Raw genomic sequence first — 54770 nt, 5'->3', positions numbered from 1 at the left:
CTCATACAGCGGCGCCGACGGCGTGGACCGGCCTCATCGGGGCCTCCGCTACGCGCCGCGTGCGAAACAATAGGCTGATCATGGCGACGAAGGCAACGGAACGGGACGAGACGGACGCTGCCCCCGAGCAGCAGACCGACGGGCCGCTCCTCGACCTGACGGATGCTTCGGTCAAGCGGATGGTCAAGCTCGCCAAGAAGCGCGGCTACGTGACCTACGAAGAGGTCAACGAGGTCCTGCCCGAGGGGCAGTCCGATCCGGACCAGCTCGAGGACGTGCTCTCACAGCTCTCCGAGATGGGCATCAACGTCGTCGAGGCCGAGGAGACCGACGAGGCCGCGGGCGAGAAGGCCGCGGACGGCGAGGAGGAGGAGGCCGAAGGCGGCGAGGTCGCCGAGGTCGCGCCGGCGCGCGCCGTCGCGGTCGCCACGACCACCAAGGAGCCGACCGACCGCACCGACGATCCGGTGCGCATGTACCTGCGCGAGATGGGCTCGGTGGAGCTCCTGTCCCGTGAGGGCGAGATCGCCATCGCCAAGCGCATCGAGGCCGGCCGCGAGGCGATGATCGCGGGCCTCTGCGAGAGCCCGCTGACCTTCCAGGCGATCATCATCTGGCGGGACGAGCTCGTGGAGGGCAAGGTCCTCCTGCGCGACATCATCGACCTCGAGGCGACCTACGCGGGCCCGGACGGCAAGAACGCGCCGCAGATCGCCGAGGGCGAGGATGGCGGGGACGACGCGGAGCCGCCCGCGCCGCCGGAGGGTGGCGACGACGAGGACGACCTCGAGAACAACGTCTCGCTCGCCGCCATGGAGGCGGAGATCAAGCCGCGGGTCCTCGAGACCTTCGACGCGATCGCCGCGAACTACCGCAAGCTGCGCAAGTTCCAGATCGAGGGCACCGAGCGCAAGGCCGCCGGCGAGCAGAACACCCCGGCCCAGAACCAGAAGCAGATCGAGCTGAAGGACATCGTCGTCGCCGACGTGAAGTCCCTGTCTCTGAACAACAACCGCATCGAGGCGCTGGTCGGCCAGCTCTACTCGATCAACAAGCAGCTGATCGGCCACGAGGGCCGGCTGATGCGCTTCGCCGAGAGCCACGGCGTGGCCCGCGACGAGTTCCTGCGCCACTACCAGGGCTACGAGCTCGATCCGAACTGGATGGAGCGCGTCGGTACGCTCGGCGGCAAGGGCTGGAAGAACCTGGTCGAGCGCGGCTCGAGGCAGGTGGCGGAGCTGCGCGCGCAGATCCTCGACCTCGCCTCGGAGACGGGCCTGGAGATCGGCGAGTACCGCCGCATCGTCAACATGGTCCAGAAGGGCGAGCGCGAGGCCCGGCAGGCCAAGAAGGAGATGATCGAGGCGAACCTGCGCCTCGTGATCTCGATCGCCAAGAAGTACACGAACCGCGGCCTGCAGTTCCTGGATCTGATCCAGGAGGGCAACATCGGCCTGATGAAGGCGGTCGACAAGTTCGAGTACCGCCGCGGCTACAAGTTCTCGACCTACGCGACGTGGTGGATCCGTCAGGCGATCACCCGCTCGATCGCCGACCAGGCCCGGACCATCCGCATCCCGGTGCACATGATCGAGACGATCAACAAGATCGTCCGCACGTCGCGCCAGATGCTGCACGAGATCGGCCGCGAGCCGACCCCGGAGGAGTTGGCCGAGAAGCTGGCCATGCCGCTGGAGAAGGTCCGCAAGGTCCTGAAGATCGCCAAGGAGCCGATCTCCCTCGAGACGCCTATCGGCGACGAGGAGGACAGCCACCTCGGCGACTTCATCGAGGACAAGAACGTCGTCCTGCCGATCGACGCGGCGATCCAGTCGAACCTGCGCGAGACCACGACGCGCGTGCTCGCCTCGCTCACGCCCCGCGAGGAGCGCGTGCTGCGCATGCGCTTCGGCATCGGCATGAACACCGACCACACCCTGGAGGAAGTCGGCCAGCAGTTCTCGGTGACCCGCGAGCGCATCCGCCAGATCGAGGCGAAGGCGCTGCGGAAGCTGAAGCATCCCTCGCGCAGCCGGAAGCTCAGGAGCTTCCTGGACAACTGAGCCCGCGCCGCGAACCGCGCGGCGCTTCCCCGTCGCCCGCGTTGCCACGGTGCCGCGCGGCATCCAGTCTGGCGCCATGCTCGAACGCCGCCCGCCAACGCCCGGATCCCCGACGGCCTTCGCGGACGGCTCGGAGGCCGACGACGTGCCCTTCGGCGCGCTCCAGCCCTCCGTGGGCATCCGCGACTGGCTTCTCGGCGAGGGCGCGCGGATGCCCAACGCCGAGGAGATGCTGGCCGGGCTCGCCGAGCGCCTGATCGCGATCGGCGTGCCGGTGGACCGGGCCTCCACGGCGATCGACACCCTGCACTCGGAATATGCCGGCGTCGGTCGAATCTGGACGCGGGACGGCGGCACCACCGTGCGGCTGTTCCCCCACGGGGCCCGCTCGACGGACGCGTACCTCAACAGCCCGTTCCACACGGTCCACGAGACCGGGGAGTGGCTCATCCTCGACCTGTCGAAGACTCCGGACGACGCCTACGCGATCGTTCCCGACCTGAAGGCCGGCGGCTACACCCACTACGTCGTGGCGCCCCTGTTCTTCACGAACGGCACGCAGAACGGCATCACCTTCGCCACGCGGGCCCCCGAGGGGTTCCGGGACGACGACATCGCGATCCTCCGCTTCGTCATGCCGGCGCTGGCGGCCGTGATGGAGATGCGCGTCCTCAACAAGCAGCTCGACCACGTGCTCCGGCTCTATGTCGGCGACGAGCCGCACCGGGCGATCCTGGCCGGCGACATCCGCCGCGGGCAGGTGACCCGGATCCGCTCGGCGATCCTGTTCGCCGACATGCGCGACTACACCCGCACCACCGCCGACATGACGCCGGAGGAGGCGGTGGGCCTGCTCAACGTGTTCTTCGACTGCCTCGTGCCGCCGATCGAGCGTGAGGGCGGCGAGGTCCTGAAGTATCTCGGCGACGGCCTGCTGGCGATCTTCCGGGAAACCGGCGACGATCTGGGCGGCGCGGCCAAGGGCGCGCTCACGGCGGCCCAGCACGCCCTGGCGGCCCTCGACGAGGCGAACGCCCTGCACCAGTTCCCGGTGCCGGTGGCCGCCGGCATCGCGCTCCACCACGGCGAGGCCGCCTACGGCAATGTCGGGTCCGGCTCACGCCTCGACTTCACGGTGATCGGCCGCGACGTGAACCTCGCGAGCCGCATCGCGCAGCTGAACCGCGCCCTCGGCGAGCCGCTGCTGATGTCGAAGCCCTTCGTGGACTTCCTCTGGGGAGACCCGATCCCAATGGGAGAGCACCGGCTCAACGGCTTCGACGAGCCCATGGCGGTGTTCCGGCCGAAATTCCTGCGGCCGCGCAAGTCCAGCTGAGCGGCCCTCCGATCGGACCCGACGTCACGCGGCGCTCGCGGAGATCCGCCGCGATCTGAGGCTCGCGGGCGATCCGCGCGCGGTGCGTGTCACCACGTCGGCACGAACGGCAGAGCGTAGGGTGTGTGCCGGCAACCCCAGACCGGATCGATCATCTGCGCCATCACGTCCCGGGCCAGGGCGCCGGCGCGTATGGCGACCTCCCGCGGGACATGCGCCCGCTCGAGGATCTTCAGGCAGGCATGTCCGCAGGCGCTGAACTGGCCGCTGTGGTACGCGTTGAGGGCGAACTCGTCGAGCAAGCCGTACTCGTAGACCCACGGGTTCAGGGAGATGCCCTCGCTCGGAAGCTCGAGAGCCAAGCCCGCCTCGGCGTAACGATAGCCTTCCGCGAACCGCTTCCTCAGCCTGCAGAATCGGCTGGCCCCGTGGCGCGCCTCCGCCCGCCCCGGACGGATTGCGGTGGCGCGCTCGTAGAGCTGCAGCACCCTGTCCTCCGGCTCGTCGAGGCGCTCCGCGTTCACCGCGGCCATCAGCAGGTTGAAATAGACCTCCTCGTCCCATCCGCCGAGATCGGCCCGCTTCAGGAAACAGGCGAACGCTTTCCGGTACTCGCCGGCGGCGTCGTAGGTGGTGCCGAGGTACATCGTGTACCGGGCGATCATGAAGGGGTCCGTCTCGACCGCCAGCGCCTTCTCGAGGACGGCGATATCCCGCGCGTCCGCCGTCGCGTCGCGGTGGCGGGCACCGTCGTCGCCCCGACGCATCGCGAGGGGGAGGATCGGTGTCTCTGTCACGCCGGGGCAGCTGAGGAATTCGTGCAGGACGCCCCGGTAACGCCAGTTCTCCCGGGTGCTGACCAGCTGGTTGCGCCAGTACCGCGTGTGCGCGTCGATGATCTCGAACCGATAGCCGGGCGCACGCAGCTTCGGCATCGTGAAGTCCGCCGGGATGATCAGCTCATCGTCGGCGTCGATGATCAATGCGTACTGCGCGTGACGCCGCGCGAGTTTCAAGGCCTCGTTCCGGTTGAAGGCGAAATCAACCCAGGGGCGCTCGACCAGGGCACCCGGTATGTCCGCGAGCGCGGCACGGACGACATCCTGGGTTCCATCCGTCGAGCCGGTATCGACGACGATCCAATGATCGATGATCGGACGAACAGAATCGAGGCAACGCCGGATAACGTGGGCCTCGTCCTTCACGATCATGGACAAACAGATCGTCGATCCGCGATTCTTCATGCCGAAGCCGTCCCGTCGTGCGCTCACGTGTCGGATGCGCAGTCATGAACGCTCCTAGCATTGCCGGAATGCGCTGACAAAACAAACATATCCTTCGACAAAATTTGGATTAAATATCTGAAACAACATATAATCGGCCAGTTATATATAAATACTCCGGCCCACGGTCTTATGACTGCAAATACCCGCGACCGATAGACTGATCGAGCGAATAAGGAGACACCCGCCATCGGGCTGGCACGAGGCCCGAACGCCGTAGGTCATCGGCGCGGGCGTTGGGCCCGCAGCCGATCCCGTGGTGCAAGCCCGGGGGCCCGCCACAGGCGCGCCTCGGCCAGACAGATCAGCGTCGATCTCCGGCCGCTTCAGCCCCTGAGCGTCATCGTGCTGCCGGAGATGCCGAAATCGCGCAGACGCCTGAGGAACGACATGCCCAGCAAGCTCGTCGACAGGAGCCCGCGCGGGATCACGACCGCATCGACGTCCCGGACCGTGATCGATCCGATCTGCACGATGGCGATCCGGATCGGCGCCACGCGGACCGTGCCGTTCGCGGTGTTCCAGACGCGGGTGAAATCGGCCGGAGTGACCCGGATCCCGATCCGCGCGGCATCCTCCTCGGAGAACGCGCAGGCGCTCGCTCCCGTATCGACCATCATCGGCAGCGAGCGGCCGTCCAGCAGCGCGTTGACGAAGAAGTGGCCGTTGCGCCCGGCCTGGAGAGCCACGCCGGCGGCGTCGACTGCGGGAACGGGCTCCGGCGGCGGCGTGACGGCGAGGGCCACCGGCGCCGGCCTCATGCCGTCGCGCAGCTTCAAGGCGGCCGTGACACCGAGGAAGCCGAGCAGGCAGATCAATAGGATTGCGCGCACGCGAGTCCGCCCGTGACGTGGAGTGCCGGCGACCGGAGACGTTCCGGAATCCCGGTGATGAGATGCCAGACCGGTGAAGGGATGGTGCGCGATCGCGGTCGCCGCCGCGGCGCGCGCGCCGATTCCGCTCCGCTTGGTGTCCAGATCGTCACCGGGATCCGCGGATTGTCGCGGGAACGACTGGATGCTCGCGGCGCGGGGTTGACCGGCAGCGGCCGGGGAGCCACATCTGCGTCTGTTCCAGGGAGATCCCCGGCAAGGGGCTGAGAAACCGCTGGCACGTCCGTCAGGACCTGCGGCGCGGAAATCCTTCGAACCTGATCCGGCTCATACCGGCGTAGGGATTGGACCGCGGCCGCCTGAAAGGCAGGCCACAGCTTCTCACCGAAGCGCACGGCCCGATCTCCGCGACGGCAATCCGCGGAGATGATTGTGCCCCTCGACCGACCCGCCTCACCGATCGGCCGCCGCCGCAACCCGGACGGCAGCGTCGCGCCGGCGACCCTTCCGGCGCGAACGGACGTCGCCGTGGTCGGCGGCGGGCTGATCGGGCTGTCGATCGCGTGGCGCCTCGCCCGGGCCGGCCGCGCCGTGACGGTGCTGGAGCGGGACACGATCGGGGCGGGCGCGAGCCTCGCGGCCACCGGCATGCTGGCCCCCGCCGCCGAGCACGAGCCGGGCTCCGATCCGCTGCTGCCGCTCGCCCTGGACTCGCTGCGGCTCTGGCCCGCGTTCCGCGACGCCCTGGAGGCCGCGTCCGGCCGGGCGATCGACTACCGCGCCGACGGCACCCTGGTGCTGGCGGTCGGCCGCGACGAGGTCGAGCGCCTGCGCTTCCGCTTCGACCTTCAGCGCCGCTCGGGGCTCGAGGCCACGTGGCTGCCGGGCAGCGAGGTCCGGCGCCTGGAGCCGGGCCTGCGCCCCTCCGTCACCGCCGGGATCCACTGCCCGCTCGACCATCAGGTCGATCCCCGTCTGGTCATGGACGCCCTTACCGAGGCCTGCCGCCGCGCCGGCGCGATCCTGGTTGAGCGGACCCCCGTCACCGCCCTGGACTGGTCGGGCGGCCGCGTGACCGGGATCCGCGCCGGCGACCGCGTCGTCGCGGCCGAGACCGTCGTCCTCGCCTCCGGCGCCTGGAGCGGGGAGGGCGGCCTGCTGCCCGACGCGCTCGCCCTTCCGGTCCGCCCGCTGAAGGGCCAGTCCCTGGCCCTGCGCACCACCGCCCGGACCGGTACCCTGGCGCGGATGGTCTGGACCGAGCAGGTCCACATGGCCCCGAAGAGCGACGGCCAGCTCGTCGTGGGCGCGACCGTGGAGGATTGCGGCTTCCGTCCCGGCGTCACCGCGGGCGGGCTCTACGCCCTGCTGGAGGGCGCCCGCCGGGTGCTGCCCGGCATCGAGGAGATGGAGGTGGAGGCTGTGTGGAGCGGCTACCGACCGACCTCGGACGACGACGCACCGATCCTCGACGCGATCGCGCCGGGCCTCGTCGCCGCCACCGGGCATCACCGCAACGGCTACCTGCTCGCCCCGGTCACCGCCGACGCGATCGCCGCGCTGGTGCTGCGCGGCGCGCTGCCGGAGGTGGCGCGTCCCTTCACCCGCGCGCGCTTCGGCCAGCCGGAAGCGCTGAGGGCCTCGGCATGAAACTCCTCGTCAACGGTGAGCCGCGCGAGTGCGCGGTCGAGACGGTGGACGCCCTGTTCCGCCTGGAGGCGGAGGAGAGCGGCATCGAGAGCCCGCAGGGCGTCGCCATCGCGCTGAACGGCCGCGTTCTGCGCCGCCGGGACTGGGGCGAGACACCGGTCGCGGAGGGCGACCGGGTCGAGATCGTCCGCGCCATGCAGGGAGGTTGAGCATGGACCAGAGTCACTTGCCGCCGCGCCCCGAGGGCGGGGATGACAGCCTGACCATCGCCGGGGTGAGGCTGTCGTCCCGGCTGTTCATCGGCACCGCCGGCTACCCGACGCAGGCGATCATGCGCGACGCCGTCGCGGCGAGCGGCGCCGACGTGGTCACCGCCTCGATCCGCCGGGTCTCGCTCCAGGGCCACGGCTCGGACACGGTCAAGATCCTGAAGGGCAAGCGCTTCCTGCCGAATACCGCCGGCTGCGAGACGGCCCGGGACGCGATCATGACCGCCGAGCTCGCCCGCGAGGCGCTCGACACCAACTGGATCAAGGTCGAGGTGATCGGCGACCGGGAGACGCTCTACCCGGACGTGATGGAGCTGATCGAGGCCTGCCGCCATCTCGTGGATGACGGCTTCGTCGTGCTGCCCTACTGCAACGACGACCCGATCGTGTGCCAGCGCCTGGAAGATCTCGGCTGCGCCGCCGTGATGCCCATGGGCTCGCTGATCGGCTCCGGCATGGGGGTGGCCAACCCGGCCAACCTGGAGCTGATCTGCCGCCGGGCGACGGTGCCGGTGGTGGTCGATGCCGGCATCGGCACCGCATCGGACGCGGTGATCGCCATGGAGCTCGGCGCCTCCGCCTGCCTGATCAACACCGCCGTGGCCAAGGCCGACGATCCGGTGCGGATGGCTCGCGCCATGGGCCGGGCCGTGGAGGCCGGGCGCGACGCGCACCGCGCCGGGCGGATCCCTCGCCGCGGCCGGGCCGAGCCGTCGAGCCCGCAGCTCGGCCTCGTCGGCTCGTGAGGGCGCTGCCGTCGCCGCTGCTCGCGGTGACGGACCGGCACGGGCATCCGCGGCCCCTCGCCGAGACCGTCCAGGCGGTCCTCGACGGCGGCGGGCGCTGGATCTGGTTCCGCGACAGGGACCTGGAGGCGGATGCCCGCCTGCGCCTCGGCGCGCGCGTGGCCGAGCGCGTGCGGGCCGCGAACGGCGTCCTGACGATCGGAGGCGATGTCGCGCTCGCGCGCGCGCTCGGTGCCGACGGCCTGCATCTCGGCGGCGGCTGGAGACCGGAGGCGATCGCGGCGGCACGGGCCACCCTGGGCGCGGCTGCGCTCATCGGCGTTTCCGCGCACGCGCCGCGTGAGGCCGCGGCCGCCGCGCGGGCCGGCGCCGACTACGTAACCCTCAGCCCCATCTTCACGACCACGAGCAAGCCCGGTTACGGACCGGCTCTCGGATCGGAGGGCCTCGCCGCCGCACGCGCGGCTGGCCTGCCGATCGTGGCTCTGGGCGGTGTCGGTCCGGAGGTAATCGGGGCCTGTCGCGCGGCGGGGGCGGCGGGCTTCGCCGTCATGGGCGGCCCGATGCGGGCGATGGATCCGGCCGAGGCGACCCGGGCGCTCCTGAAGGCCTGGGGCGCAGCGGAGTCTTCAGCGGCTCGGACAGCCACGTAGAAATCTGCCCCCGTCCCGGCGAGCGCAGCGGAGCAAGACGGCCGATGCTGTGGTTGCTCTAGGCGTTGGACGGTCCGTAGGGCGGGCGCGGGATCGCCCGGTGCGCCGCGCGCAGCGCCGCCGACCAGCGCTCGCGCAGATCGTGGAAGTAGCCCTCGCCGGCCTCGATCCGGTGGTTCACCTCGAGCGTCAGCGCGTTCCGGCGGGCGACCGCGATGTCGATCGGCAGGCCGACGCCCAGATTGGAGCGCATGGTCGAATCCATTGAGACCAGGCTCACCTTGAGGGCGTCATAGAGGTCGGTCGTGTACTTCACCGCCCGGTCGAGGATCGGCTTCCCGTACTTGTGTTCACCGATCTGGAGGAACGGCGCGTCGGTGCTGCACTCGATGAAATTGCCGGCGGAGTAGATCAGGTACAGCCGCATCTCCCCGGTGCCGATCTGGCCGCCGAACAGCAGCGAGATCGAGAACCGGATATTGGCCGCCTCGAACCCGTCCTTCTCGATGGCGCGCACCCGCCGGATGGCCCGGCCGATCAGCTGCGCCGCCTGGAACATGGTCGGCGCCTCGACGAGCTTCTGCGGCGGCTCACCCTCCTCCTCGCCGGGCACGCCCTCTTGGAGCAGGCTGAGGACCGACTGGGTGATCGAGAGGTTGCCCGCGGAGGCGAGCATCATCACCCGTTCGCCCGGCACGTTGAAATGGTGGAGCTTGCGGTAGGTCGAGATGTCGTCGAGCCCCGCATTGGTGCGGGTATCGGCGACCATGACCAGCCCTTCCTCCACCAGGACACCGACGCAGTAGGTCATCGTTTTCGGGCTCTCGTGCGGTCGGCGGACCGGGGTCGGGACGGTCAGGATTGAGCGGCGGCCCTGCCTTGCTCGACCCGGAGCTTCACGTCCAGTGTCTCGGTGCCACCGCCGGTCCGGCTGCCGCGGATCGGCGCCGCCCCGAGATAGTCCAGGCCGGTGGCGACGCGGATGTAGTTGTCCGTCGGGCTGACATCGTAGCACGGGTCGAACGCCACCCAGCCGAGATCCGGCACCAGGGCCTCGACCCAGCCGTGGGGCGCCTCGACATCCGCCTGCCCGTCCTCCCGGGCCCGGTAGCCGGCGACGTAGCGCGCCGGGATGCCGATGTGGCGGGCGGCGGCGATGAGCACGTGGGCGAGATCCTGGCAGATCCCGCGGCCCGCCGCGAACGCCTTGCCGGCCGGCACCGCGCCGCTCGCGGGACCGGGCTCGTGGGCCACAGCACCGTGGACCGCCCCCATCAGCCGGTGGAGTCGGGCCAAGGTCGCACCGTCGTCCTCGGCGGCGACGCGCTCCGCGAAAGCGTGCAGCTCCGGGCTCGCGGCGCACAGGTCCGTGTCGCGCAGGTAGAACTCGTCCGGCAGGCGCTCCACCGTGCCGCGCACGACGCCGTGTGTGTCGTCGGTGTCGACCTCGCCGGTGACCCGGATGGTCAGGGCGTCGGCCGGCTCGTCCGGGGTGAACCAGTGGACGACGTTGCCGAACCCGTCCTCGCGGGCGGTCAGCCGCCCGTCGACGGTGGTGTCGATCCGCCACCCGCGGACGTACTGCCCATCATGGTCGCGCGGCGTCAGCCGCAGGACCTGCACGAGCCCGCGGGCGGGCTGCTCGTACGTGTAGATGGTCTCGTGAACCACGCGGATGCGCATGCGCCGTCCTGTCCGTCCTGTTCAGCCGACCAGATACTGCTTCGCGATCGCCTCGCCCACCTTGTTGTTCTCGGCGATGAACGCCTCGACGAACTCGTGCAGCCCGGTGGCGAAGACCCGGTCGATATCCTCGCCCTCCAGCTTCGCCAACATGTTTCCGGCGAGGCGCTGGCTCGGGCCCCGGCGGCCGTAGGCGTCGGCGATCAGGTCGAGATACTCGACGATCACGCCGTAGCAGTTCGCGAAGGAGCGCGGCATCTGCTTGTTGAGCATCAGGAGGTCGGCCACCAGCAGCGGCTTGATGCTCTCCCGGTAGACCCAGTGGTAGGCGTTGAACGCCGACACTTCGCGCAGGATCGTGGTCCACTGGAAGTAGTCGAGGCTGCCGCCCACCGTCTCGTCGTGCGGCAGCAGGATCTGGTACTTCACGTCGAGGATGCGGGCGGTGTTGTCCGCCCGCTCGATCGCCGTGCCGAGCCGGGTGAACCAGAAGGCGTCGTTGCGCAGCATCGTCCGGAACGCCGAGCCGTCGAAGGTCAGCGAGACGGTCTTCACCCAGTCGAGGAAGCGGCCGAACTCGTCGCGGTTCAGGTCCTTGCCGGCGTAGTTGCGCAGCTCCAGCCACGCGCCGTTGATCGCGTCCCACATCTCGGTGGTGAGCGCCGTGCGGACCGAGCGGGCATTCTCGCGGGCCGCCTCGATGCAGGAACGGATCGAGGAGGGGTTGTGCGGGCTGAAGGCCAGGAAGTCGCAGACCGTGTCGGCGTTGATCGCGCTGTAATGAGTCTTGAACGCGTCGGGGTCGCCGGCGGAGGCGAGGGCCGATTCCCACTCGTTGCTCCCGCCGCCGCCGTAGCTCGTCGGCAGCGACGCGAATCGGTGCGCCGCGTCGAGGATGCGGGCGACGAAGTCGGCGCGCTCGACGTAGCGGGAGAGCCAGAAGAGGTTGTCGGCAGTCCTGGAGAGCATCGGTCTTCAGCCAAGTCGTGCGGACCACGGTGTCCGCGCCTCGGAACGTCCGGATATCGCGGAGCTCAGGCGTCGAGCACCCAGGTATCCTTGGTGCCACCGCCCTGGCTGGAATTGACCACCAGGGAGCCTTCCTTCAGCGCCACCCGGGTCAGGCCGCCCGGAACGATGCGGATCTTGTCGGCCCCGCACAGCACGAAGGGCCGCAGGTCGACGTGGCGGGGCGCGACGCCCGAGGCCACGAAGGTCGGGCAGGTGGAGAGCGACAGGGTCGGCTGGGCGATGAACCCGTCCGGGGCGTGCTTGAGCTTCTTGGCGAAGTCGTCGAGCTCGCGCTTGCTGGCATGCGGCCCGACCAGCATCCCGTAGCCGCCCGAGCCGTTGACCTCCTTCACCACCAGGTCGGACAGGTTGTCCATCACGTACGCGAACGCGTCCTTCTCGCGGCACCGATAGGTCGGCACGTTGTGCAGGATCGGCTCCTCGCCGGTGAAGAACTTCACGATCTCCGGCATGTAGCTGTAGACCGCCTTGTCGTCCGAGATGCCGGTCCCGACCGCGTTGGCGAGGGTGACCGAGCCGCGCTCGTAGGCGTTCATCAGGCCGGGCACGCCGAGCACCGAGTCCGGGCGGAAGACCAGCGGGTCGAGGAAGTCGTCGTCGAGGCGGCGGTAGATGACGTCGACCTTCCGCGGCCCCTCGGTGGTGCGCATGTAGACGACGTCGTCCTTGGTGAAGAGGTCGGACGCCTCCACCAGTTCGACGCCGAGCTTGTCGGCCAGGAACGAGTGCTCGTAGAACGCGGAATTGTAGCGTCCGGGGGTCAGCAGCACGACGGTCGGGTCCCGGGTCGCCGAGCCCGGCGCGAGGCTGCGCAGGGTGGCGAGCAGGGCGTCCGGGTAGTTCTCCACCGGCGCGACCCGGTGCTTCGAGAACAGGTCCGGAAACAGGCGCAGCATGACCTCCCGGTTCTCCAGCATGTAGGAGACGCCCGACGGGATGCGGGCGTTGTCCTCCAGCACGAAGAAGTCGTTCTCGCCGGTCCGGACGATGTCGATGCCGGCGATGTGCACGTAGAGGTCGTGCGGCACGCGGAAGGACCGCATCTCCATGCGGTAATGGGCGTTGCGGTAGACGAGGTCGGCCGGGATGATGCCGGCCTTGATGCATTCCTGGGCGCCGTAGATGTCCTTGAGGAACAGGTTGATGGCGGTGACCCGCTGCGTCAGCCCGCGCTCCAGGAAGGCCCATTCCGGCTTGGTGATCACCCGGGGGATGATGTCGAACGGGATCAGCCGCTCGGTCGACTCGTTGTCGCCGTAGACCGCGAAGGTGATGCCGATCCGGCGGAACAGCAGCTCGGCCTGGCTGCGGCGGGTGTTGAAATGCTCGGGCGGCGTGGAGTCGAGCCAGGCCTTGAGCTGGCCGTAGGCGTCGCGGACGGCCGCCGGATCGGCCGCGCCGATCCCGTTCATCTCGTCGAAGGCCGTCACCGCCATCTCGCTCCTCCCGTACGCTCCCGCTCTTGAGGCAAGAGGCGCGCCACCCGATCATGGCTATATCCGCGGGCGATAACGCTCAAGGAGGCCGGAGGATCAGATCAACTTCAGGCCTTTCAGGCTGGCGTGACCGTTTCGGCCGAGGATCACGTGGTCGTGGACCACGATCTTGAGCGGCGCCAGGACGGCCACGATCTCGCGGGTCATCGCCACGTCGGCCGCCGACGGGGCCGGGTCGCCGGACGGGTGGTTGTGGGCCAGGATGATGGCCGTCGCCGACAGTTCGAGCGCCCGGCGGGCGACCTCGCGCGGGTAGACCGGCGTGTGGTCGACGGTGCCGCGCCCTTGCACCTCGTCGGCGATGAGGTGGTTGCGCTTGTCGAGAAAGAGGACGCGGAACTCCTCGCGCGGGGCGAACGCCATGGTGGCGCGCAGGTACTCGTGCAGGGCGCTCCACGAGCCCAGGAGCGCGCGCTCGCGGATCGCGCCCCGGGCCAGCCGCCGCGCCGCGGCCTCGATCACCTTGAGGTCGGACGCGACCCCGGCGCTCACGCCCTCCACTTCCATGAGCCGCGCCGGCTCGGCGCTGACCACCTCGGCGAAGCTGCCGAACCGGGCGACCAGCGCCTTGGCGAGGGGCTTCACGTCGCGCCGGGGAATCGCCCGGAACAGGACGAGCTCCAGCAGCTCGTAATCGGGCAGCGCGTCGGGCCCCGCGGCGGAGAACTTCTCCCGCAGGCGGTCGCGGTGGCCGTGGTAGTGCGGCGTCTCCTTCTCGACCGGCGACGGGGCGGCGCTGTCGGCGAACAGCCCCGCCTCACCGTCGTCCTGCCGCTCGGGCACGGCCGGTCAGGCGGCCGGGTTGACGGGCTGGTGCAGCCCCTTCGGCGAGATCGTGAAGATCTCGACGCCGGTCTCGGTGACACCGACCGTGTGCTCGAACTGGGCGGAGAGCGAGCGGTCGCGGGTCACGGCGGTCCAGCCGTCGCCCAGGACCTTCACGGCGGGCCGGCCCAGATTGATCATCGGCTCGATCGTGAAGAACTGGCCGGGTTTGAACGGCACGTCGTAGCTGGCCTCGACGTAGTGCAGGATCGTGGGCGCGTCGTGGTAGGTGCGCCCGAGGCCGTGGCCGCAGAAATCGCGCACCACCGAGCAGCGCTCGCCCTCGGCGTAGGACTGGATCGCCCGGCCGATGTCGTTGGTCGATCCGCCGGGCTTCACGGCGGCGACGCCCCGCATCAGCGCCTCGTAGGTGATCTCGCACAGGCGCTGGGCCTTGCGCGGCACCTCGCCGACATAGGCCATCCGGCTCGAATCACCGTGCCAGCCGTCGAGGATCAGGCAGATGTCGAGGTTGACGATGTCGCCCTCGCGCAGCGGCTTGTCGTTGGGGATGCCGTGGCAGACCACGTGGTTGATCGAGGTGCAGATCGACTTCGGATAGCCGCGGTAGAGCAGCGAGGCCGGATAGGCGCCGTGGTCCATGGCGAAGGTGTAGGCGAGCTTGTCGAGTTCCTCGGTGGTGACGCCGGGCTGCGTCGCCTCCATCAGCAGGTCGAGGGCCTCGGCGGTGAGCCGACCCGCCCGGCGCATGCCCTCGAAACCCTCGGGACCGTGGATCGGCGGTTCCGGGGCGCGGCGCGCACCCTGCGCACTGGCCTGTTCCTGCTGCATGATCGGGACTTTTTTCGCGGCGGCGTCAATCGGGCTTCGCCCTATGTACGGCGCGGGGCCCGGGAGTCCAAGCCGCATCGGTCGTAGGTCGGGCGAGGCTTGCGCCGGTCGCGGGGCTGGCGGCATAAGCGGCCGCGAGACGCCCGGGAGCGCGCTGGCAGATTCGCCGCGCGGTCAGTCGCGGGGCAGGCGAGGGCCGGATGGCAGGCAAGGCGGTACCGCACTTCCACAACGAGCCGGGCGTGCCGGTGATCACCGTGGGCGTGAAGGAGTTCATGTGCATCGGCGCGCTGCCGCCGTTCGACCACCCGCACGTGTTCCTCGACATGGGCGCCGACAGCGAAATCATCTGCCAGTACTGCTCGACGCTCTACCGCTACCGGGCCGGCCTGAAGGCCGACGAGGCGGAGCCGCAGGCCTGCGTGTGGCGGGACGACGCCAAGGTCGCGGCGGAGTAGGCGCCGCCCACCGTGCCTTCTGGCAGTCCATCTCTGCGGATCGGGATCGTCGGGGCCGGGATCGGCGGCCTGACGGCGGCGCTGGCGCTGTCGGATGCCGGCCACGCCGTCACGGTGATCGAGCGCCGGACCGGCTTCAGCGAGGTCGGGGCCGGGATCCAGATCTCGCCCAACGCGAGCCGGGTTCTGGCAGGCCTCGGGCTCTCGGCGGCCCTGCGCCGGGCGGCGAGCGAGCCGCCGGCGGTCGAGGTGCGGGCCCTTGACAGCGGCCGCCGCATCGGCGGCGTGGCGCTCGGCGCGCAGGCGCAGAGCCGCTTCGGCGCGCCCTACTACGTGATCCACCGCGCCGACCTGCAGACGCTGCTGCTCGACGCGCTCCGGAGCCGCTCGACCATCCGCCTGATGATGGGGCGCACCGTCACGGCCGTGTCCCAGACGACGTCCGAGGCCGTCCTCTTCGTCGAGGGCGCGAGCGGGGCCCAACCGGTCGCCTTCGACCTCGCGATCGGCGCGGACGGGCTGAGGTCCCGGCTGCGCGCGCATCTCGATTCGGCGCCGCTCCGCCCGGGTCAGGCCGCGGCGTGGCGCGCGCTCATCCCGATGGAGGCGGTCCCGCAGGACCTGCGCGGCGGCGCCACCGGCCTGTGGCTCGGCCGCGGCCGGCACGTGGTGCACTACCCGGTGCGGGACGGCCAGTTCCTCAACGTGGTGGCGGTGGTGCCCGAGGCGGTGGGCGACGAGGGCTGGGGCCGGCTCGGGGAGCCGGCCGTGCTGCGCGGGCACCTGCGCGGCAGCGCCGCGCCGCTGCGCGATCTCCTGAGCCTGCCGGATTCCTGGCTGGTCTGGTCGCTCGCCGACCGGGCCGTGGCGCGCCCGCTCGCCCGCGACCGGCTCGCGCTGATCGGCGATGCCGGCCACCCGGTGCTGCCCTATCTCGCGCAGGGGGCCGCCCTGGCGATCGAGGACGCCGCGATCCTCACGCGCGCCCTCGCAGACAACGCCGACGTTCCGGCCGCGCTCGCGGCGTATTCGGGCGCGCGGACCGCACGGGTGCGACGGGTTCAGAAAGCGGCGCGGAGCAACGGCCGGACCTACCACGCCGGCGGCGTGGTGGCGTTCCTGCGCAACGCCGTGATGGCCCGTCTCGGCCCGGACGGCATGCGCGACCGCTACGCCTGGCTGTACGGTTGGACGCCCCCCGCTTGATCGGACCCGCCGCCCCCGCTACCGAGGGTGCATGCGGACGTGGCGGAACCGGTAGACGCACGAGACTTAAAATCTTGCGGCCGCGAGGCCGTGCGGGTTCGAGTCCCGCCGTCCGCACCAGCACGCAGCGCGACGCCGGACCGGGATGCCGGAGGGGAATGGCGTGGTCTACGTGCTCATCATCATGCTCGCCGGCTCGGGCTCCGCGATCGGATCGGTCGAGTTCAACACGAAGCAGGCCTGCGAGGCCGCCGCGAAGCAGATCGCCGAGGCGGAGCGGCCCTACGGCGGCGCCTCTCCGGTGACCGTGTGCGCGCCGAAGGGGTGAGGCGGACGCGGCGGCCGTCGCGCCGGATGGATTGCATTTGAGCGATCGCCGAAACCGGCCCTTGTCGTGTCCCTGCCAGAGTGGCGGCGGGGAGATTCCGGTATGATCGACGCCCTTCAGACCGCCGCCACCGGCATGACCCGGGCCACCGACCGGCTCGGGAGAGCGGCCGAGACCATCGCGGCGAGCGGCGCGCCCACCGGCGACGCGACACTGCCGCCGGCCGCGCAGGTGGACCTGTCGGGCGCCGCGCTGGACCTGATCGGGTCGCGGTCGGCCTTCGCGCTGAACGCCGCGGTGGCGCGCTCCGCCGACCGCATGATGGGTCAGTTCCTCGACGTCACCGCCTGAGCGCCGGGAGGGCGAGGCCGGCCAGGATCGCGGCCGCCGCGAAGAGCAGGGCCACGCCGACGAGGCGGTAGGCCACGACCCCCACCACACCGCCCGCCAGGAAGGCGCCGACGGTCAGCAGGTACAGCCGCAGCCGCTCCGGATCGTGGGGCTTGAGTGGATCCGCGCCGGATGGGCCGCGGTCCAGCCAGCGCGCGAGTTCGATGCCGATGTCGGTGATCATGCCGGTCACGTGCGTGGTCCGCACCCGCGATTCGGAGATCTTGGTCACGGCCGCGTTCTGAAGGCCCAGGACGAAGCTCAGGCCGAGTACCAGGGCGTGGCTCCGCGCCGGCTCGTGGAGCGGCAGCACGACCAGGCCGACGGCGACGAGGAGGATCGCCTCCGCGCAGACCCCGTAGGCGTAGGCGCCCGGTCGGTGCCCGCGACGGCGGCGACGGATGAGCAGCGTCGCGGTGGCGGCGCCGAGCACGAACAGGACGACGAGCAGACCGGCTTGCAGGGCGAGGAGCAGGTCGCCCGTGCCGGTCCTGTCCGAGATGGCCGAGACGTTCCCGGTCATGTTCGAGGCGTAGAGGCCCACCGCGTAGAAGCCGGCGGTGTTCAGCGCGCCGGCCACCCCGGCGAGGGAGAGGGCGAGCGCCCTGTCGGCCTCGGGGGTACGCGTCTCGCCTTCGTGGACCAGCATGGACCCGTCGATGACCCGTCGGTGGGGTGCCGGAAACCCGATTCGGTCGGCGCCGCCACCGTCTTAAGCCACGCGCCCGGGCGCCGTCACGGCGCCCGGGCGCAACCCCCGGCTCACCAGCCGCGATAGCCGTAGCCGCCCTCGTAATCCCCGCCCCAGTGGCGGGCGGGGCCGTAGCCGACCGGGACCCGCTCGTAGGTCACGGTCCGGCGGGTGGCGTAGACCGGCGCGTCCTCCTCGTAGACGCGGTAGACCGGGGGCCGCCGCACGACCACGGGAGCCGGGGCGTAGCCGTAATCCGCGTATCCGTAGCCGTAGCCGGGCGCCGCGTGGGCCTGGGTCGCGGCGCCGATCAGGGCGCCGGCCGCGAGGCCGCCGATGATGCCGGCCGCGATGGCGCCGCCGCCGCGGGCCTCGGCGGCGGTGGAGGCCAGGGTGCCCGCGCCGATCAGCGCGGCGGCCGAGAGCAGAGCGATGCGTGTCATGACCTGTCTCCGGTGGGTGCGGGGAGCGCCTGCGGCGCCCCGGATCACACGAGGGACAATGCCGCGCCCGCGCTGCACCGATGCTGAAGCCGGCCTGCAGCCACGGTTCAGCTTGCCGGTCCGGCCTCCGTGTCGGGGGCGGTGCGGATGTAGCCTCGGGAGATCAGGCGACTGCGCTCGCGCGTGCGCCGCTCGGCCTCCATCAGGTCGGACAGGGCGTCGGCGATCGCGCAGCGCAGGGCGATCCCGGCATCGCCGCCCGCGAAGCCGAGATACGCGGTGCTGATCGCCTCGACGGGGCATACGTGATCGTCGCGCTGGGCCAGGACCTGGGTCAGCATCGGGTTCTCCTTCGTCGCGTCCGGGAACGAAAAGAGAACAGGCCATAAGGGTTAACGTTCCGTCAACGGAGGCCGGGCCGGCCGCGCGTGACCGGCCAAACCCTGTGGACAACGCAGTTTCCGCTGCCGGACGACTGTGGATAAGCCGGCTCACTCGGGCATGCGCGGCAGCGGCTTGCCGTCGGCGGGAATCGGGTAGCGGGCCGCGTTCAGCTCCATCGCCAGGAACGTGTAGTAGCCGGAGATCGCCGCCAGATCGACGACGCCGGGCTTGCCGAACCGGGCCTCGGCGCGGGCGAAGGTCGCGTCGGAGACGCGCTTCGTGTCCTGGAGCTCGGCGGTGAAATCGTACACGAGGGTCTCGTCGTCGCTCATCTTCGCCGGCCGGCGGCCGTCGCGGATCGCCGCGATGATGTCGGCGGAGATGCCGGCCTTCTCGGCGATCGGCGCGTGGACGTACCACTCGTAGTCCTGCGTCCAGCGGCGGGCGGTCATCAGGATCACCAGCTCCGAGAGCGTGGTGCCGATCTTCGGCTTGAAGCGGAGGTAGTCGCCCATCGACCGGGCGAGCGTCATCACCTCCGGCGAGTACATGAGCGGCTCGAACGGCCCGAAGGGCGGCTTGCCGCGCGCCTGCGCGAAGGCCTCGGCCGCCTGCTTCTGCTCGGGCGTGTAGTCCTGGGGCGGGATGGTCGGCAGCCGGTCCTGCGCCCGCGCCGCCACGGTCGCCAGCGGGGTCGCCAGCGGCAGGGCCAGGGCGAGGGCGGCCAGAGTCAGCGCGCGGCGGCGGAGGGTCATCGTTTCGCTCCCGTTGGATCTGTGCAGTCGCGCCGCACGATCGCGGCGGCGCCGCGCGGCCACCAGGGCCCGGGGCGGCAAGCCCGTGTCGAATCGCGCGCGGCGTCACGGGAATGCCGGACGCGTCGCGGTCCCGGGCCCGGCCCGGTTGCGCTCGGCGCCGCACCGCGCCATCAGCGGCCGCGATGGCCGGTCCCGCACCCGTGCTGCCGATCGAGGCGGCGCTCCCCGATCTGCGCCGCGCGCTCGCCGCGCGGAACGCCGCCGTCCTGGTGGCGCCCCCCGGCGCCGGCAAGACGACGCGCGTGCCCCTCGACCTGCTCGCGGTGCCCTGGCTTGACGGGCGCAAGATCGTCCTGCTGGAGCCGCGCCGCCTCGCGGCCCGGGCCGCCGCCGCGCGGATGGCCCAGACTTTGGGCGAACCGGTCGGCGGCACGGTCGGCCTGCGGGTCCGCCTCGGCTCGAAGATCTCGGGCCGCACGCGGATCGAGGTCGTCACCGAGGGTGTCTTCACCCGGATGATCCTGGACGATCCGGAACTGTCCGGGGTCGGAGCCGTCCTGTTCGACGAGTTCCACGAGCGCTCCCTCGACGCCGATCTCGGCCTCGCGCTGGCGCTCGACGCGCAGGGCGGCCTGCGGGAAGACCTGCGGATCCTCGTCATGTCGGCGACCCTCGACGGCGCCCGGGTCGCGCGGCTGATGGGCGACGCCCCGGTCGTGGCCTCCGAGGGGCGCGCCTTCCCGGTGGAGACCCGCTACGCGGAGCGCGATCCGAACCGGCGGATCGAGGACTCGGTCGCCGAGGTCACTTTGCGCGCCCTGCGGGCGGATCCGGGCTCGATCCTGGTGTTCCTGCCCGGGCAGGCCGAGATCCGCCGGACCGCCGACCTGCTGGCCGAGAAGGTCGGACCCGACGTGCAGCTCGCGCCGCTCTACGGCGCGCTGACGCCCGCCGAGCAGGACCGCGCCGTCGCGCCGGCCTCCGCCGGCACCCGGAAGGTCGTCCTCGCGACCAGCATCGCCGAGACCTCCCTGACCATCGAGGGCGTCCGGATCGTGGTCGATTCGGGGTTGGCGCGGGTCCCGGTCTACGAGCCGGGCCTCGGCCTGACCCGGCTGGTCACGGCCCGCGCCTCCCGCGCCTCGGTGGACCAGCGCCGGGGCCGCGCCGGCCGCACCGAGCCCGGCCTGTGCTGGCGGCTCTGGTCCGAGGCCGGCACCAACGCCCTGGAGCCGTTCACGCGGCCCGAGATCCTGTCGGCCGACCTCGCCGGGCTGCTCCTCGACTGCGCCGCCTGGGGCGTGACCGACCCGGGCGCGCTCGCCTTCCTCGACCCGCCGCCGGCGCCGGCCCTGGCGGAGGCCCGCGCCCTGCTGAGTGAGCTGGGCGCCCTCGACGCCGACGGCCGCCTGACGCCGGTCGGCGCGCGCCTGCGGGCGCTGCCGCTGCCGCCGCGGCTCGCCCGGATGGTGACGGTCGCGGCCGGTACCGGCCAGGCGCGGGCCGCGGCCGACCTCGCCGCCGTGCTGGTGGAGCGGGGCCTTGGGGGCGACGGGGTCGACCTCGACGACCGGGTCGAGCGCTTCCTCCGCGACCGGGGCGGGCGCGCCGCCGACATGCGCCGGCTCGCCGAGAACTGGGCCCGGAACGCCGGGGCCACCGGCCCCGCGAGCCCGGATGCCGGTCCGGCCGCCGCCGGGCCGCTCCTGGCACTCGCCTATCCCGACCGGGTCGCCCGGGCGCGCGGCCGCGAGGGCGAGTTCGTGATGGCGAGCGGTCGGGCCGGGCGCCTCGACCCGGCGAGCCCGCTCGCCCGCGAGACCCATCTGGTGGTCGCCGACCTCGCCGGATCGGCCGGGAACGCCCGGATCCTGGCCGCGGCGGCGATCGGCACTGAGGCGATCGAGCGCCTCTTCGCCGACCGGATCGAGTCGCGCACCGAGATCGCCTTCGATCCGCAGGCGGCCGCCCTGCGGGCGCGGGCGGTCCGGCGGCTCGGCGCGGTCAGTCTCGGGTCACGGCCGCTGCCGGTGCCGCCCTATACGGACAGCGCCGCGATCCTGGCGCGCGGCATCGCCGATCTCGGGATCGACCGCCTGCCGTGGACGCAGGCCCTGGCGCAGTGGCGGGCCCGGGTGACCTTCTTGCACGCCGCCGACGGCGTGGCTTGGCCCGACCTGTCGGACGACGCCCTGGCTCGCACCGCGGAGACGTGGCTGGCGCCTGCCCTAGTGGGGCGCGCCGCCCTGGCGTCGGTCACGGCGAGCGACCTCGCGGACGCCCTCCAGGCCCTGCTGCCCTGGGACCTGCGCGCGCGGCTCGACGCGGAGGCGCCGACCCATGTCGAGGTGCCGACCGGCTCCCGCATCCCGGTGGATTACACGGCCGAGGAACCGGCGCTGGCGGTCCGAGTCCAGGAGCTGTTCGGCCTCGACCGGCATCCCAGGGCCGGCGGCCGGCCGCTGGTCCTGCACCTGCTGTCGCCGGCCCAGCGGCCGATCCAGATCACGCGGGACCTGCCGGGCTTCTGGCGCGGTTCCTGGGCGGCGGTGCGGTCCGAGATGCGCGGGCGCTACCCGCGCCATCCCTGGCCGGAGGACCCGCTCAGCGAGGCCCCGACCCGCCGGGCCAAGCCCCGGGAAACCTGACAGCCGCCCTCCGAGACCCCGACACGAACGAGCCCGACGCGATGACGAACGACACGGATGCCCACGACCCCGCCGCCCACGACCCCTCCGCCGAAGGCTGGACGCCGGTGGAGGACAAGGGCTTCATCGCCCATGTCGGGCCGCTGCACGTCCGCGGCGCGGACGGCGCCTACGCCTTCCGGGCCGATCAGAAGCACGCCAACCTGATCGGCGTGGTCCACGGCGGCATGCTGATGAGCTTCGCCGACCGCGCCCTCGGCGAGACCGCGATGCGCGCCGCCGGGGGCGCCAACTGCGTGACCATCCAGCTGGAGATGAAGTTCATCGATGTCGGCCGACTCGGCGACTGGATCGAGATCCGGCCGCAGGTCGTCAAGCGCACGGGCTCCCTGGTGTTCATGCGCGGCGACGTCCGCGACGGCACACGTCTCCTCGCCTCGGCGGACGGCGTCTGGAAGATCCTGAGGCGCCGTCCCGATTGACCCGCGCAGGACGACGGTCCTAACCTGCCCGGGCGCATCGCGGCGCAGAGGCCCGATGTGCGGGGGAGGATCACATGCGACCGTCGCGGACCGACGCATCCGGGATCGCGGGTGAACGCGAGTCGATTCCGCGATCCCGGCGCACGATCCTCGCGGGCCTGGGGGCCCTGGCCGTCACTGCCGGCGACGCGGCGGCCCGACCGGAACCGCCCAGCACGGTGACGAGCCCGCCGCGCGACTTCCGGCCTGGCGCCGCCCCGACCACCTACTTCACCGATCCGGACATCGTCACGGTCGACCCGGCGTTCGAGCCCTACATCGTGCCCAACAGCGCCATCCGCCGGCTCTGGACCGGCGCCCTCTGGGCGGAGGGACCGGCCTGGAACTCGGTCGGCCGTTACCTCGTCTGGAGCGACATCCCGAACAACCGGCAGATGCGCTGGCTGGAGGAGGACGGGCACGTCTCCACCTTCCGGATGCCGAGCAACAACTCCAACGGCAACAGCTTCGATCGCCAGGGGCGACAGCTTACCTGCGAGCACGCCACCGGGCGGGTCGTCCGCTACGAGCTCGACGGCTCGGCGACGGTCCTGGCCGATTCGTTCGAGGGCAAGCCGCTCAACTCGCCCAACGACGTCATCCAGCACCCGGACGGCGCCTACTGGTTCTCCGATCCGCCCTACGGGGCGCTTCTCTACGAGGGCCTGCCCGACGTCGCCGGCGGCCCGAGCAACCGGCAGGGCCATCTCGATCCGCGGCTCGGCCAGCCCGCCGGGACCGTCCCGCGGCGACGCGAGCTCCCGAACGCGGTCTACCGCATCGACCCGTCCGGCCGGGTCGACCGGGTTCTGACCGACGACGAGGTGCCCGACCCCAACGGCCTGTGCTTCTCGCCCGATCACCGGACGCTCTACGTCTGCTCCACCGGCAAGGGTCCCGGGGATACCGGACCCGGCGGCAAGGGCGAGATCTATGCCTTCGACGTCGGGGCCGGGGCGGCGCTCTCGAACAAGCGCCTCTTCTCGGACTGCGTCGTCGACGGGGTGAAATGCGGGCCCGACGGCCTGCGGACCGACGTCGACGGCAATCTCTGGGTGTCGAGCAATGCCGGCCGGGCCGTGGGCTACAACGGCGTCACCGTCTGGACGCCCCAGGGCAAGCTCATCGGTCGGATCCGCCTGCCGGAAGTGTGCGGGAATCTGACCTTCGGCGGCCCCAAGCGCAACCGCCTGTTCATGGCGGCGAGCCAGTCGCTCTACGCCCTGACGGTGAATACCCAGGGCGCCGGGCCGGCCTAGGATCGCGAATCTGCGATCCGGGACGGAACCGGCGCCGATCCTCCTCTCGGCCATGGCTGACCGGGCATCGCGACGCTATCTGTCACGGGCATGAGCGAGGATCCCGCCCCCGACCCGACCTTGAGCCGCCTCAGCGCGGCCCTCGGGGATCTGCCGAAGCGCGGGCTGCCGCCGGTGGAGCGGTGGGACCCACCCTATTGCGGCGCCATCGACATCCGCATCGCCGCGGACGGGACGTGGTTCCACAACGGCTCGCCGATCCGACGGGACAAGCTGGTCAAGCTCTTCGCCACCATCCTGCGGCGCGAGCCGGACGGCCGGACCGTCCTGGTCACGCCGGTGGAGAGCGTGGGCATCACCGTGGACGACGCGGCCTTCGTGGCCGTCGAGATGGCGGTGGACGGGAGCGGGGCGGACCGGCGGGTCTCGTTCCGGACCAACGTCGACGACCTAGTGAGCGTCGACGCCGACCACGCCCTCCGCTTCGAGGAGGCGCCGGACGGGGCGCTGAAGCCCTACCTCCATGTCCGCCGCGGGCTGTGGGCGCTCGTGACCCGGGCGCTCACCTACGACCTCGTGGACCTCGCCGAGGAGCGTCTGGTCGACGGGAAGCCCTGGCTCGGCCTGTGGGCCGGCGGCGCCTTCCACTCGATCGCGCCGGTCGCCGCCGCGTGAGCGACCCGCTCGCCGACTTCCTCGCCCGCGCCGCCGCCGGCCTGTCGCCGGACCCGCCCGGACCGGACGATCCGACCTCCAATCCCCGGGGCGACCACAGCCTCGATCCGGACGGGACGGCCGTGATCCCGCCGCCGCCGCACCGCCGGGCCGCCGTCCTCGTGGCGGTCGTGCCGCGCGCGGACGGTCCGACCCTGATCCTGACGATGCGGGCCGCCAACCTGCGCGACCATTCCGGGCAGGTGGCGCTGCCGGGGGGCAAGATCGATCCCTCCGATCCCGGGCCTGCGGACGCGGCCCTGCGGGAGGCCTACGAGGAGATCGGGCTGCCGCCCGAGGCGGTGCGGTTCCTCGGCTATCTCGACCCATACCTCTCGGGCACCGGCTTCCTCGTGACGCCGGTCATCGGCCTGGTCGATCCCGGCGCGGTCCTGACGCCGAACCCGGACGAGGTGGCCGACGTCTTCGAGGTACCGCTCCCGTTCCTCATGGACCCGGAGCGCTACCGCCTGCGCTCCCGCGCGTGGCAGGGCCGCGAGCGCTGGTTCTACGCCTTGACCTTCGGCGAGCGGCTGATCTGGGGCGTCACCGCCGGGATCCTGAACAATCTGCGGGAACGGCTCTACCCGGAGGCGGAGCCGGGCGACGCCGACCGCGCGGCGCGTTAGGCTGACCGCATGCTCCGCCGCATCCTCGAAGAGTTCGGCCTCTTCCTCATCCCCTTCGCGCTGTTCCTCGTCTACCTGCTGCTGTCCGGCCGCAATCCCCTGCGCCGGGTACACTGGGACGCGCACCTGTTCCGCTTGGTCCTGGCCGGGCTGGCGGTGGTGATCGGCACCCTCGTCTACGAGGGCCTGTTCTCGGAGCGCCGTCCCGGGGGCTACGTGCCGACCCACATGGAGAACGGCCGCCTCGTACCCGGTGGCTTCCGGTGAGCCGCGCCCTCGATCCGGCGGGGCTGGCGGCCCTGCTCGAACGCCCGGGCGTCCGCCGCGTCCTCGCGGCCCTGGACGCGCCGGGCGCGGAGACCCGCCTGATCGGCGGCTGCGTCCGCGACGCGCTCCTCGGCGCGCCGACCGCCGACATCGACATGGCGACGACGCACCGGCCCGAGGCGGTGATGCGGGCGGCGCAGCGGGCGCCCGGCCTCAAGGCGGTGCCGACCGGCATCGAGCACGGCACCATCACGCTGGTGACCGAGGACGGGCCGATCGAGGTCACGACCCTGCGCGAGGACGTCGAGACCGACGGGCGTCACGCCGTCGTCCGCTTCGGCAGCGACTTCCTCCGCGACGCCGAGCGCCGCGACTTCACCGTCAACACGCTCTCCCTCGGCGCCGACGGAACCCTGCACGACCCGGTGGGCGGCCGGCCCGACCTGACGGCCGGGCGGGTGCGCTTCATCGGCGACCCGGCGACCCGGATCCGCGAGGACGCGCTGCGGATCCTGCGCTTCTTCCGCTTCCATGCGCGGTTCGGAGCCGGCGCGCCAGACGCCGCGGCCCTGGCGGCCTGCGTGGCCGCGCGGGACAGCCTGGACCGGCTCTCTCGCGAGCGCGTGCGCGCGGAATTCCTGAAGTTGCTCGCGGCCCCCGGGGGCGCGGCCATGGTGACGACGCTGAGCACGACCGGGCTGCTGCCGCGGATCACCGGCGGCGTCGGGGAGCTCGGGCGGCTGGAACGGGCCGCAGCCGCGGGCCTGCCTCCGGTGACGCGCCTCGCGGCCCTCGCCGTCGGCGCTCGGCACGACGCCGACCGGCTGCGCGACCGGCTACGCCTGTCGAAGAACGAGCACGGGCAGCTGCTCGGCTACGCCGCGGCGCTGGCCGATCTCCACGGATGCGCGGTGCTGGACGCGGTCGCGGCGCGGGCCCTGGCGGCGGAGCACGGCCTGTCGTGCCTGGCCGACGCGCTGGCGATCCTGGCCGGAGAGCCGCGGCCCGCCGTGACGGAGGCGGCGCGGGCGGCCCTGCGGGCCCTGGAGGGGGAAGGGGAGTCGCCGGCCTTTCCCCTGGCGGGGGCGGATCTCGTCGCGGCCGGGGTGGCGCCGGGGCCCGGGATCGGGCGCGGGTTGGCCGCGGCGCGGAGGATCTGGCTGGAGCGGGGCTGCCCGACGGACGCGGCAGCGCGGGCCGACCTGCTGGCGCGGGCGCTGGAGAGCGCCCGCTGAACGAGGCTCAGAGCTTCAGGAGCGCCTTGGTCTCCTGGAGCTGGACGATCTGGCCGTTCAGCTCCTCGCGCTTCTGCAGGTCCTCGGTGGCGTCGCGCTGCATCTCGATCGCCTCGATGTCGCGGTCGAGGGATTCGTGCGTCAGCTCCTCGATCGGGGCGGCGCGCTCGGCCAGCACGGTCACGGCCGTCGGGCCGATATCGGCGAAGCCGCCGCGGACGTAGATCCGCTTGCCGCTGCCCTGGCTCTCGGTGATCACGATGACGCCGACCCGAAGGGAGGTCAGCACGGGCGCGTGGCCCGGCATCACGGTCATCTCGCCCTCGGTGCCGGGCAGCTGAACGGCGGTCACCTCGCCGGAATACAGCGTCCGCTCGGGGCCGACGAAATCGAAGTGGAAGGTGGCCATGGCCTGACGTGTTCCCGGATCGGCGGCGCGCGCCCCGCCAAGCGGGCGGAGCGTCTCGGAAAAAGGCTGCGCGGACGGCACCGGTCAGGGTCGCCCGCGCGGCCTCTGTCCCCTTCCCGCGCGGGGAAGGGGGTGTCGTCTTACGCGGCCTTGAGCTTCTTGGCCTTCTCCTGGGCCTCCTCGATGGTGCCGACCATGTAGAAGGCGGCCTCCGGGAGGTCGTCGTAGTCGCCGTTCACCAGGCCCTTGAAGCCCTTGATGGTGTCCTCGAGGGCGACCTGCTTGCCCGGCGAGCCAGTGAACACCTCGGCCACCGAGAAGGGCTGCGAGAAGAAGCGCTCGATCTTGCGGGCGCGGGCCACGGTCAGCTTGTCCTCCTCGGACAGCTCGTCCATGCCCAGGATCGCGATGATATCCTGGAGAGCCTTGTAGCGCTGCAGGGTCTGCTGGACGCGGCGGGCGACATCGTAGTGCTCCTCGCCGAGGATCGCCGGCGACAGCATGCGCGAGGTCGAGTCCAGCGGGTCCACCGCCGGGTAGATGCCCTTCTCGGCGATCGAGCGCGACAGCACGGTCGTGGCGTCGAGGTGGGCGAACGAGGCGGCGGGCGCCGGGTCGGTCAGGTCGTCGGCCGGCACGTAGATCGCCTGCACCGAGGTGATCGAGCCCTTGGTCGTGGTGGTGATGCGCTCCTGGAGGGCGCCCATGTCGGTGGCGAGCGTCGGCTGGTAGCCCACCGCCGACGGGATGCGGCCGAGGAGCGCCGACACCTCGGAGCCCGCCTGCGTGAAGCGGAAGATGTTGTCGACGAAGAACAGCACGTCCTGGCCGTCGTCGCGGAACTGCTCGGCGATCGTGAGGCCGGTCAGGGCGACGCGCGAGCGGGCGCCCGGCGACTCGTTCATCTGGCCGTAGACCAGGGCGCACTTCGAACCCTCGGCGGAGCCGTGCTCCTTCGGGTCGACGTTCACCTTGGACTCGATCATCTCGTGGTAGAGATCGTTGCCCTCGCGGGTGCGCTCACCCACGCCGGCGAACACCGAGTAGCCCGAGTGCACCTTGGCGATGTTGTTGATCAGCTCCATGATCAGCACGGTCTTGCCGACGCCGGCGCCGCCGAACAGGCCGATCTTGCCGCCCTTCGCGTAGGGGGCGAGCAGGTCCACCACCTTGATGCCGGTCACGAGGATCTGGGCCTCGGTCGACTGCTCGGCGTAGGAGGGGGCCGGCTGGTGGATGGCGCGGAACGTGTCGGCCTGGACTGGGCCAGCCTCGTCGATCGGCTCGCCGATGACGTTCATGATGCGGCCGAGCGTGTTCATGCCGACCGGAACCTTGATCGGCTCGCCGGTGTCGGTGCACTCCTGGCCGCGGGTCAGGCCCTCGGACGTGTCCATGGCGATGCAGCGGACGGTGTTCTCGCCGAGCTGCTGGGCCACCTCGAGGACGAGGCGGGCGCCGTTGTTCTTGGTCTCCAGCGCGTTCAGGATCTCGGGCAGGTGGCCCTCGAACTGCACGTCGACCACGGGGCCGATGACCTGGGTGATCTTGCCGACCTTGTTGGAGCCGGTGCCGGGGAGTGCGGTGTTCGCCATCGTTAACCTACCCTTCAAGCTGTGCGGTCGGGTCGCGGTGCCTCAGAGGGCTTCCGCGCCCGAGATGATCTCGATGAGTTCCTTGGTGATCATGGCCTGACGCGTCCGGTTGTAGATCAGCGTCTGCTTCTTGATCATCTCGCCCGCGTTGCGGGTCGCCGAGTCCATGGCGCTCATGCGCGCGCCCTGCTCGGAGGCGGCGTTCTCCAGGAGCGCCCGGTAGATCTGCACCGTCAGGTTCTTCGGCAGCAGCGTCTCGAGGATCGCCTCCTCGGACGGCTCGAATTCCAGGGCGGCGTTGCCGGCGGCCGCCTTCGCGGTCGTGTCGACCGCCGGCAGCTCCGCGGGGATCAGGCGCTGCGCGGTCGGGATCTGCGAGATGACCGAGCGGAACTCGGAGTAGAACAGGGTCGCGACGTCGAACTCGCCGTTCTCGAAGCGGGTCAGGATCTTGTCGGCGATCGAGGCGGCGAACTCGTAATCCACCGGGCGGTTGCCGCGGATGTCCATGCTCTCGACGATCTGGTCGCGGTACTGCCGGCGCAGCGCGTCGAGGCCCTTCTTGCCGACCGTCATGATCTTGACCGTCTTGCCCTCGGCGGCGAGCCTCTGGGCGTACTCGCGCACCGCGAGGCGGACGATCGACGAGTTGAACGCGCCGGCGAGGCCGCGGTCGCCCGTGCACACCACGAGCAGGTGCGTCTGCTCGGAGCCGGTCCCGGACAGGAGCCGCGGGGCGCCGACGCCGCCGACGAGGTTGCCCGCGAGGTTGCCGAGCACCGCCGACATCTTCTCGGCGTAGGGACGGCCCGCCTCGGCGGCCATCTGCGCCCGGCGCAGCTTGGCGGCGGCGACCATCTGCATGGCCTTGGTGATCTTCTGCGTCGCCTTCACCGAGGTGATGCGGTTGCGCAGGTCCTTCAAACTCGCCATCGGGTGAGGTCCAGGTCCGTTCTATGGGCCTCTCCTTCCCTCGGCGGGAAGGAGCCGGAAGTTCGGGCGGTGCGGCGGGGACCGGGATCCCCCCGCACCACCCAAGATCCCTCCCCGAGGGGAGGGGCCTCACATCAGCCGATCGACTTGGCGACGCTCTCGACGACGCTCTTCAGCTTGCCGGCGTTCTCGTCCGACAGGTCCTTGGAGGCGGCGATCGAGTCGAGCAGGTCCTTGTGCTTGGAGCGCAGGGTCGAGAGCAGCGCGTCCTCGAAGGGACGGACCTTGGTCACCGGCATCTTGTCGAGGTAGCCGTTCACGCCGGCGTAGATCACCGCGACCTGCTCTTCCATCTTCAGTGGCGAGAACTGCGGCTGCTTCAGGAGCTCGGTGAGCCGCGAGCCGCGGTTCAGGAGCGCCTGGGTGGAGGCGTCGAGATCCGAGCCGAACTGCGCGAAGGCGGCCATCTCGCGGTACTGCGCGAGCTCGCCCTTGATCTTGCCGGCGACCTTCTTCATCGCCTTGGTCTGCGCCGAGGAGCCCACCCGCGACACCGAGAGGCCGACGTTCACCGCCGGGCGGATGCCCTGGTAGAACAGGTCGGTCTCGAGGAAGATCTGGCCGTCGGTGATCGAGATCACGTTGGTCGGGATGTAGGCCGAGACGTCGTTGGCCTGGGTCTCGATGACCGGCAGCGCGGTCAGCGAGCCGTTGCCGGCGGCGTCGCCCATCTTGGCGGCGCGCTCGAGCAGGCGGCTGTGGAGGTAGAACACGTCGCCCGGATACGCCTCGCGGCCCGGCGGGCGGCGCAGCAGCAGCGACATCTGGCGGTAGGCCACGGCCTGCTTGGACAGATCGTCGTACACGATCACGGCGTGCATGCCGTTGTCGCGGAAGTACTCGCCCATGGCGCAGCCGGCGAACGGCGCGATGAACTGCATCGGGGCCGCGTCGGACGCCGTGGCGGCGATGACGATGGAGTACTCCAGCGCGCCCTGGTCCTCCAGGACCTTCACGAACTGGGCCACCGTCGAGCGCTTCTGGCCGATAGCGACGTAGATGCAGTAGAGCTTGGCCTTCTCGTCACCGCCGGCGGTGTGGCCCGGCTTCTGGTTCAGGATCGTGTCGAGGGCGATGGCGGTCTTGCCGGTCTGGCGATCGCCGATGATCAGCTCGCGCTGGCCGCGGCCGACCGGGATCAGGGCGTCGATCGCCTTCAGGCCCGTGGCCATCGGCTCGTGCACAGACTTGCGCGGGATGATGCCCGGAGCCTTGACGTCGACGCGGCGACGCTCGGTCGACTGGATCGGGCCCTTGCCGTCGATCGGGTTGCCGAGGGCGTCGACGACGCGGCCGAGCAGGCCCTTGCCGACCGGCACGTCCACGATGGCGCCGGTCCGCTTGACGGTCTGGCCTTCCTTGATCTCGCGGTCGGAGCCGAAGATCACGATGCCGACGTTGTCCTGCTCGAGGTTCAGGGCCATGCCGCGCACGCCCGACTCGAACTCGACCATCTCGCCGGCCTGGACGTTGTCGAGGCCGTAGGCGCGGGCGATGCCGTCGCCGACGGACAGGACCTGCCCGACCTCGGAGACCTCGGCCTCCTCGCCGAAGTTCTTGATCTGCTCTTTCAGGATCGCGGAGATCTCGGCGGCGCGGATGTCCATACTCGGGCCTCTGTCGCTGATGCGTCTATGCGTGTTCGGGTCGGATGGGGGCGCTTACCGCGCGGCCCGCATCGCGAGGCGGATACCGTTGAGCTTGGTCTTGAGGGAGGCGTCGACCATGCGCGAGCCCATCTTCACGACGAGGCCGCCGATCAGGCTGGGATCGACCACGAGGTCGACGGCGACATCGGCCTTGGCGATGTCGCGCAGCGACGCCTTGATCTCCTCGATCACCGCGTCGGAGGGCTTCTCGGCCACCCGGACCTGGGCGCGCACGATGCCCTTCGAGTCCTGGACCAGGGTCCGGAACGCGTCGATCATGTCGGGCAGGGCGAAGAGCCGGCGGTTCGAGGCCGCGAGGCGGATGAAATTGCCGGCGAGGCCGCCGATGCCCGCCTTGTCGAGCACGGCGCCGATGGCGGCCGCCTGCTCCTCGGCGCTGAAGACCGGGCTGCGGACGAGGCGGCGGAGATCCGCGCTCTCCTTCAGCAGCGTGTCGAATTGATCGAGAGACTCGGCGACCGCGTCGACCTGGCGCTCGTCGCGCGCGAGCTCGAACAGGGCGGAAGCGTACCGGCCCGCCACGCCTGCGACCAGGGGACCAGCCTCGGAACCGTTCTGCGCCACCCGTCGCTCTCTTCTCTGGTTGCCCGTCCGCTCCGCGCGCTCCGGCTGGAGCGCGGTGCGAGACCGTTCGGGACGTGGGATCGCGCCGGCAACGGACAGGTCGAGAACTGTCCTCGCGGCGCGGCGACCGCCTAGCATGCCAGCATGGCCGCGCGCAACACGGCAGGCGCGCGTCGCTGCGCGTCAGGACGGCGGAAGTGTGACGCGGGTCCCGCCTCAGCAGGCGAGCCGGTCGCAGCGCCGCACGCTCGCGATCATCTTGGCCATGGCGCCGGCGCCGGGATGCCCGAGGATCCCGCTGTTGCCGATCACGTAGGACGGCGTCGCGTAGAGGCCGAGATCCGCGGCCATCCGCATCTGGCTCTTCAGCGCCGCGCGCACCTCCTCGCTGTCGGCGATCTCCTCGACCTCCGCCTGCGGGATCCCCATCGTGGCGGCGACGGCGAGCGCGCCGGGCCCGTCGATGCGGCCGGGCTTGCCCAGCAGCGTCTGGTAGAAGCGCCACGCCGCCTCGGAGCCGAGCTTGCGCTGCACCGCGAGCATCACCTTGGCGGCCTGGGCGGATTGCGGCGACAGGATCGGGTTGTGGACAAGCCCGATCCGCAGCTCCGGATCGCTGTCGTGCAGGGCAACCACGTCGGCGGCCGCCTTCCGGCAGTACGGGCAGTTGAAGTCGAAGAACTCGTAGAGCGTGGTGCCGGCATCCCGCGGCCCGACATAGGTCACGCCGCGCAGGGCCGGGATCTGCCCGGTGATCTCGCCCGGCAGGATCGAGTTCGCCACCGCGCGCCCGTCGTCGCCCGTCACCGCGACCCGCTGGCCGTAGGATTGCGCGGAGGCGCTGGTCAGGCCGGCACCGAAGGTGGCGGCTGCGGCGAGCAGGAGGCGTCGCGAGACAGGCTTCGAAACAGGCATGGGACTCGTCCGGGGCATCGCTGTCCCGCTCCGGCCGCGCCGAAGCGGAGCCGGACCAGAACCAGGGGGTCGAGTCGGTTTCATGGCCGAGCGGCCGTGAACGTCGCGCTACCGCGCGGCGGGCGCGGCCTAGCGCAGCCCCTTCGGCCGGTCGCCGGTCGCCCAGGCCAGGGCCTGCTCGAGCCGGTCGTTGCCCCAGAACAGCTCGCCGTCATCGGCCAGGAACGTCGGCGCCCCGTAGATCCCGCGGGAGCGCGCCTCCTCGACGCTGACCCGCAGCTTCGTCTTGTTGGCCTCGGCGGCGGCGGCCCGCACGGTCTGCGTGCCGTCGAGCCCGAGCGAATCGAGGATCTCCGCGACGGCCGCCGGCTCCGCGATCGAGCGGCCCTCGGCGAAGCTCGCGGTGAAGACCGCCTTCGAGAACGGGACCAGCCACGGCTGGTCCTGGCCGAGGATCGCGACCCGCACCGCGCTGAGGCTGTTCTGCGGAAACTGGGCGGGGCGCGTCACCGGCGGCAGGCCGAGGCGGGCGGCCTCGCGCTCGACGTCGCGCCACATGTTCTTGCCCTTGGCCGCGTAGAGATTGAACGGCGAGGTGGTCCAGCCCTGCGCGGCGAAGAGCGGCCCGACCAGGAAGGGGCGCCACCGGATCGCCACGTCCGCCTCGGCGGCGGCGGCCTCGACGCGCATGGCCGCGAGGTAGGAGTAGGTGGAGGCGAATTCGTACCAGAACTCCAGAATTGGCTGGCGCGCCATAGACTTCGCTTCTCCGATGCACTCTCGCGGCGATGACGACCTGCAACGCCCGCGCCGTTTCTGACACAACCGCAAGGCCGTCGTGAGGCGAAACGCGGCCGATCCTCCGGCATCTCGGCTACGCGCGAGGCGGCGCGCCGGTTGCAGGCCGGTGACACCCGCGATAAGCCGCAGACGCCGAGCCAGATCCCTCGCCCAGTTCCGGAAGTCCCATGTCCGTCCCCGCGAAGAGCCCCGTGAAGAAGGTCGTGCTGGCCTATTCCGGCGGCCTCGACACATCGATCATCCTGAAGTGGCTGCAGACCACCTACGGCTGCGAGGTCGTCACCTTCACGGCCGATCTCGGCCAGGGCGAGGAGCTGGAGCCCGCGCGCCGCAAGGCGGAGCTCCTCGGCATCAAGCCCGAGAATATCTACATCGAGGACCTGCGCGAGGAATTCGTCCGCGACTACGTCTTCCCGATGTTCCGGGCGAACGCCGTCTACGAGGGCGTCTACCTGCTCGGCACCTCGATCGCCCGGCCGCTGATCGCCAAGAAGCAGATCGAGATCGCCGAGCGCGTCGGCGCCGACGCGGTCTGCCACGGCGCCACCGGCAAGGGGAACGATCAGGTCCGGTTCGAGCTTGGCTACTACGCGCTGAAGCCCGACGTCACGGTAATCGCGCCCTGGCGCGAGTGGGACCTGCGCTCGCGCGAGCAGCTCATCGCCTTCGCCGAGCAGCACCAGATCCCGATCGCCAAGGACAAGCGCGGCGAGAGCCCGTTCTCGGTGGACGCCAACCTCCTGCACGCCTCCTCGGAGGGCAAGGTGCTGGAGGATCCGGCCGTCGAGGTGCCGGACTACGTCTACTCGCGCACCCTCTCCCCCGAGGAGGCGCCCGACCAGCCGACGGTCATCACGATCGGGTTCGAGCGCGGCGACGCCGTCTCGATCGACGGCGAGGCTCTGTCGCCCGCGAGCCTTCTGACCAAGCTCAACGAGCTCGGCCGCGCCAACGGCATCGGCCGGCTCGACCTGGTGGAGAACCGCTTCGTCGGCATGAAGAGCCGCGGCATGTACGAGACGCCGGGCGGCACGATCCTGCTGCCGGCGCACCGCGCCATCGAGTCGATCACGCTGGACCGGGGGGCCGCGCACCTCAAGGACCAGCTCATGCCGCAATACGCCGAGCTCATCTACAACGGCTTCTGGTTCTCGCCGGAGCGCGAGATGATCCAGGCCCTGATCGACAAGAGCCAGGAGAAGGTCACCGGCACGGTGCGGCTGAAGCTCTACAAGGGCGGCGTCCACGTGATCGGCCGCGAGAGCCCGCACTCGCTCTACGACCAGGACCTCGTGACCTTCGAGGAGGGCGCCGTCGCCTACGATCACCGCGACGCGGCGGGTTTCATCAAGCTCAACGCCCTGCGCCTGCGCACCCTGGCCCAGCGCAAGAAGCGCGAGGGCTGAGCCCGGTGCCGGTCGCCGCCGCGCGGGCGGCCGCGACCGGAGGTAGCCGTCAGGCGGGGAGCCAGCGCTCGGCGGCCCGACGGAAGTCGCCGGGCCCGAGATCGGCGTAGCGCAGGAAGATCTGCAGGGCCGGCTGCAATTCGCGATGGAGGCGCACGAGCCGCGTCTCCGCGTCCTCGTCGTCGTTCGCGGCCGCGCCCGGCACGGCGGCGAGAAGGCGCTTCATGGCCGCGGTGTAGGCACCGTCCGCGCCGTAGGGCCGCTCCGGGTCGACGCGCGGCACCCCCTGCTCGGCGTTCCACCCGATGTTCAGCTGCGGGATCAGCGCGAGGTGCTCGGGCGTCACCGCGAAGGTGATCAGGTCCGGGGTCTCGCCGGTGGCCGCGTCCCGGAAGACGTCGCCCACGGCGCCCGGATCGAGCTTGGCCAGACCGTTGTGGTACTGGTACCGGCCCGGCTTCAGCTGCCCGTTCTGGACGAAGACGGCGAGGCCGTCCTCGAGGGACCGGTGCTCCTCCTCGGCGCCCTCGTCGTCGCCGGTGACGTTGGCGATGTCGCCGTCGCGGTCGAGGCTGCCATAGGGGGCGGCCGGGTGGATGGTCGGCGCCCCCGGCTCGGCGCCGTCCCAGGCGACGACCATCCGGCGGATCAGGGCGATGCGCTCCAGGCTCAGGTCGTAGGCGGCATCGCTCATCGTGTATCGGTCCCGGCTCTCACGCTTGGAAGGCCCGTCTTACAGAGGCGAGTCGCCCCCTGCTACCGCCGCACGCAGCCCGTGAGGCCGTCGATCTGTCCCATCATCGCCTGGATCCGCGCGGCCCGGCGGCGCACCCCGGGAGAGGGCCGGCCGGCGCTGCGGGTGATCGGGTTCGGCAGCACGGCGGCGAGCAGGGCGGCCTCGTTGCGGGTCAGCCGGCTCGCGTCCTTGCCGAACCAGTGCCGGCTCGCGGCCTGCGCGCCGTAGATCCCGTCGCCCCACTCGGCGACGTTGAGGTAGATCTCCATCATCCGGCGCTTGCCCCAGAGCGTGTCGAGCGCCAGCGCCAGCGGGATCTCGATGGCCTTCCGGATGTAGGAGCGGCCGGGCCACAGGAAGACGTTCTTCACCGTCTGCATGGCGATCGTGGAGGCGCCGCGGCTCGGGGAATCCTCGTCCTCGACCACGTCGCGGATCGCGCCGAAATCGACCCCGTGATCCAGGCAGAAGCGCTGATCCTCCGAGGCGATCACCGCCTGCGGCAGGACCGGCGCGATGGCGGAGAGCGGGACCGGATCCCGACTCACCGGCTGAAGCGTCAACCACCGTCCCAGCATCAGGGTCGACGGCGGCATCACCGCGCTATAGACGAGCGCCAACGTCAGCGCGAGGACGAACCCGACGGCGGGGAGCAGCAGCAGCGCTCCCACAAGCTGTCGGACGCGACGGGAACGGCGCGGGCGCGCGAGCGGGAGGTCGCGACCTGCCGTCTCCCGCCTGCGTCGAGCCCCGTCCACCGTGAGTCCGTCCCCGCCCAACTGACACCCGATTGGTTTCGCAAGGCCAGGACCGGACGTAAGCCCGATGACCCCGACCCCCTCAACGCAGGCACCGACCGGTTCGGTCAAGGCAGTCACGCCGGCCGCCGATTTTACCCACAGGTTGACGGAGGTCGCCGGCACGGTCGAGACCTTCCTGGTCGAGCGGCTCGGCCCCGCGGTCGGCGCCGGCGAGATCGCCCGGCCGCCCCGCCTGATGGAGGCCATGCGGCACGCCGTGCTCGGCGGCGGCAAGCGTCTCCGGCCGTTCCTGGCCATCGAGACCGCCCGGATGCTCGGCGGCTCCGAGGCCGCCGCGCTGGCGGCCGGCGCCGGCGTCGAGCTGGTCCACTGCTACAGCCTCGTCCACGACGACCTGCCGGCGATGGACGACGACGACATGCGCCGCGGCAAGCCCACGGTCCACAAGGCCTACGACGAGGCCACCGCCATCCTCGTCGGCGACGCCCTGCAGACGCTGGCCTTCGAGATCGTGGCCGACCCGACCTGGCAGCCGGATGCGCGCATCCGCGCCGACCTCGTGCTCGGCCTCGCTCGGGCCTCGGGCCTCGGCGGCATGGTCGGCGGCCAGATCCTCGACCTCACCGCCGAGGGCCGGTTCGGCGCGGCCAACATGGACGTGGACGACACCCTGCGGATGCAGGCGATGAAGACCGGCGCGATCCTGGCCTTCTCGGTGGAGGCCGGCGCGATCGTCGGCGGTGCCGACAAGGACCAGCAGGCCGCACTCCTGCGCTACGGCCTCGCCCTGGGGCAGGCCTTCCAGATCGCCGACGACATCCTCGACCGGGAGGCCTCGCCCGAGGCCATGGGCAAGGCCACCGGCAAGGACAAGGATGCCGGCAAGGCGACGCTCGTCGACCGTCTCGGCATCGACGGGGCCCGCGCCGAGTGCGACCGCCTCGTCGGCGTCTGCGAGGACGCGGTGTCGTCCTGGGGGGAGGGCGCCCGCGTCCTGCGCGACGCCGCCCGCTTCACGGTCGCCCGCAAGACCTGATCGCGCCGGGCGGCGGAAACCCGGCCGCCGCCTCGGGCGGCCGGGCCGGGCCCGGCAGCCCGACCTCCGCGAACACTGCGCCACGACCACGCGGGGCACGCCACAAGCGATCGCGGCTCCGCCGGATCGACACCCTCCGCGACGCGGACCCGCGCCGTCCCGATCGGGGCCATCCGAACCGGAGGCGGGACCGCGGAGCGCGGGGCGCCGGTCAGAGCCGGTTGGTCTTGTTGTGGACGTCGAGGCACACGGCGGCGAGCAGGACGACGCCCTTGATCACCTGCTGCCAGTCGACGCCGATCCCCAGGATCGACATGCCGTTGTTCATGATGCCGATGATGAAGGCGCCGATCACGACACCCGAGACCTTGCCGATGCCGCCCGCCGCCGAGGCGCCACCGATGAAGCAGGCCGCGATCACGTCGAGCTCCATCCCGACGCCGGCCTTCGAGTTCGCGGTGTTGAGCCGGGCGACGAAGATCATGCCGGCGAGGCCCGCCAGCGCGCCCATGTTGGCGAAGGTCAGGAAAATCAGCCGCTCGGTCTTGATCCCCGAGAGGCGCGCGGCCTTGATGTTCCCGCCCAGCGCGTAGATCCGGCGCCCGATCGTCGTCCGCGTCGTCACGAACCCGTAGAGCGTCACCAGCGCCAGCAGCACGAGGAGCACGTTGGGCAGGCCCCGGTACGCGCTCATCTGCCAGGCGAAGGCCAGGATCAGGATGGCGGTCACGCCGTTGCGGCCGATGAACGCCGCCGGGGACTCGGCCGGGCTCGCGTTCCGCAGCCGAGCCTGCCGCCGTCGCCAGTTCAGCCCGGTCAGCGTCGCGACCAGCGCGGCGGCGATCAGGACGGCGGTCCAGGGTCCGGCGCCGTTGACGAGGAAGCCCTTGGCGAGGAGCTGGAACACCTCCGGGAACGGTCCGATGGAGGCCCCCTGCAGCAGCACCTGCGTCAGGCCGCGGAACACCATCATGCCGGCCAGGGTGACGATGAAGCTCGGGATGGCGAGGTAGGCCACGAAGTAGCCCTGCAGACCGCCGATGACCGCGCCCACCGCGAGGCACAGGACGGCCGCAGAGAACGGGTCGACGTGGAAGCGGACCATCAGCAGGGCGGCGAGCGCCCCCACGAAACCGACCACCGAGCCGACCGACAGGTCGATATGCCCGGCCACGATGACCAGCAGCATCCCGAGCGCCATCACGACGACGTAGCTGTTCTGGAGGATCAGGTTGGTCAGGTTCAGCGGCTGGAACAGGACGCCGCCCGTCGCGACCTCGAAGAACAGCGTGATCACCGCCAGCGCGACGACGAGACCGTAGGCGCGCAGCTGCGCCATCGGCAGGCGGCCGCGCCCGGCCCGGACTTCGCCCGCGGCGGCGGCCGGGATGAGGTCTCTGCCGGGGCTCACGGACTTGCTCACTGTGATGTCGGTCATCCGTTCAGCCCCCTGGAGCGCATGATGGCGCGCATGATCGCTTCCTGGCTGGCCTCGGCGCGGTCGAATTCGCCCACGAAGCGCCACTCGTTCATCACGTAGATGCGGTCGCAGAGGCCGAGCAGTTCCGGCATCTCCGAGGAGATCAGGAGGACGCCGCGGCCGTCCTCCGCCAGCTCGTTGATGATGCTGTAGATCTCGTACTTCGCGCCGACATCGATGCCGCGGGTCGGCTCGTCGAGGATCAGCACCTTGGGCCGGGTGAACAGCCACTTGCTCAGCACGACCTTCTGCTGGTTGCCGCCCGACAAATTCACGGTCTGCTGCGTCACCCCGACGGAGCGGATGCGCATCTTGGTGCGGTAGCCGGTCGCGACCCGGTGCTCGGCCGCCTCGTCGATCACCGCGGCGGTGGAGATCCCGGGCAGGTTCGCCAGGGTGGTGTTCCGGGCGATGTCCTCGCCCAGCACGAGCCCGAGTTGCTTGCGATCCTCGGTGACGTAGGCGAGGCCGGCCGCGATCGCCCGGTCGATCGTCGAGACGTCGACCTCGACACCCCCGATCCGGACCGTGCCCCGGATGTCCCGGCCGTAGGACCGGCCGAAGAGGCTCATGGCGAGCTCGGTCCGGCCCGAGCCCATCAGGCCCGCGATCCCGACGATCTCGCCCCGGCGCAGGCTCAGGTCGACGTCGCGCACCACCGCCCGGCCGGCGTGGACGGGGTGGTGGACCGTCCAGTCGCGCACCTCCATCAGCACCGCGCCGATCCGCGGCGTGCGGACCGGGTAGCGGCTCTCCAGCGTGCGGCCGACCATCGCCCGGATGATGCGGCCCTCGTCGATCGCGCCGCCGCGGCAGTCGAGGGTCTCGACGGTGCTGCCGTCGCGCAGGACCGTGATCCGGTCGGCCACCTTGGCGATCTCGTTCAGCTTGTGGGAGATCAGGATCGAGGCGATGCCCTGCGCCTTGAAGCGCAGCAGGAGCTGCAGCAAGGCCTCACTGTCGGTCTCGCTCAACGACGCGGTCGGTTCGTCGAGGATCAGGAGCTTCACCTCCTTGGAGAGCGCCTTGGCGATCTCCACGAGCTGCTGCTTGCCGACCCCGAGATGGGTGACGAGGGTGTCGGGGCTCTCGTCGAGCCCCACCATCGCCATCAGCGCGCGGGCGCGGGCCTGGACACGATCCCGGTCGATGACCCCGAACCGGGCCGGCTCGTTGCCGAGGAAGATGTTCTCGGCGATCGACAGGTACGGCACCAGGGCGAGTTCCTGGTGGATGATCACGATGCCGAGGCGCTCGCTGTCCGTGATGTCGCGGAAGCGGCCCGGCCGCCCCTCGTAGGTGATGTCACCCGTGTACGACCCGTTGGGATACACGCCGCTCAGCACCTTCATCAGCGTCGACTTCCCCGCGCCGTTCTCGCCGACCAGGGCGAGGATCTCGGCGGGCTCGACGGTCAGGTTGACGTCGGAGAGGGCCTTCACGCCGGGGAAGGTCTTGGTGATTCCCCGCATTTCGAGAACGGGCTGCATGCGGCGCCTACCAGCTCGGACTGCACGTTCGGCCCGCGCGACAGTCGTCGCGGCGGGGATCGGATCGGGCGGAGCGACCGGGCTCCGCCCCGGCATCGGTCACTTGAGCTGGTCGAGCGTGTAGTAGCCCGTGTCGATCAGGGCCGGCTTCCAGTTGGCCCGGGTGACGATCACCGGCGTGAGCAGGTAGGACGGGACGATCTTCTTGCCGTTGTCGTAGGTCTTCACGTCGTTGACCTCGGGCTGTCGGCCCGCCTCGATGGCGTCGATCATCGCCACCGTCACCTTGGCCAAGTCCCGGGTGTCCTTGAAGATCGTCGCCGTCTGCTCACCGGCGATGATCGACTTGACCGATTGCAGCTCGGCGTCCTGGCCGCTGATCACCGGCAGCTTCACGCCGCCCGACCCGTAGCCCACGCTCTTCACCGACGAGAGGATCGCCGTGGAGATGCCGTCGTAGGGCGAGAGCACGGCATCCAGATGGGCGTTGCCGTAATAGGCCGAGAGCAGGTTATCCATCCGCGCCTGGGCGGTCGCGGCGTCCCAGCGCAGGGTGGACACCTTGTCCATGCCGAACTGGCCCGAGCGCACAACGAGCCTCTTCGCGTCGATGTAGGGCTTCAGCACCGACAGGGCGCCGTCGTAGAAAAAGTATGCGTTATTGTCGTCGGGCGAACCGCCGAACAGCTCGATGTTGAAGGGCCCCTTCCCGTCCTTCAAGCCGAGGGCGTCGACGATGGATGTCGCCTGCTGAACGCCAACCTTGTAGTTGTCGAAGGTGGCGTAGTAATCGACGTTCGGCGTCCCCCGGATGAGCCGGTCGTAGGCGATGACCCTGACGCCGCGCTCGCTCGCTTTCGACAGCACATCGCTGAGGGTCGTGCCGTCGATGGAAGCGATCACCAGGATCTTCACGCCGGTGGTGAGCATGTTCTCGATCTGGGCGAGCTGGGTCGGGATGTCGTCGTCCGCGTATTGCAGATCCGGCTTGTAGCCCTTGGCCTTCAGAAGCCTGACGATGTTGTTGCCGTCGTCGATCCAGCGCTGCGACGACTTGGTCGGCATGGCGACCCCGATCGAATCCCCGCCGGCCGCCTGCGCCGATGCCGTGGCGCACGCGCCGATGAGCGACAGGCCCAGGATGTATTTGAGAACCGTATGCCTGGCGATCACAATCCCCCCCTATCGCTGCGCAGCCGGACTTCGACTTCAATCGAAGCGAGTCCGTACTTCTGTTATTGTCGGTCGATTATTTTCTATAATTAAAACTCGATGTTTTACTTATCTAGTCTATGGCCGACACCCATCCACTGCCCGACCGAATATCCCTGCGGGAGCCGATCCGGCAAACTTGGCCGGGTTGGCAGGCAGAAGCGCAATCCGGGCGCCGCCAGCAGCCTCTTCGAGGGCCAAGCCCGCAACTTGAGAAGCTCGAGCATTCGATTTGTATGAGTTATAGATGGGGCCGTCAATCGGCACGCGCGGCGCCCCGTCTCGCGGCGCGGTCTCAGGTGTGTGTGTGGAGCGCGCCGCGGGTTCAGGTCCGAGTTCGATCGCCGGTCGGCGCGATGGGGTCGCGCGGGCCACGGGGCGCGGCCGGCCGATCGGCACGGCGGCGATGACCGGTCCGCTCGATCGGATCAGGGGAGGGCGGATCGCGTGTCCGCACCGCCAAGCAGTTCAGCGCGGCGTCGCCGCGCGGGCCCGGAAACCGCGTTGGTTCAGCCGCGGCCGACGAACGGCATCTTGGTGGCCATGATGGTCATGAACTGCACGTTGGCCTCCAGCGGCAGGCTCGCCATGGACAGCACGGCCTGACCGACATGGTCCGGATCCATCACCGCCTCGGCCCGCAGGGAGCCGTCCGCCTGCGGGACGCCGGCCTTCATCTTGCCGCCCATGGGCGTGTCGGCGTTGCCGATATCGATCTGGCCGCAGGCGATGTCGTAGGCCCGGCCGTCGAGGGAGGTCGCCTTGGTCAGCCCGGTCACGGCGTGCTTGGTCGCCGTGTAGGCGATGGAGTTCGGTCGGGGCGCGTGGGCCGAGATCGAGCCGTTGTTGATGATCCGGCCGCCCCGGGGATCCTGGTCGCGCATGATCCGGAAGGCGTGCTGCGTGCACAGGAACAGCGCCGTGAGGTTGGTGTCGACCACCTGCCGCCAGGTCTCGAGGGGCAGATCCTCCAGCGGGACCGCCGGAGCGCCGATCCCGGCATTGTTGAACAGCAGGTCGAGCCGGCCGAACTCCGCCTTGGTGCGCGCGAACAGGGCGGCGATCGAGTCGGGATCGGTCACGTCGGTCGGGACCGCCAGGGCTCCGTGTCCGATCCGCGCGGCGACCTCCTCGAGGGGAGCCTGACGCCGCCCCGAGAGGACGACGCGCCATCCGGCGTCGGCGAGCGCCAGGGCGGCGGCCTTGCCGACACCCGTCCCGGCCCCGGTCACGATCGCGATCCGCTCAAGCCCCGACATGCGTTCCTCCCGGCTCCGGTGTTTCACCGCCTGTAGCGGATGGCCGCCGCCGCGCGAAGGCTCGGCGTTTCACATGCGGGCCACGGTCACGGGGCGTACCGGCGGCCGCCATGCGCTATGGTGGTCGAAAGACACGGGGACGGGAACGGAACGATGGGGCAGGGTTCGTCGGCAGGCCTGCGCGGGACGAGCGACGCGGCGGTCCCGGCGTGAGCGCACCCGAGATCCCGTTCCTCGCCGGCCTCGACGCGCCGGCAATCGCGGCCGTGCGGGCCCGGATGGTGCCGGTGGCGGTGCCGGGCGGCCGGACCCTGTTCGAGCAGGGCGAGACCGGGGACGCCCTGTACACGCTGGTCTCCGGCGCGGTCGGCGTCTCGGCCCGCGACCATGCCGGGCGGCCGACCCGGATCGCGCGCCTGCGGCCGCCCGAGACCTTCGGCGAGATGGCCCTGCTGTCGGACGCCCCGCGGGCGGCGACCGTTATGGCGCTGCGCGATTCGCACCTCCTGCAACTCACCCGCGGGGCCTTCGAGGCGGTGATCGCCGAGCACCCGCACACACTCCTCTACTTCGCCCGGATGCTCGCCGACCGCCTGCGGGCGATCTACGACGGCCACTCGGTCCACCACGCACCGCGGATCTTCACGATCCTGGCCGTGACCGAGGGGCCCGATCCGGCGCGGGTGGCGCGGCAGCTCGCCGCCGCCTTCGACGCCCTGCTGCCCGGGAAGACCGGCTGCCTCACCGACTGGCCGGAGGGCGCCGACGAGGCGTGGTTCCAGGCCTTCGAGGGCGCCCACGCGCGCACGATCTTCGCGGCGCACGACATCGACTGCCCCTGGTGCCGCCAGAGCCAGCGGCGGGGCGACCATGTCCTGCTCCTCGCCGAGCCCGGCGCGCCGCCGCGGCCGGGCGCGGCGGCCTATCTCGACCGGGTGCGCTCCGACTGGATCCGCATGGACCTCGTCGTGCGCCAGGACCCCGCGGCCCGGCGCCCGAAGGCCCTGCATCCGGAGGTCGCCGCGCTGCCCGCGGCGATGCGCATCCAGGTCCGGGACGGCGACCGGGGGGATCTGCATCGCCTCGCGCGGCTCGCCAGCGGGTCGGCGCGCGGCCTCGTCCTCGGCGGCGGCGGGGCCCGGGGGCTCGCCCATCTAGGAGTGCTCAAGGCCCTCGACGAGGTGTCCTGCGCGCCCGACTTCGTGGGCGGGACCAGCATGGGCGCGATCATCGCGGCGAGCCTCGCCATGGGCTGGAGCGTCGCGGAGATCCAGGCCCAGATCGAGGCGTTCTTCGCCACCAGCAACCCGATCAACGACTACACGCTGCCGCTGCACGCGCTGACCCGCGGCGCAAAGGTCGATGCCGGCCTCGCGGCGCGCTACGGCGGCGTGCGCATCGAGGACCTCTGGCTGCCGTTCTTCTGCGTCTCGTCGAACCTGACGACCGGCAACACCATGGTGCACCGCTCGGGCGACCTGCCGAAGGCCCTGCGCGCCAGCATCGCGATCCCCGGCCTCCTGCCGCCCGTGCTGTGCGACGAGGGCGTCCTGGTCGACGGCGGCATGATGAACAACCTGCCGGCCGACGTCGCCGCCGGGCTGGAGCGCGGCCCGGTCCTGGCCGTCGATGTCGGGACCGACCGGGCGTTCCAGGATATGCCGCGGCGCGGGTGGAGCGGCCGGCTCATGCGCAAGCTGATCGGCTCACCGCTGGCGATGCCGGGCCTGGCCCCGCTGCTCCTGCGCGCCGCCACCGTGTCGAGCGACGCGCAGAGCCTGATGGCGGCGGCCCACGCGACCGCCGTGCTGAAGCCGCAGCTCTCCGGCATCGACCTGCGGGCGTGGTCGCGCTTCCGGGAATCGGCGGAACTCGGCTACCGGGAGACCCGCGCGGGCATCGCGACCGGGACCCTCGCGCGCTGGCTCGACCCGATGCGCTGACCCGGTGCGCCGAGATGTCCGCGTGCGGCGGCGCACGCGCGGCGCCCGCGGCCCTGTAACCCGGACCATCCGCCGACGATCTCCGGTGCAACACGTCATCGGGAGACCGGAACCATGACCCATCCTGCCAAGACCCCGACCGGCGCCGTGCCCGGTTCCGCGCCGGACCGGCGCGCCGCGGCCGACCATTCCGGGCCGCACGCCCTCCTGCACGGCGCCGCCTTCGTGCTGCTGTGCCTCTGGACGCGGACCGCGCCGGAGCGTCTGCGCGACCAGCTCTCCCCGGACGCCGGCGACGGCGCCGCGCTCGGCTTCTGAGCGGATCGGACCGGAGGACGCGCGCGTTCTCCGCCGCGGGGGAGCCGGACATGACGGAGCGCGCGCGAGAATGACCGTCGCGGGAGTGAGGTTTCGCCGGATCGCCCTGCCGGAGATCGGCCTGCACGTGGCCGAGGCGGGCCCCGAGACGGGGCCGCCGACCATCCTGCTGCACGGCTTCCCGGAATCCTGGTACGGCTGGCGCCACCAGATCGGGCCGCTCGCCGAGGCGGGGCTGCGGATCATCGCGCCGGATCAGCGCGGCTACGGCCTCAGCGACAAGCCGGCGGGGATCGCCGCCTACCACCTGGACCGGCTGGCCGGCGACGTCCTGGCCCTGGCCGACGCCTACGGCGCGCCCACGGTGCGGCTCGTCGGCCACGACTGGGGGGGCCTCGTCGCGTGGTGGGTGGCGAGCCGCCACCCCGAGCGGATCGACCGGCTGGCGATCCTCAACGCGCCGCATCCCGCGATTGTCGGCACCTACATGCGCCGCCATCCCGGTCAGTGGCTGCGCAGCACCTATGTGGGCCTCTTCCAGCTCCCGCGCCTCCCCGAGCGGCTGCTCACGGCGGATCGCGGCCGGGCCCTGCGGCGCGCGCTGACGACCTCCAGCCGGCCCGGCACCTTCGCGCAGGCCGATCTCGACCATTACGTCGCGGGGTGGCTCCGGCCCGGCGCGATGACCGGCATGCTGAACTGGTACCGGGCCCTGGTGCAGCTGCCCCGGGCGCGGCCGCCGCGGGTGCGCGTGCCGGTGCTCATCCTCTGGGGGCGACGGGATACGGCGCTGCAGCCCGGCTTGGCGGAGGCGAGCCTCGCGTTCTGCGACGCCGGCCGGGTCCGCTGGTACGAGCGGGCCAGCCACTGGCTCGCCCACGAGGAGCCCGAGGCGGTCAACGCCGACCTCGGCGCGTTCCTCCGCTAGCCGCCTTGCACCCGCGTGAAAGCGGGCCGGTCCACGCGGGCAAGTTGTAGAGCGATATTCAATGCACGGCCGGATCTCGCAAGTCTCCGCGCCGGCGAGTGCGGACGCGCGTCGGGCGGTGCGGTAATCCGTTCGCTTCTCGGAAGCCACGTACTATTTTTCGCTCGCCGCTCCGGAACATGACGAGCACTTGTCACTTGGTGGTGGCCCATGAGGGTTGATCGGAGCTACTCCACGATGTCTTTTCGTTCTTTCCTGACCGCGGGTGTGGTCTTCGGCGGCCTCCTGGCCGGAACCGTCGCGTCGCAGGCCGCGCCCGCGATCGCGCAGCCCGGCTTCGCCGGATCCGACATGGTCGAGACCGTGGCGATGCATCGCCATCACCGCATGCATCATCACCGGATGCACCGCCATCACTCGACCCGGCACGAGCGCCGGATGCGGCGCATGAACACGATGCGCCACGGCAACCCGAACGCCCGCAACCCGTCGCGCCCGGGCTACCAGCAGCAGCTCGGCAACACCACGGGCGGCCCGCGCTACTGACATCGCGACCGCGCCCGGATTCCGCGCAGGCTGTGGCGGATCCGGGCGCCATCCACCGGCGATGCGGAGTCCGGGCGCCTTCTCCCCAGTCGCATCGGTTCGCCCGGCCTGATTCGCCGGCGTCGCTCTGCTAAGAGGCGGCATGGCCAGAACCGCCGTCCGCCCCGCCGCCGACACGACGCCCACGCCCGGCCTGGACCCGGCCGGCGCGACGCCGATGATGGCGCAGTACATCGAGATCAAGGCCGCCAATCCGGACTGCCTGCTGTTCTACCGGATGGGCGACTTCTACGAGCTGTTCTTCGAGGACGCCGAGATCGCGTCCCGGGCCCTCGGCATCGTCCTGACGAAGCGCGGCAAGCACGCGGGCGGCGAGATCCCGATGTGCGGCGTGCCGGTCGACCGGTCCGACGACTATCTCAACCGCCTCATCGCCCTCGGCCACCGCGTGGCGGTGTGCGAGCAGACAGAGGATCCGGCCGAGGCCAAGAAGCGCGGGCCGAAATCCGTGGTCCGCCGCGAGGTCGTGCGGCTCGTCACCCCCGGCACGATCACCGAGGACCGGCTCCTCGACCCGGCCCGCGCCAACCTCCTCCTGGCCATCGGCCGCCGGAAGACGGGGGAGGGGGCGGTCGCCTACGGCCTCGCCGCGGTGGACATCTCCACGGGCCGCTTCTCCCTCAGCGAGGTCGCGGGCGGCGACTTGTCCGGCGCCATCGCGCGGCACGACCCGCGGGAGATCGTCCTGTCGGAGGCGATCCACGCCGATCCGGCCCTCGCGCGCCTGTGGCAGGAGAGCCGCGCCGCCGTCGTGCCCCTCGCGCAGGCCGAGCTCGAGCCCGCGGCCGCCGAGCGGCGCCTGCGCGAGCAGTTTGGGGTCTCGACCCTGGAGGGGTTCGGCCAGTTCACCCGGGCCGAGATCGCGGCCGCCGGGGCGGCGCTGCTCTACATCGCCCGGACGCAGCTCGCGGCCCGTCCGCCCCTGGCGGTCCCGACCCGCGAGGATGGCGGCGCCACCCTGGCGATCGACGCGGCGACGCGGGCCAATCTCGAACTCACCCGCACCCTGTCGGGCGAGCGCGCCGGGAGCCTCCTCGCCACGATCGACCGGACCGTGACGGCGAACGGGGCGCGGCTGCTCGCTGAGCACCTCGCGGGCCCGCTCACCCATCTCGACGCCATCGCCCGGCGGCACGCCGCGGTGGCGTACCTGGTGGACGACGCGCGCCTGCGCGGCTTCCTGCGCGACGCCCTGGCCCGCGCGCCCGACCTCGCCCGGGCCCTCTCGCGGACCGGGCTCGGTCGCGCGGGTCCTCGGGACCTCGCGGCGATCCGCGACGGCCTCGCGGTCGCGGCGGATCTCGGCGCGCGCCTCGCCGCCATGCACGGCCTCCCGGCGGAACTCGCCCGGCTGGCCGAGCATCTGGCCGAGGCCGACCGGGCGCTCATCGCGACTCTGGCGGCGGCGCTCGCCGACGAGCTGCCCCTGAGCCGGCGCGACGGCGGATTCGTCCGCACGGGCTACCACCCGGAGATCGACGAGGCGCGGACCCTCGGACAGGATTCCCGCAAGGTGATCGCGGCCCTTCAGGCGCGCTACGCCGAGCAGACCGGCTGCCGGACCCTGCGGATCAAGCACAACAATCTGCTGGGCTACTTCATCGAGGTCCCGCAATCCGTCGGCGAGGCCTGCCTGAAGGGCCTGCAGAGCGAGTTCGTCCATCGCCAGACCATGGTGGACGCGATGCGCTTCACTAGCGTCGAGCTGGGCGAGCTCGAATCGAAGATCTCGGGCGCCTCCGACCGGGCCCTGGCCCTGGAGGCCGCCGTCTTCGACGACCTCGCGGCCCGCGTGCTGGCCCAGGCCGAGCCCGTCGCCGAGGTGGCCGAGGCGCTGGCCGGGCTCGACGTGGCGGCGAGCCACGCGGAACTCGCCGTCGAGCTCGACTGGCGGCGTCCCGTGGTCGACGACTCGCTCAGCTTCGTCGTGGTCGGCGGCCGCCACCCGGTGGTCGAGGCGGCCCTGCACCGGGCCGGCGAGCCGTTCATCGCCAACGACTGCGACCTGTCCGGCGACACGCGCGGCCGGATCCGCCTGATCACCGGCCCGAACATGGGCGGCAAGTCGACCTTCCTGCGCCAGAACGCGCTGATCGCGGTGCTCGCCCAGATCGGCGCCTTCGTGCCGGCCGCAGAGGCGCGGATCGGCCGGGTCGACCGGCTGTTCTCCCGCGTCGGCGCCGCCGACGATCTCGCCCGGGGGCAATCGACCTTCATGGTCGAGATGGTCGAGACCGCGGCGATCCTCAACCAGGCGACCCGGCGCTCCCTGGTGATCCTGGACGAGATCGGCCGCGGCACCGCGACCTTCGACGGCCTGTCGATCGCCTGGGCCTGCCTGGAGCACCTCCACGAGGTGAATGCCTGCCGGGCGCTGTTCGCCACGCATTTCCACGAGCTGACGGCGCTGGGCGACCGGCTGGCGCGGCTGGAGAACGCCACCCTGAAGGTGGCCGAGCACCGGGACGGCGTCGTGTTCCTGCACGAGGTCGTGCCGGGCGTCGCCGAGCGCAGCTACGGGCTGCAGGTGGCACGGCTCGCCGGCCTCCCGGGCAGCGTCGTGACCCGGGCCGGCGCGATCCTCAAGAGCCTGGAGAAGGCCGAGCGCGGCCGCCCGGCCCGCGCCCGGATCGACGACCTGCCGCTCTTCGCGGCCCTCGCGCCGCCCCCGCCGCCGGAACCGCCGCCGGAGGATCCGCTGGGCGCGCTGCTCGACGGGATCGACCCGGACGCGCTGACCCCGCGCGAGGCGCTGGACGCGCTCTACCGGCTGAAGCGCGAGCGCGCGGCGCGGGGCTGAGACCCGTGGGCCGCGCGCCGGGGGCCTGACCCGAAGAACCTCAGACGGGCGCGGGCGAGAACCCGTCCGGGCAGGCCGGCCCGTCGCGGCCGGCCCGGCGATCGGCCACGTAGTCCAGGGTGCTGGCGACGACGCGCTCGGAATAGGGCTTGGCGATCACCCCGATCGCGCCGGCGAAATCGGCCGGGATGCGCTTGGCGTTCGCGGTCATGAACACCACGGTGGTGCGCCGGTCGGCCGAGAGCGCCCGGGCCACGTCGATGCCGGTCGGGCCGTCGACGAGGTGGATGTCGACGAGGGCGACGTCGGGCGCCGTGGACCGGCCCATCGCGATGGCCTCCGTCGCGTTGCCGGCGACGCCGACGGTGACGTGCCCGAGATCGTCCAGCAGGCATTCCAGCTCGAGGGCGATCAGGGCCTCGTCCTCCACCACGAGGATGCGGAGCGCGGCGTCCGCGGCGGCGTTCCCGGTCCCCATGCGCTCTTCGTCCTCCGGCCCCGCGGCCGACGAGCTTGATGCCTCCACGTCGATTTCTCAAGCCGGCTGCAGGAGCGGGATGTCGATCTCGACGGTCGTGCCCGGGCCGGCATCCGCCCAGGCGATGGTCCCGCGCATCTGCCGGACCACCATCTCCACGAGATTGCGCCCGAACCCCGCCGGGTTCGGGGCCGCCGCGGCGACGCCGACGCCGTCGTCGCGGATCGTCATGTGCATCCCGCCATCGGTGCGGCGGGCGACGATCGACACGCGCCCCTCGCGCTCGCCCGGAAAGGCGTGGCGCAGGGCGTTGGCCGTCAGTTCGTGGATCATCAGCGCGAGAGGCGCCGCCATCGCGGCGGCCACCGCGATCGGCTCGACGTCGGCCTCCACCCGGCGCCGCTCCGGGTCCAGGCCGGCATTCATGTCGGCCAGGAACTCGGCCGCGAAGTCGCCGAGGTTGAAGTGCGTGCAGTCGCCCTCGGAGTAGAGCATCCGGTGCGCCGTCGAGAGGGCGCCGATCCGCTCGGCCATGCCCTGGAGCGCGTCGCGCGCCTCGCCCTCGGGCGTGCGCCGGGCCTTCAGCAGCATCAGCGACGAGATCACCTGGAGATTGTTCTTCACCCGGTGATCGACCTCGTGGAGGAGGGCGGTCTTCTGCTCCAGCGCCGATGTCAGGTCCTGGGTCCGCGCCGCGACGAGGCGCTCCAGTTCGTCGTTGGTGCCGCGCATCGACACTTCCATCTGGTGGACATGGGTCATGTCCGCCTGGGCGGCGTAGAAGTAGGCGAGCCCCTCGGCGTCGCGCACCGGCGTGATGGTCATCGCGTTCCAGAACGACGTCCCGTCCTTGCGATAGTTGAGCAGCTCCACCGAGATCGCCTCGGCGGACTCGACGGCCGCGCGGATCCGCTGGATCGTCGACCGGTCCGTGGCCGGCCCCTGCAGCATGCGGCAGTTGCGCCCGACGATCTCGTCGGCGGCGTAGCCGGTGGCGCTCAGGAAGGCGTCGTTCGCCCAGGCGATCGGGTTGTCGGGCGCGCGGGCATCGGTGATGACCATCGGCGACGGACTCGACGCGAACGCGTCGACGAGCGTCGCGAGGGGCGGACCGGTCTCGGATCGGGCACTCAACGCGTCATTCCACAGTCAGGCGGTGCCCCCGTTCGTCCGGCGGCGCCACCATCGCGCTCCGACCGCGGGACGTGGACACCGCGTTAAGCAAGCTTCTACCAAGATTGGGGCGCAAGACAGCAGGATCCAGCGGAGACAGGTGCGGCGTAAGGCTGCCACGATTTCGCGGGATCAAGGCCACGAACGCTCAGGAGTTCCATGCCATGGCGAACCAGCCACAGGCGACGCGTCGCTTCCGGCTCCGCGACATCGTCGAGGATCGGCGGATCGCGCTCATGCTGGCACTCGGATTCTCGTCCGGACTGCCGCTGCTCCTGGTGCTGGGGACGTTCACGCTCCGCCTCGCCTTCTCGGACATCGACGTCCGGGCGATCGGCCTGTTCAGCTACGTGGCGCTGCCCTACTCGCTGAAGTTTCTCTGGGCGCCCGCGATCGACCGCCTGAACGTGCCGGTGCTGAGCGCCCGGCTCGGGCGCCGCCGCGCCTGGATGGTGACGACGCAGGCCGCGGTCGCCCTGTGCCTGATCCTGATGGCCTTCTCGGACCCGAAGACCAACCTCGCGCTCCTCGGGCTCGGGGCCTTCCTGGTGGCGTTCTGCGCGGCCAGCCAGGACGTCGTGATCGACGGTTGGCGCATCGACGCCGCCGGCAGCGACTTCCAGGGCATCCTGGCGGCGACCTCGAACCTCGGCTACCGCCTCGGCCTGATCAGCGCCGGCGCCGGCGCGCTGTTCATCGCCTCCGCGGGGGGCTGGACGCTGGCCTACCTGATCATGGCCGCCCTCATGCTGGTCGGGATGATCGCCGCCCTGCTGGCCCCGGCCTTCGACAGACCGCGCGCGGCCCCCGCCGAGACGCTAGGCCGGTCCCGGTTCTGGTCGATGCGCCGCGCCATCCTGGAGCCGCTGACCGAGCTGCACGGCCGGTTCGGCGGCGCGCTCTGGGGCATCCTCCTGCTCGTGGCCCTGTTCCGGCTGCCCGACTTCCTGTCCGGCGTCATGGCGAGCCCGCTCTACCGGACGCTGGGCTTCGACCTGAAGGAGATCGCCACCGTCACCAAGCTCTACGGCATCTGGGTCGGCATCGCGGGCGGCTTCGCGGGCGGCTGGGCGCTGGCCCGGTTCGGCCTGTTCCCGACGCTGCTGCTGGGCGCCTTCCTGGCCGCCGCCTCCCACCTCGCCTTCGCGTGGCTGGCGGCCGGCGCGCCCGAGATCTGGCGCCTGACCGTGGCCATCTCGATCGAGAACTTCTGCAGCTCCTTCGCGGGGATCGTGCTGATCGCCTACATGTCGAGCCTCACCAGCCCGGCCTACGCGGCGACGCAGTACGCGCTGTTCTCCTCGCTCTACGCGCTGCCGGGCAAGCTGATCGCGGGCTCGTCGGGCTTCGTGGTCGCGGCGATCGGCTACCCGGCCTTCTTCGTCATGACCTCCCTCGTGGGAATCCCCGTCCTCGTGCTCTGCCTCGCGGTCGGGCGCCGGAGCGGTCGGGTGGAGGCCGCGGCCCCGGCGCGGGACGCCCAGGAGCCGGGGAACCGCATCCCGGGGCCCGAGCTTCCTACCACGGCGCGCGCCCCCGGGGCCGCGTGAGCGGGACAGATCCAGGGATCGACGGATGAGCACGAGCGACCTCACCCGCGCCGGCGAGACGCTGCCGGCCGAGACGCCAGAGATAGCGCTGAGCGACGCGGATCTCGCCGCCCTGCGCCGCGCCGTGCAGGTGCTGGAGCGTCCGAGCCTCGCGGCGCGGCTCTCCGCGGCGGCCGGCGCGCCCCTCGACATCATCGGCAGATCGCTGCCGACCCCGGTCACCGAGGCCGTCAGCCGCAGCACCGAGGTGGCCATGCGGGGCGCGCTGCGCGTCGCGCTGGCGACGCTGCCGCGCAAGGAACTCGTCCCCGCCGAGGGCGAGGGTCTCGGCGGCGTGGCCGCGAAGGCCGAGAGCCGTCTCACGCGGCTGCTCGGCTCGGGCGACGCCAAGCACAAGGCGATGGCGGCGCTCTCGGGCGCGGTCGGCGGCGCGTTCGGCCTCGCGACGCTGGCGGTCGAGCTGCCGGTCTCGACCACGCTGATGCTGCGCTCGATCGCCGAGATCGCCCGGGAGGAGGGGGAGGATCTCGAGACCCCCGAGGGCGCGCTCGCCTGCGTGCAGGTCTTCGCCCTCGGCGGCCGGGCCATGGCGGAGACCGAGGCGGGCTCGGCGCTCACCGAGAGCGGCTACTTCGCGGTCCGCGCCGCGCTGGCCAAGACCCTGTCGGAGGCGGCGCGCTACGCCGGGAGCAAGACGCTCCTCGACCAGTCGGCGCCGGCGCTGATCCGCTTCACCGCGCAGATCGCCGCGCGCTTCGGCCTCGTGGCCTCCCAGAAGGTCGCCGCCCAGGCGGTGCCGATCCTCGGCGCCTTCGGCGGGGCGGCGGTCAACACCGCCTTCATGAACCACTTCCAGTCGACCGCGCGGGCGCATTTCACCGTGCGCCGCCTGGAGCGCGCCTACGGGGCCGCCGCCGTGCGGGCCGCCTACGAGGTCGAGAAGGCGGCCCTCGGGATCGCTTGATCCGCCCACGCTAAAGCCGCAAGGATCCGCGCGATCCGCGCGGGGCGGAGGCACGGAGGCGGCTCTGATCGGCAACGGCGAGATGGTGGCCCGGCTGGCACTGGCGGCCCTGTTCGGCAGCGTGGTCGGCCTGGAGCGCGAGCGCCTGCTCTGGGCGGCCGGCCTGCGGACCCACATGCTGGTCTGCGTCGGCTCCTGCCTGATCATGCTGGTCTCGGCCTTCGGCTTCGCCGACGTGCTGGGCGCCGAGCACGTCGTCCTCGACCCGTCCCGTATCGCCGCGCAGGTCGTCTCCGGCATCGGCTTCCTCGGCGCGGGGACGATCCTGCTGCGCGGCGAGGTGGTGAAGGGCCTCACCACGGCCGCGAGCCTCTGGGGCGTGGCGGCGATCGGGCTGGCGATCGGCAGCGGCCTCTACGTGCCGGCGCTCGCCGCGACGGCACTGATCGTCGGCATCCTGGCCGGCGTGAAGCCCTTCGAGGAGCGCTGGCGCGACCGGATGCGCGCCCAGACGCTGCGGCTGACCGCCAAGCGCGGCACCATGTCGATCGACACCCTCCAGGCGGCGACCGGCGAGCGTGCCTCGCGCGTCCGGACCTTCACGGTCCATCCGGGGCCCGACCCGGACCTCGACGAGGTCACCGTCACCTTCGTGCGCCTGTCGCGCACGAGCTTCGAGACCATCGCGGCGAAGCTGCGGGCGATGCCGGACGTCACCTCCGTCGACGTGGCGGAGAGCTGACGGCGGGTGACGCGGGGGCGTGCCGCCGCCGGGGCTCAGAGCGTCCCGGCGCCCTCGCCGTCGAGGAACAGGCGGTAGGCCGGGTTCTCGGTCTCGTCGGTGGCCGGGTAGCCGAGCGCCTCGATGACGGCGTCGAAGCGGGCGCGCTCGGCCGGCGGCACCGCGATCCCGGCGAGCACCCGGCCGTAATCGGCGCCGTGGTTGCGGTAGTGGAACAGCGTGATGTCGAAGTCCGGGCCCAGCGCTTCGAGGAACTTCATCAGCGCGCCCGGCCGCTCCGGGAACTGGAAGCGGAACAGGCGCTCGTGCGCCACCCCCACGGCCCGGCCGCCGACCATGTAGCGGACAT

General features: G+C 71.4%; 55 protein-coding genes, 1 tRNA gene and 1 riboswitch (1 of these 57 only partly in view). Of the genes, 28 read left to right on the top strand and 28 right to left on the bottom strand.

Annotation, left to right across the window (positions count from 1 at the left end; translation table 11 throughout):
- Positions 1-80 precede the first annotated feature (80 nt).
- Together rpoD and ABIC30_RS05050 are read left to right on the top strand one after the other, a co-directional pair.
- Positions 81-2063 (top strand): RNA polymerase sigma factor RpoD, encoded by a 1983-nt coding sequence (gene rpoD, locus ABIC30_RS05055; RefSeq protein WP_020093531.1) that lies wholly within the window; start codon positions 81-83, stop codon positions 2061-2063.
- Positions 2064-2139: 76 nt separating this feature from the next.
- Positions 2140-3399: an adenylate/guanylate cyclase domain-containing protein gene (locus ABIC30_RS05050; protein ID WP_020093530.1), complete on the top strand. Its 1260-nt coding sequence runs from the start codon at positions 2140-2142 to the stop codon at positions 3397-3399.
- A gap of 89 nt (positions 3400-3488) precedes the next feature.
- Here ABIC30_RS05050 and ABIC30_RS05045 read toward each other — a convergent pair whose 3' ends face one another.
- Both ABIC30_RS05045 and ABIC30_RS05040 read right to left on the bottom strand, forming a co-directional pair.
- Entirely contained in the window at positions 3489-4610 is a 1122-nt protein-coding gene (locus tag ABIC30_RS05045) for a glycosyltransferase (protein ID WP_354454290.1), read from the bottom strand.
- A gap of 398 nt (positions 4611-5008) precedes the next feature.
- The gene (locus ABIC30_RS05040) at positions 5009-5515 is read right to left on the bottom strand and encodes a retropepsin-like aspartic protease family protein (protein WP_244526933.1); all 507 of its coding nucleotides are present in this window, start codon (positions 5513-5515) and stop codon (positions 5009-5011) included.
- A 233-nt stretch (positions 5516-5748) separates the two neighbouring features.
- Positions 5749-5877, top strand: a riboswitch (TPP riboswitch).
- A 64-nt stretch (positions 5878-5941) separates the two neighbouring features.
- Here ABIC30_RS05040 and thiO point away from each other — a divergent pair.
- The 4 genes from thiO to ABIC30_RS05020 are packed head-to-tail and all read left to right on the top strand — an operon-like array spanning position 5942 to position 8833.
- Entirely contained in the window at positions 5942-7165 is a 1224-nt protein-coding gene (gene thiO / locus ABIC30_RS05035) for a glycine oxidase ThiO (protein WP_331326404.1), read from the top strand.
- Positions 7162-7374: a sulfur carrier protein ThiS gene (thiS, locus tag ABIC30_RS05030; protein WP_020093526.1), complete on the top strand. Its 213-nt coding sequence runs from the start codon at positions 7162-7164 to the stop codon at positions 7372-7374. The genes thiO and thiS overlap by 4 nt, the downstream gene beginning before the upstream one ends.
- A gap of 2 nt (positions 7375-7376) precedes the next feature.
- Positions 7377-8180, top strand: coding sequence for a thiazole synthase (locus ABIC30_RS05025; RefSeq protein ID WP_020093525.1), 804 nt, complete (start codon positions 7377-7379; stop codon positions 8178-8180).
- Positions 8177-8833: a thiamine phosphate synthase gene (locus tag ABIC30_RS05020; protein ID WP_331326403.1), complete on the top strand. Its 657-nt coding sequence runs from the start codon at positions 8177-8179 to the stop codon at positions 8831-8833. Before ABIC30_RS05025 ends, ABIC30_RS05020 begins: the two co-directional genes overlap by 4 nt.
- A gap of 58 nt (positions 8834-8891) precedes the next feature.
- Here the strand turns inward: ABIC30_RS05020 and ABIC30_RS05015 are convergent, their stop codons facing one another.
- From ABIC30_RS05015 to map, 6 genes are all read right to left on the bottom strand, one after another.
- Entirely contained in the window at positions 8892-9644 is a 753-nt protein-coding gene (locus tag ABIC30_RS05015) for a proteasome-type protease (protein ID WP_020093523.1), read from the bottom strand.
- Positions 9645-9688: 44 nt separating this feature from the next.
- Complete coding sequence (locus tag ABIC30_RS05010; protein ID WP_020093522.1) at positions 9689-10516, bottom strand: transglutaminase family protein; 828 nt, start codon at positions 10514-10516, stop codon at positions 9689-9691.
- A gap of 21 nt (positions 10517-10537) precedes the next feature.
- The gene (locus tag ABIC30_RS05005; RefSeq protein ID WP_020093521.1) at positions 10538-11485 is read right to left on the bottom strand and encodes an alpha-E domain-containing protein; all 948 of its coding nucleotides are present in this window, start codon (positions 11483-11485) and stop codon (positions 10538-10540) included.
- A gap of 65 nt (positions 11486-11550) precedes the next feature.
- Positions 11551-12984 (bottom strand): circularly permuted type 2 ATP-grasp protein, encoded by a 1434-nt coding sequence (locus tag ABIC30_RS05000; RefSeq protein ID WP_020093520.1) that lies wholly within the window; start codon positions 12982-12984, stop codon positions 11551-11553.
- A 96-nt stretch (positions 12985-13080) separates the two neighbouring features.
- Positions 13081-13827: a RadC family protein gene (radC, locus tag ABIC30_RS04995; RefSeq protein WP_020093519.1), complete on the bottom strand. Its 747-nt coding sequence runs from the start codon at positions 13825-13827 to the stop codon at positions 13081-13083.
- Positions 13828-13833: 6 nt separating this feature from the next.
- On the bottom strand, positions 13834-14661 hold the full coding sequence (gene map / locus ABIC30_RS04990; protein WP_012317593.1) for a type I methionyl aminopeptidase: 828 nt from the start codon (positions 14659-14661) through the stop codon (positions 13834-13836).
- 200 nt (positions 14662-14861) lie between these two features.
- Here map and ABIC30_RS04985 point away from each other — a divergent pair, with 200 nt between their 5' ends.
- The 5 genes from ABIC30_RS04985 (at position 14862) to ABIC30_RS04965 (ending at position 17004) form a co-directional block, all read left to right on the top strand.
- Positions 14862-15119, top strand: coding sequence for a zinc-finger domain-containing protein (locus ABIC30_RS04985; RefSeq protein WP_020093518.1), 258 nt, complete (start codon positions 14862-14864; stop codon positions 15117-15119).
- Between the two features lie 12 nt (positions 15120-15131).
- Complete coding sequence (locus tag ABIC30_RS04980) at positions 15132-16325, top strand: FAD-dependent monooxygenase (protein ID WP_354454285.1); 1194 nt, start codon at positions 15132-15134, stop codon at positions 16323-16325.
- A 33-nt stretch (positions 16326-16358) separates the two neighbouring features.
- A tRNA-Leu gene (locus ABIC30_RS04975) sits at positions 16359-16445 on the top strand.
- Between the two features lie 25 nt (positions 16446-16470).
- Positions 16471-16653, top strand: coding sequence for a hypothetical protein (locus ABIC30_RS04970; protein ID WP_020093516.1), 183 nt, complete (start codon positions 16471-16473; stop codon positions 16651-16653).
- A gap of 102 nt (positions 16654-16755) precedes the next feature.
- Complete coding sequence (locus tag ABIC30_RS04965; protein ID WP_354454282.1) at positions 16756-17004, top strand: flagellar protein; 249 nt, start codon at positions 16756-16758, stop codon at positions 17002-17004.
- Here the strand turns inward: ABIC30_RS04965 and ABIC30_RS04960 are convergent.
- From ABIC30_RS04960 to ABIC30_RS04945, 4 genes are all read right to left on the bottom strand, one after another.
- Positions 16994-17692, bottom strand: coding sequence for a YoaK family protein (locus tag ABIC30_RS04960; protein WP_020093514.1), 699 nt, complete (start codon positions 17690-17692; stop codon positions 16994-16996). The genes ABIC30_RS04965 and ABIC30_RS04960 overlap by 11 nt on opposite strands.
- Positions 17693-17805: 113 nt before the next feature.
- Positions 17806-18177, bottom strand: a complete 372-nt coding sequence (locus tag ABIC30_RS04955; protein ID WP_020093513.1) for a hypothetical protein — start codon at positions 18175-18177, stop codon at positions 17806-17808.
- A gap of 107 nt (positions 18178-18284) precedes the next feature.
- Positions 18285-18518, bottom strand: coding sequence for a hypothetical protein (locus ABIC30_RS04950; protein WP_020093512.1), 234 nt, complete (start codon positions 18516-18518; stop codon positions 18285-18287).
- Positions 18519-18668: 150 nt separating this feature from the next.
- On the bottom strand, positions 18669-19316 hold the full coding sequence (locus tag ABIC30_RS04945; RefSeq protein WP_020093511.1) for a carboxymuconolactone decarboxylase family protein: 648 nt from the start codon (positions 19314-19316) through the stop codon (positions 18669-18671).
- Positions 19317-19501: 185 nt separating this feature from the next.
- Here ABIC30_RS04945 and hrpB point away from each other — a divergent pair, with 185 nt between their 5' ends.
- The 7 genes from hrpB to ABIC30_RS04910 all read left to right on the top strand — a co-directional run bounded on the left by hrpB (position 19502) and on the right by ABIC30_RS04910 (position 26592).
- Positions 19502-21967 carry an ATP-dependent helicase HrpB gene (gene hrpB, locus ABIC30_RS04940; protein WP_354454279.1) on the top strand — a complete coding sequence of 822 codons (2466 nt, stop codon included), beginning with the start codon at positions 19502-19504 and terminating at the stop codon, positions 21965-21967.
- A 41-nt stretch (positions 21968-22008) separates the two neighbouring features.
- Positions 22009-22449, top strand: a complete 441-nt coding sequence (locus tag ABIC30_RS04935) for a PaaI family thioesterase (protein ID WP_020093509.1) — start codon at positions 22009-22011, stop codon at positions 22447-22449.
- Positions 22450-22523: 74 nt separating this feature from the next.
- Positions 22524-23747 (top strand): SMP-30/gluconolactonase/LRE family protein, encoded by a 1224-nt coding sequence (locus ABIC30_RS04930; protein WP_020093508.1) that lies wholly within the window; start codon positions 22524-22526, stop codon positions 23745-23747.
- A gap of 90 nt (positions 23748-23837) precedes the next feature.
- Complete coding sequence (locus ABIC30_RS04925) at positions 23838-24422, top strand: DUF1285 domain-containing protein (protein WP_103985304.1); 585 nt, start codon at positions 23838-23840, stop codon at positions 24420-24422.
- Entirely contained in the window at positions 24419-25090 is a 672-nt protein-coding gene (locus tag ABIC30_RS04920; protein WP_026604983.1) for a CoA pyrophosphatase, read from the top strand. The genes ABIC30_RS04925 and ABIC30_RS04920 overlap by 4 nt, the downstream gene beginning before the upstream one ends.
- Positions 25091-25099: 9 nt before the next feature.
- On the top strand, positions 25100-25357 hold the full coding sequence (locus tag ABIC30_RS04915; protein ID WP_020093505.1) for a DUF6111 family protein: 258 nt from the start codon (positions 25100-25102) through the stop codon (positions 25355-25357).
- Entirely contained in the window at positions 25354-26592 is a 1239-nt protein-coding gene (locus ABIC30_RS04910) for a CCA tRNA nucleotidyltransferase (protein WP_020093504.1), read from the top strand. Before ABIC30_RS04915 ends, ABIC30_RS04910 begins: the two co-directional genes overlap by 4 nt.
- Before the next feature lie 7 nt (positions 26593-26599).
- On the opposite strand, the gene ABIC30_RS04905 is transcribed toward ABIC30_RS04910, so the two are convergent.
- The 7 genes from ABIC30_RS04905 to ABIC30_RS04875 all read right to left on the bottom strand — a co-directional run bounded on the left by ABIC30_RS04905 (position 26600) and on the right by ABIC30_RS04875 (position 33494).
- Positions 26600-27001, bottom strand: coding sequence for a F0F1 ATP synthase subunit epsilon (locus tag ABIC30_RS04905; RefSeq protein ID WP_020093503.1), 402 nt, complete (start codon positions 26999-27001; stop codon positions 26600-26602).
- Positions 27002-27141: 140 nt separating this feature from the next.
- On the bottom strand, positions 27142-28596 hold the full coding sequence (gene atpD / locus ABIC30_RS04900) for a F0F1 ATP synthase subunit beta (protein WP_020093502.1): 1455 nt from the start codon (positions 28594-28596) through the stop codon (positions 27142-27144).
- Positions 28597-28638: 42 nt separating this feature from the next.
- On the bottom strand, positions 28639-29529 hold the full coding sequence (locus ABIC30_RS04895; RefSeq protein ID WP_020093501.1) for a F0F1 ATP synthase subunit gamma: 891 nt from the start codon (positions 29527-29529) through the stop codon (positions 28639-28641).
- Between the two features lie 134 nt (positions 29530-29663).
- Positions 29664-31196 (bottom strand): F0F1 ATP synthase subunit alpha, encoded by a 1533-nt coding sequence (gene atpA, locus ABIC30_RS04890; RefSeq protein WP_354454275.1) that lies wholly within the window; start codon positions 31194-31196, stop codon positions 29664-29666.
- Positions 31197-31250: 54 nt separating this feature from the next.
- Positions 31251-31823 (bottom strand): F0F1 ATP synthase subunit delta, encoded by a 573-nt coding sequence (locus tag ABIC30_RS04885; protein ID WP_020093499.1) that lies wholly within the window; start codon positions 31821-31823, stop codon positions 31251-31253.
- Positions 31824-32039: 216 nt separating this feature from the next.
- Positions 32040-32738 (bottom strand): DsbA family protein, encoded by a 699-nt coding sequence (locus ABIC30_RS04880; protein WP_020093498.1) that lies wholly within the window; start codon positions 32736-32738, stop codon positions 32040-32042.
- 129 nt (positions 32739-32867) lie between these two features.
- Complete coding sequence (locus ABIC30_RS04875) at positions 32868-33494, bottom strand: 2-hydroxychromene-2-carboxylate isomerase (RefSeq protein WP_020093497.1); 627 nt, start codon at positions 33492-33494, stop codon at positions 32868-32870.
- Positions 33495-33706: 212 nt separating this feature from the next.
- On the opposite strand from ABIC30_RS04875, the gene ABIC30_RS04870 reads away from it, so the two are divergent.
- The gene (locus tag ABIC30_RS04870; protein ID WP_020093496.1) at positions 33707-34945 is read left to right on the top strand and encodes an argininosuccinate synthase; all 1239 of its coding nucleotides are present in this window, start codon (positions 33707-33709) and stop codon (positions 34943-34945) included.
- Positions 34946-34994: 49 nt separating this feature from the next.
- Here ABIC30_RS04870 and ABIC30_RS04865 read toward each other — a convergent pair whose 3' ends face one another.
- Both ABIC30_RS04865 and mtgA read right to left on the bottom strand, forming a co-directional pair.
- Positions 34995-35639: a hypothetical protein gene (locus tag ABIC30_RS04865; RefSeq protein ID WP_020093495.1), complete on the bottom strand. Its 645-nt coding sequence runs from the start codon at positions 35637-35639 to the stop codon at positions 34995-34997.
- A 62-nt stretch (positions 35640-35701) separates the two neighbouring features.
- The gene (mtgA, locus tag ABIC30_RS04860; protein WP_376738861.1) at positions 35702-36472 is read right to left on the bottom strand and encodes a monofunctional biosynthetic peptidoglycan transglycosylase; all 771 of its coding nucleotides are present in this window, start codon (positions 36470-36472) and stop codon (positions 35702-35704) included.
- 34 nt (positions 36473-36506) lie between these two features.
- Here mtgA and ABIC30_RS04855 point away from each other — a divergent pair, with 34 nt between their 5' ends.
- Positions 36507-37478, top strand: a complete 972-nt coding sequence (locus ABIC30_RS04855) for a polyprenyl synthetase family protein (RefSeq protein WP_354454271.1) — start codon at positions 36507-36509, stop codon at positions 37476-37478.
- Between the two features lie 211 nt (positions 37479-37689).
- On the opposite strand, the gene mmsB is transcribed toward ABIC30_RS04855, so the two are convergent.
- The 4 genes from mmsB to ABIC30_RS04835 all read right to left on the bottom strand — a co-directional run bounded on the left by mmsB (position 37690) and on the right by ABIC30_RS04835 (position 42919).
- Positions 37690-38817, bottom strand: a complete 1128-nt coding sequence (mmsB, locus tag ABIC30_RS04850; protein ID WP_354454459.1) for a multiple monosaccharide ABC transporter permease — start codon at positions 38815-38817, stop codon at positions 37690-37692.
- A gap of 95 nt (positions 38818-38912) precedes the next feature.
- The gene (gene mmsA, locus ABIC30_RS04845; protein WP_354454269.1) at positions 38913-40448 is read right to left on the bottom strand and encodes a multiple monosaccharide ABC transporter ATP-binding protein; all 1536 of its coding nucleotides are present in this window, start codon (positions 40446-40448) and stop codon (positions 38913-38915) included.
- A gap of 99 nt (positions 40449-40547) precedes the next feature.
- Positions 40548-41621, bottom strand: coding sequence for a multiple monosaccharide ABC transporter substrate-binding protein (gene chvE / locus ABIC30_RS04840; protein WP_502915809.1), 1074 nt, complete (start codon positions 41619-41621; stop codon positions 40548-40550).
- A gap of 548 nt (positions 41622-42169) precedes the next feature.
- On the bottom strand, positions 42170-42919 hold the full coding sequence (locus tag ABIC30_RS04835) for an SDR family oxidoreductase (protein ID WP_020093489.1): 750 nt from the start codon (positions 42917-42919) through the stop codon (positions 42170-42172).
- Positions 42920-43128: 209 nt separating this feature from the next.
- Here ABIC30_RS04835 and ABIC30_RS04830 point away from each other — a divergent pair, with 209 nt between their 5' ends.
- The 5 genes from ABIC30_RS04830 (at position 43129) to mutS (ending at position 49514) form a co-directional block, all read left to right on the top strand.
- Positions 43129-44862, top strand: a complete 1734-nt coding sequence (locus ABIC30_RS04830; RefSeq protein WP_020093488.1) for a patatin-like phospholipase family protein — start codon at positions 43129-43131, stop codon at positions 44860-44862.
- A gap of 114 nt (positions 44863-44976) precedes the next feature.
- On the top strand, positions 44977-45180 hold the full coding sequence (locus ABIC30_RS04825) for a hypothetical protein (protein WP_020093487.1): 204 nt from the start codon (positions 44977-44979) through the stop codon (positions 45178-45180).
- A gap of 70 nt (positions 45181-45250) precedes the next feature.
- Positions 45251-46108, top strand: a complete 858-nt coding sequence (locus tag ABIC30_RS04820) for an alpha/beta fold hydrolase (protein WP_354454266.1) — start codon at positions 45251-45253, stop codon at positions 46106-46108.
- Positions 46109-46345: 237 nt separating this feature from the next.
- Entirely contained in the window at positions 46346-46654 is a 309-nt protein-coding gene (locus ABIC30_RS04815) for a hypothetical protein (protein ID WP_026604979.1), read from the top strand.
- Positions 46655-46796: 142 nt separating this feature from the next.
- Positions 46797-49514, top strand: coding sequence for a DNA mismatch repair protein MutS (gene mutS, locus ABIC30_RS04810; protein WP_020093484.1), 2718 nt, complete (start codon positions 46797-46799; stop codon positions 49512-49514).
- A 40-nt stretch (positions 49515-49554) separates the two neighbouring features.
- Here mutS and ABIC30_RS04805 read toward each other — a convergent pair whose 3' ends face one another.
- Entirely contained in the window at positions 49555-49992 is a 438-nt protein-coding gene (locus ABIC30_RS04805) for a response regulator (RefSeq protein ID WP_020093483.1), read from the bottom strand.
- A gap of 57 nt (positions 49993-50049) precedes the next feature.
- Positions 50050-51126: a histidine kinase dimerization/phosphoacceptor domain -containing protein gene (locus ABIC30_RS04800; protein ID WP_020093482.1), complete on the bottom strand. Its 1077-nt coding sequence runs from the start codon at positions 51124-51126 to the stop codon at positions 50050-50052.
- 203 nt (positions 51127-51329) lie between these two features.
- On the opposite strand from ABIC30_RS04800, the gene ABIC30_RS04795 reads away from it, so the two are divergent.
- The 3 genes from ABIC30_RS04795 to ABIC30_RS04785 all read left to right on the top strand — a co-directional run bounded on the left by ABIC30_RS04795 (position 51330) and on the right by ABIC30_RS04785 (position 54421).
- The gene (locus tag ABIC30_RS04795) at positions 51330-52715 is read left to right on the top strand and encodes an AmpG family muropeptide MFS transporter (protein WP_354454263.1); all 1386 of its coding nucleotides are present in this window, start codon (positions 51330-51332) and stop codon (positions 52713-52715) included.
- A 25-nt stretch (positions 52716-52740) separates the two neighbouring features.
- Positions 52741-53679 (top strand): EcsC family protein, encoded by a 939-nt coding sequence (locus ABIC30_RS04790; protein ID WP_020093480.1) that lies wholly within the window; start codon positions 52741-52743, stop codon positions 53677-53679.
- An 82-nt stretch (positions 53680-53761) separates the two neighbouring features.
- Positions 53762-54421: an MgtC/SapB family protein gene (locus ABIC30_RS04785; RefSeq protein ID WP_020093479.1), complete on the top strand. Its 660-nt coding sequence runs from the start codon at positions 53762-53764 to the stop codon at positions 54419-54421.
- A 35-nt stretch (positions 54422-54456) separates the two neighbouring features.
- Here ABIC30_RS04785 and ilvA read toward each other — a convergent pair whose 3' ends face one another.
- Positions 54457-54770, bottom strand: the 3' portion of a protein-coding gene (gene ilvA, locus ABIC30_RS04780; RefSeq protein WP_348649333.1) for a threonine ammonia-lyase, biosynthetic. It continues 1303 nt past the right edge of the window; the window shows 314 of its 1617 coding nt (coding positions 1304-1617); the start codon falls outside the window, past its right edge; its stop codon occupies positions 54457-54459.

This window comes from Methylobacterium sp. 1030, from assembly GCF_040544715.1.
In the GTDB taxonomy this organism is placed as follows: Bacteria; Pseudomonadota; Alphaproteobacteria; order Rhizobiales; family Beijerinckiaceae; genus Methylobacterium.
This window is presented reverse-complemented; position numbering and strand designations above follow the sequence as displayed.

Excerpts from the sequence above, each read along its gene's own strand:
- rpoD (WP_020093531.1), top strand. The coding sequence starts at position 81 with ATGGCGACGAAGGCAACGGAACGGGACGAGACGGACGCTGCCCCCGAG.
- ABIC30_RS05050 (WP_020093530.1), top strand. The coding sequence starts at position 2,140 with ATGCTCGAACGCCGCCCGCCAACGCCCGGATCCCCGACGGCCTTCGCG.
- ABIC30_RS05045 (WP_354454290.1), bottom strand. The coding sequence starts at position 4,610 with ATGATCGTGAAGGACGAGGCCCACGTTATCCGGCGTTGCCTCGATTCT.
- thiO (WP_331326404.1), top strand. The coding sequence starts at position 5,942 with ATGATTGTGCCCCTCGACCGACCCGCCTCACCGATCGGCCGCCGCCGC.
- thiS (WP_020093526.1), top strand. The coding sequence starts at position 7,162 with ATGAAACTCCTCGTCAACGGTGAGCCGCGCGAGTGCGCGGTCGAGACG.
- ABIC30_RS05025 (WP_020093525.1), top strand. The coding sequence starts at position 7,377 with ATGGACCAGAGTCACTTGCCGCCGCGCCCCGAGGGCGGGGATGACAGC.
- ABIC30_RS05015 (WP_020093523.1), bottom strand. The coding sequence starts at position 9,644 with ATGACCTACTGCGTCGGTGTCCTGGTGGAGGAAGGGCTGGTCATGGTC.
- ABIC30_RS05010 (WP_020093522.1), bottom strand. The coding sequence starts at position 10,516 with ATGCGCATCCGCGTGGTTCACGAGACCATCTACACGTACGAGCAGCCC.
- ABIC30_RS05005 (WP_020093521.1), bottom strand. The coding sequence starts at position 11,485 with ATGCTCTCCAGGACTGCCGACAACCTCTTCTGGCTCTCCCGCTACGTC.
- ABIC30_RS05000 (WP_020093520.1), bottom strand. The coding sequence starts at position 12,984 with ATGGCGGTGACGGCCTTCGACGAGATGAACGGGATCGGCGCGGCCGAT.
- map (WP_012317593.1), bottom strand. The coding sequence starts at position 14,661 with ATGCAGCAGGAACAGGCCAGTGCGCAGGGTGCGCGCCGCGCCCCGGAA.
- ABIC30_RS04985 (WP_020093518.1), top strand. The coding sequence starts at position 14,862 with ATGGCAGGCAAGGCGGTACCGCACTTCCACAACGAGCCGGGCGTGCCG.
- ABIC30_RS04970 (WP_020093516.1), top strand. The coding sequence starts at position 16,471 with ATGCCGGAGGGGAATGGCGTGGTCTACGTGCTCATCATCATGCTCGCC.
- ABIC30_RS04965 (WP_354454282.1), top strand. The coding sequence starts at position 16,756 with ATGATCGACGCCCTTCAGACCGCCGCCACCGGCATGACCCGGGCCACC.
- ABIC30_RS04960 (WP_020093514.1), bottom strand. The coding sequence starts at position 17,692 with ATGCTGGTCCACGAAGGCGAGACGCGTACCCCCGAGGCCGACAGGGCG.
- ABIC30_RS04955 (WP_020093513.1), bottom strand. The coding sequence starts at position 18,177 with ATGACACGCATCGCTCTGCTCTCGGCCGCCGCGCTGATCGGCGCGGGC.
- ABIC30_RS04950 (WP_020093512.1), bottom strand. The coding sequence starts at position 18,518 with ATGCTGACCCAGGTCCTGGCCCAGCGCGACGATCACGTATGCCCCGTC.
- ABIC30_RS04945 (WP_020093511.1), bottom strand. The coding sequence starts at position 19,316 with ATGACCCTCCGCCGCCGCGCGCTGACTCTGGCCGCCCTCGCCCTGGCC.
- hrpB (WP_354454279.1), top strand. The coding sequence starts at position 19,502 with ATGGCCGGTCCCGCACCCGTGCTGCCGATCGAGGCGGCGCTCCCCGAT.
- ABIC30_RS04935 (WP_020093509.1), top strand. The coding sequence starts at position 22,009 with ATGACGAACGACACGGATGCCCACGACCCCGCCGCCCACGACCCCTCC.
- ABIC30_RS04930 (WP_020093508.1), top strand. The coding sequence starts at position 22,524 with ATGCGACCGTCGCGGACCGACGCATCCGGGATCGCGGGTGAACGCGAG.
- ABIC30_RS04925 (WP_103985304.1), top strand. The coding sequence starts at position 23,838 with ATGAGCGAGGATCCCGCCCCCGACCCGACCTTGAGCCGCCTCAGCGCG.
- ABIC30_RS04915 (WP_020093505.1), top strand. The coding sequence starts at position 25,100 with ATGCTCCGCCGCATCCTCGAAGAGTTCGGCCTCTTCCTCATCCCCTTC.
- ABIC30_RS04905 (WP_020093503.1), bottom strand. The coding sequence starts at position 27,001 with ATGGCCACCTTCCACTTCGATTTCGTCGGCCCCGAGCGGACGCTGTAT.
- atpD (WP_020093502.1), bottom strand. The coding sequence starts at position 28,596 with ATGGCGAACACCGCACTCCCCGGCACCGGCTCCAACAAGGTCGGCAAG.
- ABIC30_RS04895 (WP_020093501.1), bottom strand. The coding sequence starts at position 29,529 with ATGGCGAGTTTGAAGGACCTGCGCAACCGCATCACCTCGGTGAAGGCG.
- atpA (WP_354454275.1), bottom strand. The coding sequence starts at position 31,196 with ATGGACATCCGCGCCGCCGAGATCTCCGCGATCCTGAAAGAGCAGATC.
- ABIC30_RS04880 (WP_020093498.1), bottom strand. The coding sequence starts at position 32,738 with ATGCCTGTTTCGAAGCCTGTCTCGCGACGCCTCCTGCTCGCCGCAGCC.
- ABIC30_RS04875 (WP_020093497.1), bottom strand. The coding sequence starts at position 33,494 with ATGGCGCGCCAGCCAATTCTGGAGTTCTGGTACGAATTCGCCTCCACC.
- ABIC30_RS04870 (WP_020093496.1), top strand. The coding sequence starts at position 33,707 with ATGTCCGTCCCCGCGAAGAGCCCCGTGAAGAAGGTCGTGCTGGCCTAT.
- ABIC30_RS04865 (WP_020093495.1), bottom strand. The coding sequence starts at position 35,639 with ATGAGCGATGCCGCCTACGACCTGAGCCTGGAGCGCATCGCCCTGATC.
- ABIC30_RS04855 (WP_354454271.1), top strand. The coding sequence starts at position 36,507 with ATGACCCCGACCCCCTCAACGCAGGCACCGACCGGTTCGGTCAAGGCA.
- mmsB (WP_354454459.1), bottom strand. The coding sequence starts at position 38,817 with ATGGCGCAGCTGCGCGCCTACGGTCTCGTCGTCGCGCTGGCGGTGATC.
- mmsA (WP_354454269.1), bottom strand. The coding sequence starts at position 40,448 with ATGCAGCCCGTTCTCGAAATGCGGGGAATCACCAAGACCTTCCCCGGC.
- ABIC30_RS04835 (WP_020093489.1), bottom strand. The coding sequence starts at position 42,919 with ATGTCGGGGCTTGAGCGGATCGCGATCGTGACCGGGGCCGGGACGGGT.
- ABIC30_RS04825 (WP_020093487.1), top strand. The coding sequence starts at position 44,977 with ATGACCCATCCTGCCAAGACCCCGACCGGCGCCGTGCCCGGTTCCGCG.
- ABIC30_RS04820 (WP_354454266.1), top strand. The coding sequence starts at position 45,251 with ATGACCGTCGCGGGAGTGAGGTTTCGCCGGATCGCCCTGCCGGAGATC.
- ABIC30_RS04815 (WP_026604979.1), top strand. The coding sequence starts at position 46,346 with ATGTCTTTTCGTTCTTTCCTGACCGCGGGTGTGGTCTTCGGCGGCCTC.
- mutS (WP_020093484.1), top strand. The coding sequence starts at position 46,797 with ATGGCCAGAACCGCCGTCCGCCCCGCCGCCGACACGACGCCCACGCCC.
- ABIC30_RS04805 (WP_020093483.1), bottom strand. The coding sequence starts at position 49,992 with ATGGGGACCGGGAACGCCGCCGCGGACGCCGCGCTCCGCATCCTCGTG.
- ABIC30_RS04795 (WP_354454263.1), top strand. The coding sequence starts at position 51,330 with ATGGCGAACCAGCCACAGGCGACGCGTCGCTTCCGGCTCCGCGACATC.
- ABIC30_RS04790 (WP_020093480.1), top strand. The coding sequence starts at position 52,741 with ATGAGCACGAGCGACCTCACCCGCGCCGGCGAGACGCTGCCGGCCGAG.
- ABIC30_RS04785 (WP_020093479.1), top strand. The coding sequence starts at position 53,762 with ATGGTGGCCCGGCTGGCACTGGCGGCCCTGTTCGGCAGCGTGGTCGGC.